The following is a 55,681-nucleotide window of genomic DNA, read 5'->3' on the forward strand; positions in this document are numbered from 1 at the left end:
ATTTCATCAAACTAATTCGGCCGATTCACGCCCATAACACCCAACCCGCACGTTTAGTTGCCCGATATCGAACTAAACACGCGGGGGGACTCGTACAAGACTAATTAGTTGCCCAGAATGACACTATTGCCCGTTAGCTACCTTTTGGAGAGGACCGCATCATGCCAAGGAGGGGATCACCGACGGGTATATTGCACATTAGTTGCAATTCATCAAACTAATTTCAGCTAACACGCGGTAACATGCTCATTAGTTGCTTTTCATCGAACTAATTCGCCGTTTCACGCCCAAAACACCAAATCTGCCCGTTTAGTTGCCCGATATCGAACTAAACACGCGGGGTTCCTCGTACAAGACTAATTAGTTACCCAGAATGACACTATTGCGCAATCCCCCAATCCCCCACTCCGTTCGTAGAGATTCGTCCTCCGCACCTAAACAAGCTCAAGCAAGCTATCTTACTTCACAATAGCAATCGCGAGGCCATCATAACCCGGTATGACGGTGCTCATGAGCCGCTCGTCGGTCGCGATGCGTTCATTAAATGAACGCACGGCGCGCACAGCCGGGCCTTGCTTCGTTTCGTCGACCGTCCGCCCGCGCAAGAAGATATTGTCGCCAACGATCAGCGCTCCTGGATTGGCCAGCTCAAGCGCATAGTCCAAGTAGATCGGATACCCTTCCTTGTCGGCATCAATGAAGAAGAAGTCGAATTTCCGCCCTTCCGACGCTAGCTGCGCCAAGCTCGCCTTCGCATCACCGACAACATACTCCACTTTATCTCCAAGTCCCGCAGCTTCCATATTCGCCTTAGCGACGTCCGCGTAGTGCTGCAGCAACTCCAGCGATACAAGCTTCCCCGCTTCCCCAATGCCCCGGGCGAGACAAATGCCGCTATAACCGCCAAGCGCTCCAATCTCCAGTACGCTGCCCGCTCCCTTCAGCCTCACAAGCATCGTCAATAGCCTTCCATACCCGTCAGCTACCGAAATATCGGGCATTCCACGCTCCGCAAGCACCGCTTTCACATGTTCAAGATCGGCATCTTTTGCATATAAATCATCCACATATTGCTCATTCAGAAACATTATTCATCTCTCTCCAATTTTACAATTTGTAAAAACAACCTAGTTTGTCCTATACTTGATTGTATGTTTTTGTTCAAATATAGGAAAGCATAAGTTTTACTTTTATCCATACGCCTATATTTCACCGCGAAACGAAAGCTTATGCTGTCAAGGACGCCGTCAGGCGCTTCTTCTAGCAGGGATACAAGCGCAGCTCCGGACATCAGTCGACAGGACTCGCAGAACTAATGAAAAGAGAGTGTTAGATGGAAAAGCTACAATTAATCGCAACCTCGCCGATGGGGCTTGAGGCGGTTGTTGCCCGAGAGCTTAAAGACCTCGGTTACACGGACTTGCAAGTCGAGAACGGCAGAGTCAACTTTACGGGCGGTCCCGCCGACATATGCCGAACGAATCTATGGCTTCGTTCCGCAGGCAGAATTTTGATCAAAATGGGAGAGTTCCGCGCGACGACGTTCGATGAGCTGTTCGAGGGTACGAAAGCGCTTGACTGGCCAACTTGGATTCCTGAGGATGGCGAATTCCCAGTTGACGGCCGCTCCCAAAAATCGCAGTTAACGAGCGTTCCTGCCTGCCAAGGCATCGTGAAAAAAGCGGTCGTCGAGAAAATGAAGGAACGTTATCACACGGAATGGTTTCCGGAGGATGGCGGACGGTACGTCATTGAGGTGACGCTGCTTAACGACAAAGCGATGCTGACGCTCGATACGACAGGCGCCGGCCTGCACAAACGCGGCTATCGCAAAGTATCTACGGAAGCACCGATTCGCGAGACGATGGCAGCAGCGCTCATCCAGCTTAGCCGCTGGCAGCCCGATCGCCCGCTCTATGACCCGTTCTGCGGTTCAGGCACTATTTTAATAGAAGCAGCGATGATCGGCTGGAATATTGCGCCAGGACTTCGCAGATCGTTCAACAGTGAGGGCTGGCCGCTACTGCCTGATGAGTTGTGGGATGCAGCCCGCGAAGAAGCTTACGATGCCGTTAAGGACGACATTCCGCTTCAGATCGCCGGCTCGGACATCGATCCGAACGCTATTGAGATTGCGGAGGCGGCCGTCAAGAAAGCCGGCTTCGGCAAAGAAATCAAGCTTAACGTCCTTCCGGTCGCTAAGGCGAAGCCTGAGGGCGATTACGGTGTAATCATTACGAACCCTCCTTACGGCGAGCGGCTTGGCGATGATCGCGAAGCCGAAATGGCATTGCGCCAATTCGGACTTACCGCGCTTCATTACCCGACATGGTCCTATTTCGCAATAAGTCCGTCAACAACGATGGAGACCTATTTCGGCCGCCCGGCAGACAAAAAACGCAAGCTGTTCAATGGCCGAATTGAATGCAACTATTATCAATTTTTCGGACCATTGCCTCCGCGCGGCGGCCGGAACTAGTGAGAAAGGAAGGACAAGCTCATTATGTATTCGAATAATTACAATATTGTACGACGATGCATGAGCAGTGTGCTCGTATGGCTGACTCGTCTCAAGACTGTAGATTTTTTACTGTTTACGGTCGTTTTGATGGCTAAGCTTTATATTTTTTCCGACGTTATCGGCATGTCCAAAATGAGAATGAACGGCGAGGATTTTTTCATTGAGTTGGGAGCGCTATTGCTTACCGTCTTTTGGACCATATGGCTGCCTCCGCGCGGCCGTATTATTGCACTCATCGTTATTAATCTCATTTTATCTTTCGTCATGTATGCTGATCTTATTTACTATCGTTATTTTCAAGACTTAATTACGGTTCCCGTGCTTATGCAGATGAACCAAGTTGATTCGCTCGGTGAAAGCATTAATACGCTTTTGTCTTGGAATGACATTGTTTTCTTCGTTGACTGGATTGTTATCGTTCCATTCCTCGTGTATGTCATTTGGAAAGGCCGCGGCGATCTTCGCAGAGCGAACGAGCAAGCCGGCATCAAGTCCGCACCGTTGTGGCGCAAAACCGTTGCCCGCATCATCATTAGCGTCGCCGTGTTCATGCTGGGTTCGAACCTCGTCTTTACGAACGTGGAAGAGGCGAAGCGGACGTGGGCACAAGGGATTTTCGTCGGGGCATGGTGGAATCTGTCCATCTACAATGTAACCGGTGAAATCGGCTTCCACGGGTTCGATATATACCGTTATGCGAAGCAGAACTGGTTCGACACATCCAACGTTTCGGCGGAGCAAGCTTCCGAATCGAAAGCTTGGATTGCCGAGCGCGGTGAAGATCGCAAGGAATTGGAAAGCGATGCGCTGTTCGGCGCCTACAAAGGCAGCAACGTGCTGATGATCCAGATGGAAGCTTTCCAAAACTTCATGATCGGCCAATCGATCGGCGGCGAGGAAATTACGCCGAATATGAACAAGCTGATTAAAGAAAGCGCCTATTTCAGCGAGTTCTATCACCAGACTGCGCAAGGCCGCACGTCTGACGCCGATTTCGCAGCGAACTGCTCGATGCAGCCTGTCGGCAACGGCTCTGTATTTATCCAATTCGCAAACCACGACTTTGAATGCATGCCTCAGACGCTGAAGCAAGAAGGCTATACAGCCAACGTCTTCCATGCCTATGAGGGCGGCTTCTGGAATCGGAATACGATGTACAACAATATGGAATACGATAAATTTTACAGCCGAAAGCATTTCACATTGGACGAAAAAGTCGGTTGGTCGCTTGGCGACAAGTCGTTCTTCCGACAATCGCTCGATGTTATATCGGATCAAAAACAACCTTTCTATTCGTTCCTGATTACATTGTCCAGCCATCATCCTTATACGTTGCAGGAAGACGTACAAACGCTGAATGTCGGAGAGCTCGACGGTACGATTATGGGCGATTATTTGCAGGCAACCCATTACGTAGATGCCGCAATCGGCGAATTGGTTGAGCGCATGAAAGCCGAAGGACTATGGGACAATACCATCCTTCTGATGTACGGTGATCACGACAACTCGATCAAGGATATGAAGCTGTTTGAAACCTTCCTTGGCAAGTCATTGTCCGAGGTCGAGCAAATGATGATAATGAAGCAGGTGCCGCTTATCGTTCATTTGCCTCGCGGCGAGCATGCCGGTGAGTATACGAACGTTGGAGGTCAGATTGACATTACGCCAACGGTCATGCACCTGCTCGGTATCTCGACGGCAGATAAATATATGATTGGCATGCCGCTCATTACCGAACAGCCGGTTGCAGGTCACAAGGTTGTTCTCCGCAACGGTTATTGGACAGACGGAAACGTCTTCTTCATGCCTTCCGCTGACGGTATCCCTGAGAACGGCAAGTGCTGGAATATAGCCGATAATGCAGTCGGCGATATCAATGGCTGTTTGTCAGGCATTGAGGAAGCGAGCACGGAGCTGGCGATGTCCGATCAAATCATCGAGAACGATCTCATCGCCGATTACAAAGAGCAAGACGCTACCGAAGCACGTGCGGGCAGCACAGATGAAGACGCCAACACCCTTGCTTCTGCAGGAACGAAATAATAACGAACAACCCGCCCTCCAGATTTAGGAAGGCGGGTTGTTTTTTTATGACATTATGAAGCTTGCCGCTTGCCATGCTCTGCTAACCAGCCGAGTACATCGTCAATCGTCTGGACAGGCACAATATTAAGCGAAGGAGCGGCCGATCTCGCAGCCTCTACGGATGCGGCTGGCACGAAGAAGACATCGGCATCGGTGCGACTTACCGCATAAGCCTTTTGAGGAATGCCTCCGACAAGTCCGACACTGCCGTCGACCTCAATGGTCCCTGTACCCGCAACCTGCAAACCCCCTGTTACACCCCCAGGTGTCAGCTGATCGATGATCGCCAGCGTCAGCATCGCTCCATGAGACGGACCGCCTATATGCGCGATATACGGTTTGTAGGCCACCGCTCGCGGAGTATCGAGCTTCGGATTCGTCCGCACAGAAATGCCGAACACGGCTCGGTTCTTATCGTCATCCGCAGCGCGTGTGAGCGCACTGATCCGCAATGACTCCTTGCCCCTGTCAATCGTTAGCGACACAGTGTCGCCTGGCTTGATCGCCTTACCCATATAGCTAGTCATATCGTCCAACGACTGTACCGTCCGATCGTTCAAGCCACGAATGATATCGCCAGCTTGAAGCTGTCCTTCTACCGGGCTTCCCGTTACGATCGCCACGACGAACACCCCATCCGCAGTGACGCCATTACCGATCCCTGCCTTCTCCATCGCAACAGCCTCAGCTACTTGATTGGCATTCGTCTTCATCATGACAACTTGGGAGTAGGACTCCGTAAGCGGAGGCTCGTCTTCAGGAATGGGGTCGAAGCGGTATTCCGGGAACAGCTTGCCGTATACCCAATCCATCGGCACAGCCGGCCGTTCGAATACGAGTACGCCGTTAATGGATCCTCCCGCCGCTCCGCTCTCCACATGTGCATAACGGTTCATATTAAGCGTCATTCCCGGATAAGTGACATTGTAGCCTGTCGGAGTAACAAGCAATGCCATTACAATCGCAATACCGATCCATAACAGCAATGTGCGTTTGGAGAAGCGCAGCTTGCCGTTCCCCGCCTCCCAACCCATCAGCTCGCTAAGCAGCATATCAATGCCTACAAGCAGTGCTGATGAGCCGATAAGCAGAAGCATCAGCATCAGCTTAGTTGGAGTGAATAGAGCAACGGCAGCAGCACATACGCTAACGACTACAACTGCCAACTTCAGTAAGTGCATCACAACATACGACAGCTTGCTGCGGCCCACTTCTATGCCAGAGCTTAGGTATACTCTACGGAGCTTAAAACTACCCTGCACCGCGCCTGCCGCCCAAAGCAGCGGAGGCAGCGCTAGCAGCATAAGCAGCCAATCGATCATCTCGATCCATTGCATGCCTCCAGCTGTCCTAAGCGGAGCAGGAAGCCATATAAGCTCGGCGAAGACCAAATAACTTAATGCAACGACAAGTCCGATAACATAAAAGTTCCGATGATTTCTATTTCTAAGCCTCGATTTTATTGTCATCCAGCAGACCTCTTCGCCGTTAGATTCCTATTTCTTTGGTTTTTATTATGTGCATGCATCCGCAACGAGCGAGAACCCAACGGAAGATTTGCCGTTGGGTCCTGATGTGTACGTATCCTATGAAGTTCAATTTCAATCGAGCGTTTGATGGCGTCATTTATTTCTTAATATATTGGCTAGCCTTCTCGATCGCATCGTCCTCGGAAGCACCCTTCACATACCGTCCATTGATGAAGACGAACGCGTACCGCGCACAAGGGCCGCAGTATGACTTGCAGCTTACTACGCCGATCTCGTCATTAGGGGCCAGCTTCTGCAACTTGGCAATGGACGTCTTCATCTTCATATGCTTGCATTTGTCGCATATGCGTATATCGTTAGCCATTCAACATCTTCCTATCTTGCTCCGGCAGCCTGCGAAGCTTAGTGGTCGCCGTGGTTGCCTTTAGTTGGATTCGTAACGGCAAAGCCTTCCTCCGGCGCGTAGAAGTAATCAATTCGAACGCCATCTAGAAACTCGTTGCCATCTTCCAAAATAACATCAATATCTTTGTCCGTCGATACAACGACGTCCTTATCGGTAGGCACATCAATCCCCATGCCGTAATGCGCGTGATCGCCGTGCGAATGTGTTACGTATACGCGAAGCTTCTTGCCTTCGTTCTCTGGCTTGTCCAGCTCTACCTTCAACATTTTAGCAGCGTTTTTGGAAATTTTGCAGTTCATCGTTATCCAGCTCCTCTTATCGTTATGCCCTTCGGCAGGTTTTACTATTTTATATTATACTTCGTCTGCATTCTGCGGGCAAACCATTCTGAAATAATCATCGTTACCGCAATATCGTCGATCGGCATCATCGGCAGCACATCGGGCAAAATCCAATATAGCAATACGGGCACGCCGAATAGCAGCTTGTCCTTTACTTCTACGTCCCGTGACTTCAGGAGCTTGAAAATAAGACCGAACGTCCCTTTCCAATGGCGAAGCGATAACAATTTACGCATAGGATGTCCCACCTTGATTGCATTTACGACTAGTATATCATAAATTACAAAGCAGACATCACCTACGAAGGACGATGTCTGCCGATTTGCAGCGCCTCCACCAATAGGGGCTGCAATTCCATATAGATGTGATCGAAATTTTGGAACGGGAGCGGATTCTCGCCGTACCCCGCCTCCACCGTGAAGCCTGGCTTGCGATAGTACTGAATGAACCAGTCCTTATACCCCGCATCGCTGCCTGACAGCTTCACCGGCTTGTAGCCGCTTGCCCCGCCAAGCCGCTTTGCAAGCATCTCAGCCTCGATAGGCTCGTAATCGCGATAATTCCAATAAATTTCCCGCCCTTGCGTATGAAGAGCAATAACCGCATCGAACCCGATGTTTTCCGTAAGGCTTGCCATTGCAAGCGCTTCGGGCTCGCTTAGCGGCTGCGGGCCGGGGTAATCGCGCGGACCTGGTCCTTCCACCCCGCGGCGCTTGCACTCCTCATCCCAATGTGCTGGGAACTGATCGTTCAGATCAACGCCTCTCGCATTCGCCTTCCAGCCGCTGAAGCTGTTCGAGCCGCCGTTCCAGGCAATCAACTGCTCGTATAAGGGATTGGACTTGCTTACCCCGCATTGGGCCAGCTCGACGCCGTCCGGATTAACCATCGGGACAGCCCACAGCGTCACCTCTCTGCAGAGCTCCGCTACCTCCTGTCCCCTTAGCGGTTCATCATTTGCGTACGAGGCGGACAAGTCGCCAACAAAACGCATTAACAATGCGGATGTAATCCATTCATTAGCATGGAATGAGGCGTTCATATGAATCTTTCTTGAACCTCGTCCGCAGCGCAGCGCGATAATCGGCCTGCCGAGAACGCTGCGCCCAATCTCATAGACGGTAACGAAGGAATAGCGGCTGGCAAGTTGTCTGCAGCCCTCCAGCATATGATGATAACGGTATGAGTCCTTCTCGTTCATCGCAATATCGCCTCCAGCGAGCGTCAGCTCTATCATTCCTACCATGACCATGCTATGCCGCTCAAGCTTGCCCTATGTTATCAAGCTCACTTACGCCTACTTACAAAGCAAAGAAGCCGACACCCGTCTGCAAGCAGACGAGCTCTTCGGCTTCTTCGTTACTACGCGCCTTCGGCAAGGTTCAAACAATATTCGGAACCTGCCAAACGACTGGCGTCAATTCAATCTGCTCGCCCAGCCATTGCTGCGCAATGGACTTGAACAGAAGCGAATCTCCGCTGCAGAAAAACTGGTGCACCGGTACGTCGTTTCTGAGCGCAAGTCTTTTTTGATCCCGCAAAATAATGCTTACCTCTCTCGCCGTCTCATCCGCCGAATTAATGAGCGCCACGCCTTGACCCATGACCTCTGCAATCGTGTCGGTCAGAAACGGATAATGCGTGCAGCCAAGAATGAGACAATCGATCGGATACATGCGCAAATGTCCGATTGACTTGCGCACAGCCTCATACGTTTCCGGCGAACGGAAATTGCCTTTCTCCACGAGCGGTACGAATAACGGGCAAGCTTCGCTTATGACCTCCACATGAGGCGAAAGTTCACGCAACGCGTTGTCGTATGCACGGCTCTTGATTGTCCCTTCCGTACCGATAACACCAATACAACCGGTTGCAGAGCGGCCGATAGCAGCTCTTGCACCGGGGTTGATCACGCCGACTACCGGCACAGCAACTCTTGCGCGAATGTCGCCAAGCGCCGCTGCCGTTGCGGTGTTGCATGCTATAACAATCATTTTGGGACTGAATTGAATTAAGTAATCCACTATTTCTCTCGTGAAGCGAATGATTTCCTCTGAGGAGCGAGGACCGTAAGGCGTCCTGGCTGTATCTCCGAAATAAACGATTTTTTCTCGCGGCAGTTGGCGCATCACTTCTTTGGCAACGGTTAGACCGCCTACGCCTGAATCAAGTATCGCAATCGGTTGCTGCACGAACACACCGCTTTCCTTGAACATGATCGTCAAATAGAATGACACAATAGCATATGAATACGGGCAAAAAAACGTACCTACATCTTATCGCAAAAGCAAACAAGCTTCAATAAATGAAAACCAATGAAAACCGGCCTTCTAACCTTATATTGACAGTAAAAATATGTATCGCTTAATATTTAATTGATTTAACTGTTCTGTCCTAACCCCGGCTAGGTTATATACATCTATAGACAGGAGTTACCTACTATGACGGAACAAACGAAATCCGCAGCGCAAGATAACGATGTTAATTCCGGCAACAAACGCGGCTTGCTTATTATCGGCTTGCTAATCGCCATGCTGTTCGCAGCGCTTGACGGCACGATCGTCGGCACGGCGATGCCGACCATCATTCTTGAGATGGGCGGCTTGGAACTGATGGCTTGGGTTACAACCGCCTATATGCTGACCTCTACAACAATCGTTCCTATCGCCGGCAAGCTTTCCGACTTATTCGGACGCAAAATCGTATATGTATCGGGTCTCCTTATTTTTATTATCGGCTCGGCGCTCTGCGGTGTTGCAGGCAATATCGAGCAGCTTATCATTTACCGTGCGATCCAAGGCCTTGGCGGCGGGATCATGATGCCGATGGCTATGATCATTGTCGGCGACCTATTCACAGGCAAGCAGCGCGCGAAGTGGCAGGGTATATTCGCCGCCGTGTTCGGCCTCTCCTCCGTCCTAGGTCCGCAAATCGGCGGCTGGATCGTCGACGCTTGGGACTGGCGCTGGGTGTTCTATATCAACTTGCCTGTCGGCGTAATAGCAACGATCTTCATCGCCCTATCCTTAAGCGGCAAGAAGTCCGAAGGCAAAGTGAAATTCGACTGGGCCGGCATCTTCACTATGGTCGTCGGCGTAGTCAGCTTGTTGCTTGCGATGTCGCTGGGCGGCAATGAATTCGAATGGCTGTCCTGGCAGATCATCGGCATGCTTGTCTTGGCCATCGCGGCCTTGACCGTATTCGTATTCGTGGAAGCTAAAGCCGAGGAGCCCGTTCTTCCCGTCAAGCTGTTCAAGGACAAAACCTTTACTTTGATTAACAGCGTAGGCTTCTTCATGAGTCTTGGCATGTTCGGTGCAACGCTGTTCGTGCCCCTCTTCATGCAATGGATCGTAGGCATCTCCGCTACGGCTTCCGGCTCGATTATGATACCGATGATGGTATCGATGATGCTGTTCAGCATCATCGGCGGACAGGTCGTATATAAGCTTGGCGTTCGGGCGCAATTAATTATCGGCATGCTCATTATTGCAGTCGCTTTCTTCCTCCTTACGCTGCTGGACGGATCTACGACAAGACTAGTAGCATCGAGCTACATGGTCGTGCTTGGAACAGGCATCGGACTCGTCATGCCGCTGCTCACGCTCGTGCTGCAGGATTCGTATCCGAAGTCGCAGCTTGGCGTCGTCACTTCGTCCAGCACATTTTTCCGTCAGATCGGAGCTACGTTTGGCATGACGCTGCTGGGAGCCGTTATGAATCTGCAAACAAGCAGCGCTCTTAATTACAAGCTGACACCTATGCTTGGGCAGCTTCCTGAGGAAGCGAAGCAACTGGCCGACCAAACGGCAAGCACGATTGAATCCAATCCGCAGGCTGTATATTCCAGCTTGCTTGATCCGTCAGTATTGTCTCAGCTGCCGAAGGAGCTTACCGACAAGCTGGTACCCGTTGTGAAGTCAACATTAATCGATTCGCTGCACGCCGTCTTTTGGGTCGGCTTGATCTTCATTGCTATTGGCACTGTGCTGGCGCTGTTCGTTCGCAACATGAAGCTCATTCAGCCTGCGAAGGAAGACAAGAAGTCAGAGTTAGCGTCAAGCGAACCGCAGATTAATCCTATGTAACCTCATACTTTCTATATTTTAACAGAAGGCGCCGGCACATGGTTCATAATCGAATCCATGGCCGGCGCCTTCTTATGCGGCATTACAGTTCTTTCGTTACTGCGGCTTCGGACTCGCCGGCTTCCACCGATTCAAGCGCGATAGCGACTTGCTGTTCGCCGCCTCCAGCATTCAGCGCAGCTGCTGCTTCGTCAGCGTCGATCAAGTTTTTGCCTTTGACCGTGCTTACGAAATTGCCAGCTGCCTGCTTCGTACGATCAGCTAGCTGCACCGCTTGATCGCCGATTTGCTTAGCAAAACGTCCTGTTGATTCGCCAACTTGACCGGCAACCTTAACCGTCGTTTGGCCAACCTTCTGAGCACCTGTCGAAATATCCTGACGAAGCTCCTTGCCGGCTTTCGGCGCCAGCAATAAAGCTGTCACAGAACCAACGACACCTCCAGCTAATGCCCCCAGCAAAAATCCTTTAGTCCCTTTACGAGTTGTCATCATGATTCGCTCCTTTCGTTCTTAGCGTGCCCTTCGTCTCTGCTTGTCGATTCGGAGAAAGCAGCGGTAACATGTGCATGATGCCCGGCTTCGTCAGCCGATGCCGACGCCGCGGCGCTGCGCTTCGATTGCCATAGCTGCCAAGCTGCAATGCCCAGCTCCGCCCATTCGAACGCTTCGCCGATCTGCCGCTTCGTCGATGCTCGCTCAGCATGCCTTGCCACCGAATCTGCAAGTACAGCCGTTACGCTCTGTACAGCCGATGTCGTATGCTTAATCGTGCCTCCGACCTCGCCAGCCGCTTCGAATAATCGATTCACGTTGGTTAGCTGCCGATTCGCGGTCCGAATCGTCTCTTCGGCCGGCGTTACTAGACCGCGCAACTCTTCCCCTAAACGAGCTACATCGCGCTGCATCGCTTCAGCAGATTGCTGTACCTGTGCAAGCCTGCCAAGCAATATTCGCATGCCGACAAGTAAGCCCGTTACCAGAATGACGAATGCGCCTGCGGCAACCGCTGCGCTCCATGTTACGATCATGCTCCGCTCTCCTCCTTACCGTGCGAATGCCATATAGACGAATGCCCACTTGCGTAATGACAGTATAAGCAGCATGGGCTTGTTTTGACACAGGCGCATGCAAAAAAGGCCGCTCCCCCGGAATCCGCGCACGATTCCAAAGAACGACCTCTTATTTCTACACTTAGCTTTAGCCGATTTTATAACTGCACTTGCCGCCGCCCTTAGCCAAACATTCCGTCCGCTCGACAGGCGCATCCAGCAGCGCTTGGAACAACGCTAGCTCGCAACTGCATGCTTGCTGATACTTTCCTGCCACCTTCGCGATCGGGCAATTATATTCATTAAGCATATACTTTCCGTTACCCTGCGGCTCCAGCTCCGCCATATACCCTCCGGCGCTTTGAATGGCCGCTAGCTCGCTAATCCGATGCTCGAGACTCTTTCCTGCCATCTTCGGCTCATACCTCTCAAGCAGCTTCTGCTTTCTGCCTTCGAACATCACATCAATGAGCCCTGCCGTATCGGGGTTATCAGCCAGCTCGTCGAGTAAATCGAGAGCGAGCAGGTGATAATTTTTCGGAAACAGCTCATCGGCTTGCCTCGTCAGTTCATAAGCGTGCAGCGGCCTGCCCATCGCTTGACGTACAGAGACAATATGAATGCTGCCTTCCGTCTCCAGTGCGTACATATGGCGGCGTATCGCCATTTCCGTCAGCCCAACCTCCTCCGAAAGCTCGCCGGCACTCATCCGTCCCTTCGTCCGAAGCAGCAGCAATAAACGCTCTCGCGTTGAAGTGTCACTGTTATTGTCTACTGTCCGTCTTGCTGCGCGATTCGTATCGTTGCGCTTCAAACCTTCACCGCCCTTGCACATCTATTAGCGTCATTGTAACGCAAATTAGCCGTTTTGCAAGTGTTAACAAATGCAAACGGCCAACAATTACACGCTATAGCTCGCGATCCAAATATTGCTCCACCGCTAACTTATATTCCGGCAGCAGCTTCGCGATGCGCTCCGACAACGGATGCAGCTCGCTGCGCGGCCATACAAAATACTCTTGGACGAGCGGCCGACGAAGCCTAACCAATTCAATTAACGTCACCAGCATGTCCGCCGGAAAAACGCCTTCCTCGCCCGTAATCTCTATAATATCCTCATAGCTGCTCGCATCGCGCATAATAAAACCGTCAATCAGATAGCTTCCAACATCCGTTACCGTCTCGATTGCCAGATGCAGCGCGCGCTCCTGCGCAAGTCCCTGCAATAATGTCGCTTGCCAGTTCGATGCAACGTCATGCAATGCCGCCGCGATTTCGGGCACTGCTTGCAGCCTGACCTCAATTTGCTCGCGATTTACATAATACAATTGTCGTCGCCTGCCTTCAGCCTTGCTTTTTTTTCTTTGCTTTCCGTTTAAGCCATGCCACCATAATAATGCTGCTCAAAATAATAACGAGCAAATAAGTCAAAATTTCATATACATCGCCCATGCTGATCTGTTCTTCCATGTTACGTACAGCCCGCCTTTCAGCTTATGAAGTCGATGCTGACGGAAGCTTCGCGCACTTGCGTCATATGCTCGATTACTTTTTTATGGACAGGATGCACTTGGTATTCGTCAAGCGCCTCCAAGGAGTCGAACTTCGTAATTAAGGCAATGTGGTACGATCTCTCCGAATGAAGCACGTCAATACCAACCTCAATCGACTTGAGCACCTCGATCTTGCCTTCCATATCTCTTAGCACCTGTGCAGTGTTTGCTACGTTCTCGGCGCTTCCGTCCTTAAGTTTGAAAAAAACGATGTGTGTAAGCATCGGCTGTTCCTCCTCTAATTGCTGCTCTGAATGGGTTCGCATTCGCATGACATCGAATCATTTGTCGCATAATAACCTAAGACACATCATACCCTATGCATCCGTATAAGGGCAATCTCTGCAACCTTACGGCGAAGGAGCTTGATACTAAAATGCGCTATCCCGTTACTTTAGCGGCAACGCTGATCGGACTTGCGATCTGCCTGTTCAATTACACGGGCTACGACCCGCATAACATGATCTTCTTTATGTTCAGCCCACCGGCATGGGTCGTCGATTTATTCGTCGATATCCACGAGGTGAGCGTCCTGCTTATGTATGCCTTGACGGTGCTGACTTGGGCTTTGCTCGGCTTTATCGCCGACAAGATCATCTTCTCGGGCCGAGAAAGCGGCCGTCGCCGCAGCGCACGCTAATAACTTTGAAAAAGGAGCCTTTCGGCTCCTTTTCCATTGTTCATTATCGCATTAGCTGCTTAAGCAGCTTCTACTACCAGCTTCGCATGCATTGTCGTATGACCTTGTCCGCAAGGGATCGAGCATTCGATCAAATATTCGCCCGGCTTATCGAACTCTAGATCTGTTTCCGGGTGGTCATTGTCAAGCTCAACTTGCAAATCTTTAATGTGAACGCCGTGAATGCCGCTCTTATTCTCAAGCTTCATCTTAACTTTGTCGCCAACCTTCACCGTGTACGTTTCTTGGTCGAACGTGAAGTCATTCGATGCCACAAGCTTCAGAAGCGATACGCCTTCTGGCAACGTGGCAGCCTCGTCAACAGGCTTAGCCGGCAAGCCGAATGTGAGCATATAAACGCCCAGCAACGACGCCGCTGTAAAAAGTACGAACATAATCCATTTGTGCATTGCTACGTGCTCCCCTTTGCGATCATAATGTCTACCTCTTATATTACATAAGATCGTCCGAAGTTCTCAACCTTAAACTGAGCAAAGAGGAAAAGTTTTTTTGTTTTTTTGACAAAACCATGAACAATTCGTGAATTAACGTGACAAATACTGCTTGAGTACCCTTTCGGACTCGGCCTTCACGAAACCCCACAGCATGAAGAAGCGGTGATGGTAGCCCCGGCACATGTAATGCGCGCTTAATCCGTCCGCCTCCTGCTTCTCTTCATATACTTTAATGCCGGTTTCGCGGAATTGCCGCCTAATGGCGGACAAATCGAGCAACACCCGATCCTGCACCCCGCGCAGCATCGACTCATAGAGCCTTGGCAGCTTGATCGAAGCCGTCCCGATCACCCGAATGTCATGATCCAGTATCCGCATGACGATGCCAAGCAGCTCATACCGCTTCACCAGCTCCAGCTCCTCGTCGGTCTGAACGGGCGGATGCGAAGCCGCCTTCGCCTCGCTGCGTCCTTCTTCCTTGCTTACGGCCATAGCTTTCCCTCCTTGCATAGCCGTATTATAAGAACATCTGTTCTCATTATATCCAATGACAGCTTGTTCATGCAATAGAGAAAAAACTTCCTGCCAATCGCAGTCTTAGCCCTATCCGCTCAGACGCTTATTTCTTACGCTTAAGCACCTCGATGAGCTCGCGCAGGCGATCAGGCATCGGCAGCCCCAATCGCCCGTAATTTTCCGTTATGGATATGAGCTCGTTCGCGATATAAAAATAGATTGCCGCCCCCATCGTCACATCATTCAAATCCAATAAAATATCGATGCGGTGCGCAAGCAAAATAACGAGCAGCATTAACCCTTTGCGTGCCAGCCCCCAAGCGCCGAATGCGCTGTTAAGCCCTCTTCCTTCCTTGATCGATGCCGTTACGCCGGTAACATAATCAACTCCCATCGCCACTACTAATAGAGTAAGGGATTCAATCCATGAGCCAAAAGCAAAGGTAACGATCGACCCTAGTATTCCGCAAATTGAGCAAAGTAAGACTAACGGCATATTTTGTCACCCCATATTCAAATAAATTTGCTATATACTATGCTCCGGGCCTCAAGGTTGTCCGTGACAAGTCTCAAATATTCCCTTACTATCTATGAAACGGGCATAACCTATTTTGCGTTAATAGAGAAGGAAATAGGAAAGAGGGGCTACGATGCAGCTCATAATGAAACTTGCCTTCAAGCTCGTGCGTTTGAACCACTATTTGATTGCCGCGCTTACGCTGGCGCTCGTCGCAATCAGCTCTGCTCTCGCCTATGTGATCGAGCCCGAGACGTTCGGGACGTGGTTTAATGCGTTATGGTGGGTAATGACGACGGTCGCGACCGTCGGCTACGGCGATTATTTTCCGAAGACGGTGCCCGGCAAAGTGCTTGCAATGTTTCTATACGTATTCGGCATCGGCCTGCTGAGCTTGTTGATCGGCAAAATCATCGACGGGGTAGCCAGTTTCCATAGGAGAAGGGAGAGCGGCACATTGAAGGTGCAGGAAAGCAATCATATTATCGTCATTAATTGGAGCAAAAAAGCGCAGCTAGCCATCGAAGAACTGCTCAGCTCCGAACCCGGCATACATATTGTCATTATCGATAACGCCGAGAAACATCCCTATGATCGGCCGAACGTGCAATTCGTCAGCGGCGATCCAACCTCGATCGAAGTGCTGGCGATGGCGAATATTCATGCGGCCCGCTCTGCTATTATTTTCGCCGATCCGCGCATCGACGACGCATCGCTGATCGACGGCAAGTCGCTCTTGATCGTCTCCAGCATCGAGCAAGCGGCGCCGGCCGTTCATACGACGGTAGAAATCGTGATTGAGAAGCATATTCTCAATTTCCGCCACGTACAAGTAAATGATTTTATTTTATCTCATGATGCCGTGTCGAGGCTCGCCGTACGTTCCGCGCTGAAGGAGGGCAGCGTCGATCTGTTCACACAGCTGCTGAGCAAGCAATATGGCGAGGACGTATTCGATATCAAGCCTGATCCTGCCTGGCAAACTTATGGCGACGGTTTCGCCGCGCTTCTTCGCCAAGGAGCGACGCTAATCGCCGACAGGACGGATATGAGCATCAACCGTAAGCTGGATACAAGAATTCCGGCAGATGCTCGCTTGTTCGTCATTTCCAACGAAGATACGATTCAGAAGATCCGATCCGAAAGGCGGTCCTAACTTATGTCCAGCCCTCTCTCTTACGTGGAGTGGTCCGAATACGAGCAGCGCGTCCTGCGCACGATTGCCGAAGCAACCGTATCGCAAGGCGAGCTATTCGTCCGCAAGCTTGTCAACGCAACCGCCGTGCGCAACGGACTGTATGAGCACACGGCTAATGAATCCGAGGACGGGCAGCAGCATCTTATTTATATGAAGCCGTACAGCGAATTCGACGATTCTATATATGGAACGGCGATACGAACCGCTCTCTACGAAAATTGCAGCGTTTCTCCTTATTTGGAAGCCGAGTTTCTACTATGGAACGGCTATCGGTTCAACCCGTGCGTGCTCGCAATGAGGCCGCCAGCCAGTCCGCTAGACTTCGCACAGCTGCTGCTCGACCATTATATTGTTTCAGAGCGGAGCACCTACGAAACGGTGTATACCATTTATGATATGGACCGCAGCAAAATCGTCGTATTTTTGAAAGGAGTCAATCTGTAAATGAAAGACGAGCACATAATGAAGATGGCCTCGCAGAGCAGCGAGCCTTCGCGTCCAGCGAAATGGCGATCGAACAGCCAGAAGGCGCTCGCCTTCGCCCTCATGCTTACCGTTCCAGTCGCCTTAAGCGGCTGCAATACCGCAAGCAGGTACGATTGCGATGATTTCAACAACAACAATTATTGCGACGATGACGGCACTACGATTATAAGCAGCGGCAAAAAAATAAAAAAATCGTCCAGCATCAAGTCCAGCACCAGCTCCTCCAAAGGGTTCGGCAGCTCCGGCTTCAGCAGCGGAGGATAACGCCATGCAGCGAGTTATCCCGCTGGGCCTCACGGCGGTAGAGCTGTTCCAAGGCGAGCTTGCAGAGCGGCTTCCTTATCACCGGATGTACGGCAAGCAATATTGCCTCCCTTCCGTAACCTTGTATGCGCGCAATGAATACGAGGAGCTTCGAAACGCTTCCGAGCTTGTGGACCGTATTTATTGGAAGGCGCTTCGGTTCGCCCAGCGCTGCCTGCCGGACCAATTTTTATCGGCGCAACTGGGCATTCACCCCTCATTGGTCGATACAGCGCGAATAGAGACGCCTGCACATGGACTCTCCAGACAAGATTGGATCCTAAGCGCTGACGGTATGAAATGTATCGAGAACAATACCGATACGCCGTCGGGCGTACCGGAAGCGGCTTATCTTGGCAACATCGTTGCCGGTCGCTATACGCCTTATCGCTCGGCCGCGACGGGAATGCGCGATTGCATGCTGGAAGCCTTCGGCGAGTTGATCCGCCATTATCGTGAAGCGGGACTTGACGGCATGATCGCCTGCAGCAGCTACGATTGGCATCTGGAGGACAAATGCAATACCGATTATGTGCTGGACGTCATCCGCGAGCTTGGCCATGATGCGGTCTATGTACCGCTCGATCAGCTTGAAATTATTCCTGGAGACGGCCTATACGCCGGCGGCAAACGTGTCGCTATTTTGTACCGGCTGTATCCGCTTGAATATTTGATCCATGATACCGACGCGGACAGCGGCTTCAAGGTCGGCGAAGCCTTGATTGAGCTTGTTGCGGAAGGAAAGCTCGGTCTAATCAATCCGCCGCAAAGCGCGATTACGCAAAGCAAAGGCTTTATGGCGCTGATCTGGGCTTTGTATGAAAGGAACGATCTGTCGAGCGACGTTCTGGGACATCCGCTGTTTGACGCTGGTGAGCTTGATGCGATTCGCGCCTACCTGCTTCCTACCTATTTTGAGAACACCGTCTTCTTGCAGGAGCATATTCCCTTCGTGGCCAAAGGCTACTGGGGGCGCGAAGGCAAAGGAACGGCGCTGTACGGCGCAGACGGCTTGATGGAACAAGATGAGTGGGGCAATCAGGAGGATGCAGAGGAAGCCGAAGAGACAAAACAATATTACAGCGGGCAGCCGAAGGTGTATCAGCAGCGGGTCCCGATGGAGAATACCACCGTACAGACAGAGACCGGATTATACGAAGGCTATCTGCTTACAGGCGCATATATCATAGGCGGACGCTTCGCGGGCCTGTTGCCGCGTATCGGCGGCGTCATAACCGGCGACATGGCTTACTTCTGCCCCGCCGTTGTGCAGCAGGACGAGTAGGTCGGTATCCGAGCGGAGTTACGATTAGAAGCAGATTTGTTTTACATATCGATTAGGAGGTTTTAACGATGAATGATTTTTTGGAAAATGCGGGTAACGTCGGTATCGGACTCGTTATTATTTTTGTTATTCTCGTCGTTGGCGCATTCGTATTCAGCAAGCTGACGCGCTACGACGATGCCAAGGAAATTGAAAAGGGCAACGAAGCGGCCGGCATGTACATGGGCAGCAAGCTGCTCGGCCTCTGTATTATCGTCGGCATGGTGTCTTTCAGCTCGGACTCCTGGGTATCGATGCTCATTTGGTCGGGTATCGGCATCGTTATCCTATGCCTCGTCTATGTCATCTTCGACTTCCTGACGCCGCGCTTCAAAGTATGCGATCAGATTGCTCAGGGCAATATGGCCGTCGCGCAGCTGCTGCGCTCGATCATCATCGGCGTATCGATCGTCATCGGCACATTCCTGATGTAACCAACTTAAAGCAGCTGGAGAATCACCCGCACACCTCTACATGCGAGAGGACCGGTGTTTTCTCCAGCTATCTCTCCCCCACACCCATCTCGTCCAATTGCAGCTTCTCCACCCGCCTGCTTCCTCCCTACCCGTTCATGACATATAGCCCGCCAAAAACAAAAGGAATCATCGCTGTGATTAGCGAGATTCCTCTTATGTTTGCTTTGCAGCTTATGCTGTTTCTCCTGTAACGTCTCGCTTCGTTTGGTCAACGGGTTAACCCCCTGCCAGCTTCCTCTTAGCAGATCAGGCGCGATGCGTCCTTGCTTAACTAGCTTCTCTCTAGCTTTCCTTGCTTTGCTTATTGCCATTGTCGTTGCCTCCCGGGCCTAAAAATACGTGCACTCTATCATTATATGCTGCCAGCGCATTTTGCGAAAGAGGCGCGAAGAGCGCGAACGATGCCGTAATGAATCGACTCCAGGATGAATACATATAGTTTCAAGCGCAAGGAGCAGCGGTCTTCCACAAGCATTCAAAAAAAAGTTTCCACTTCCATCTATTGTTTGAAACATTTTGTATCATTCCTTCGTTTTAGAGACTAATCAAGGAATTGAAGCCAATAGGTGGAAACGTACGCTGCAGCTATTTTAAAGGAGGAATGAGCTATCCGAAAATTATTGTTAGTTCTACTGTCCGCCATTTTGTTGTTTGCAGTCATGCCTGCTGCCGCTACGGCAGCCGATGATTTAAGCGCGGAAGAGAAATATCGCTTCCTGGTCAATGAAGGCATATTCACCGGCTTCGCAGACGGAAGCTCGCAGCTCTATACGACTATGACGCGCGAGCAATTCGCGGCTGTGCTGTTCAGACTGTGGGATCTGACCGAGGACTCATCCAAAGCGATTTATACCGACGTACTTAAGACAAGATGGTCTTATGGTGAAATACAAGCCGTATCCAGAGCAGGCCTTATGCAAGGCGTGGGCAAAGGAAAGTTCTCGCCAACCTCGAACGTAACCATTGAACAACTGGCAACTGTTCTCGTACGCGGCTACGGCGCATCCGGCGAAGCATCCAACACTGTATACGGCAGCGTCTCCTCATGGGCGAAACGCGATGTCGGCGTCGCGCTGAACAAAGGCTGGATCACGCCGCAATCCGACTACCGCACGAACGCGCTGCGCTCGCAGCTTGTACAGGCGGCTTACTCCGTCTATATCGATATGAATCCGGACCAAAATCCGGAGCGTGAGAAGCTCGAGGTAAACTCGGTCGTCTCCATATCGAACAACGTGCTGCTCGTCGATCTTCGCAAGTCCGTCAAGGAAATATCGCTTGACCAGTTCAAGCTGAGAGACGATTATGGCAGAGATGTCCGCATTCAGCGCGCTTCGCTAAGCGATTTCGGAACGCTCGTCACCTTGACGACCGACAAGCAAACAAGCGGCAAGACGTACCGGCTTACCGTTGATGGCGATACTTGGAGCTACAAAGTGTACGAAAGCGATCCAGAACCGCCGAGAGATACGACTAAACCGCGCATCACATCCAGCAAAATCACAAGCGAGGCGAAGATCGAGCTCGTCTTCAGCGAGCAGATTACGGAAAGCTCCGCTGAGAACTGGTCCAACTACCGTATTAACAACAATCTCGATATTACAGGCATCGACCTATCTTCAGACCGCAAGAAGGTAACGATCACGACTGAGAAGCAGGAGTCGGGAACAGTCTATACGCTGACGGTCAAAAATATTAAAGACCATGCCGGAAATACGATGGATTCCCGCAGTGATCTTTACTTCGGCGCCGTAGTCGACAGAACAGCTCCAGCCGTAACCAAGTTCACGCAGCAGGGCAATAAGATCGTTATTACGTTCAGCGAAGCGCTCGATAGCGGAACGGCGAATGACGAAGACAACTATGATATTGACGGCGGACTAGACAATCCGACGCGGGCAACATACAACGAAGATGACAAGACGGTTACGCTCACAACGACGAATCAGACGAGAGGCAAAAAATATACGCTTACGATCAATGGCGTCAAAGATAAGGCAGGCAATGCCATCGCCGCGAACACGAAGCTCGTCTTCGCTGGAGAAGGCAGCTACGAATCGCCTGCGGTCAGCCTGCAATCGATCATCGCATTGAACGAAAACACCATTGAAGTCGATTTCAACCGCTCGCTTGCCGGCATTTCGTTAAGCACTATTGACATCGACATCGTAACGGATAACGGTAATTCCGTATCGATGTCCGGCTGGCGAGTTTATACGTCGCTAAAGCCAGGTGACGACACGATCATCCGCGTCCAATTCGCAACGAGAGATAACGGCAATCCCTCCTTGTTCAAGCAAGGCCACGTCTACGTGGCGAAGGTGACTGGACTGCCGGGTCTCGAAACGGCAAACAACGCGAACAGCGCGCGCTTCGCAGGTGTCGATGAGGCTAATGGCGCGCCTTATGTGACAAGAATCGTACCGGTTAACGCAACTGCCGTTACCGTCTACTTTAGCGAGCCGGTCAAAAACGTGAGTGCCGACAGCTTCCGTCTGAAGGACGATCGTGACGATGCGGGCAGAATAAACAGCGACCAACTAAACGACAAGAACCGGATTGTTACGGAAGCAACCCTTAATTTAGGCGACAGGCTGACAAACGGCATTGTGTACCGCATGAGCTTCGTATCCGGCATAACCGATGCAGCAGGCTGGAACGGCCTCGTTACGAAGCAGGGCGACTCGCCGTATGTCGTCTCCTTCCAAGGCATCGACCAGCAGAACGGAGCGCCTACGATTCAAGGGGTTACCGTCAAGGATCGATACAATTTCGAAATTATATTCAGCGAGCCCGTTACAGGAGCGGACAACGACGTCTATTCGCTCTACAACGAATCGGATAAAACAAACGTCCGCATTACGGACGACGGTTATGCGCTCTACGAGCTGTCAGCTGACCGGCAGAAAGTGACTGTTCATCTGAATACCGAGAATGCAGGACCGCTTCGCCAAGACAGAAGCTACAAGCTGTCCTATGAGGCGGACGACGAGGATATCGCCGATCTCCAAGGCAAGCTCATCGAGCATGATGCCGCCGTTTATTTCAGCGGCTCCGATCGCGATAACGCAAGGCCGTATATTACGGCCGTCGACGGTTGGTCGACGGGATTGTATATCACGCTTAGCGAAACGGTCAAAGGCAACCCTGCCGGCGCCTTCGAGATCGTAACGGCAAGCGGCAAGAAGCTGAGCCCGAGCACGGCGACGCTGCAAGGCAATGTCGTCACGCTTAAGCTGCCGACGACCTCTGTCGGTACGGTCGTGGGCGTTAAGTTCTCCGCCCAAGGCGCAGAGTCGCTGCTTGATCTGAACGGCCAGCAGCCCGTCGTAGAGACGATCTTCTACACCGTGCGCTAGTCAAACAAATGAACAGGCAGCCCCGAAGGTCTTCACCGACCATCGGGGCTGCCTGCTATTTTCTACCGCAAATGCTTCATCGCTTCCTTCTCGCTCAGCGGCGATAAACCGGCTGTCGCAACGTAGCGGCTCACCGCTCCCGCATCCGTCTTCGCATATTCGCGGAGCGCCCAGCCGATCGCCTTGCGGATGAAGAACTCGCTCTCTCCCTTGCAGCGCTCGATATAGTCCGTCAAACGGTCGAAGTCGGTGCTATGCTTATATTTCAGCTGGTACAATATCGCCGACCGTCGCAGCCACATATTGTCGCCCGTTATCCAGCGATCGGGATAGTCCGTCACTAGCTGCGGATACGCCGACAGCTGCATGCCGATGAGATGGGACGCGATGAAATCGACCGTATCCCACCAAGAATGCTGCGTCACAAGCGTTTCCAGCACATCGATATGCCGCTCGCTTGCATGCTTCCCGAATTTCTCCAGCAGGCTCATCGCCGTATAATGAAACTCCCGCTCCGGCAAGCTCCACAGCTGAAGGGCTGTCTCGCATAGCTCGTCCCCTTTCGGCAACGGATTCGCTTTCCAGAATTCGCGTGTGAGCGCCTGCCGCTCTGGATTGCGAATGCCTAGAAACGGAAACTGATTGCGCATGTACGCTTCCATCGGCTCAGCCTGCTCCGGATCTGCATGCTCTCTCAGCCAAGCCTCAAACGCCGCGGCGCATTTGTTTACCATTCCGGCAACTCTCCCCGTCCATTATCGTTTGGTCCATATGGATCGCCGGTATCGTCATCCATTGTACCTGTCCGGTCATCGTCCATAAGCGAATAACTCTCTTCATTCGCCGCATCCTGAATTTCCTCGGAGGTTAACGTGAAATAACCGTATCCGTCAGCGTCGTGTTTCTTGAGCGCCTTCTGCTTCATATAGCGGGGACTTCCCTCGGCCGCATCATCGTCATAGACGAGCAGAATGCCGTCGGTTTTGCGGAATAACAGATCATCTCTCGCCGTCAGCTGCCATACGCCGTTATAAGGCTGATTGCTGACGGAGGAATAGTAGTCGACGCCCTTCAGCAGCTGCTGAAAGTACTCCTTCTTATCGTCCTTCCAGTTCTCCTCGGGATTGCTGTACGCTGCAATAATAGACAGCTTCAGATGCGGATACGTCTCCTTGAGCGCAATGACAGCTTCGCACGCCCATAGATCAACGCCGTATTGACCCGGCGTAATGACCCATTCCAGGCCATCCTCAATAATAGGAATAAGCTTGTTCGTCAGCGCCTTCTGAATATAACCGATCCCTTTATGCTTCTGGTTGAAAATTTGCAGCTCATGCGCCCGGTATCCCGTTACCAGCAAGTTTTTCATACATTCACGCCTTCTTCGTATGTCGCCTGTTTCTCTATTACCCTACTATATCATAATGAGGCAGAACGATGCGAAGAGGCTGTCGCAACGGTTCAACAGCACCGATATAGACAGCCTCTTCGTCTGGGCTTCATCATTTGTCCGCGCCCTTCACGCTAAGCAGCGAGCCTAGCTGCTCCAACACGTTGCCGCCGCCGGTAAGCGAGATCGTGCCGATCTTCTCGCATATTTTCTCCAGAAACTCTAGCTCCTTGAGCCGGTACAGCGTAACGTTCTCATCCATCAGCTTCGCCGTGTTCAGCAGGCTGCGAGTCGAGGCCGTTTCTTCGCGACGGGTAATGATGTTGGCTTGCGCCTTCTTCTCCGCGAGCAGCACCGTGTTAAGAATGTCCTTAATCTCGCCTGGCAGGATAATATCCTTAAGACCTGCCGATACAAATTCCACGCCATAGCTGTCGCTCTTCTCGTTCAGACGCGATAGGACGAACGCGGCAATTTCCTGCTTCATGCGCAGCAGATCGTCAAGCTTCATCGTGCCGACATACTCTCGCAATATAAGCTGGAGCAGGATATACACTTGATCCTCGAACGACTTGATCGCGAACGCCTTAAGCGGATCGACAATCTTGTATTGGCAGACGAAGTTAAGCCTAAGCGTCACCTTATCCTCGGTCATAATTTCTTGGCCCGTCATGTCAAGCTGCTGCTGACGCAGGTCGAATGTCTTCACCAGCACGGACGTTGGACTTTTCCAAAAATAATATTTGCCCGGACGGAGCTCCCGCTTAAGCACATTGTTATAGAACAGCAAGCCCGTCTCGTGGTTTGCGACCTCCGACATTTGATAATAGCCCTGTAGCTTGTTCAATGCAATCAGGCTAACATCGGAGCTTATCTCCGGATTTCGGAAATCAACGGTCACGAATGTATGCTTATGCAGGATATTCCAATATGCGTATTTGCCGGCCGTTAGCAGCGAGACGAACTTGCCGTCCCGGTAATGGAGCGCGTATTCATAGTCTTGCACGTCGATGACGGTCAGTTCCGCAAGCAGCTCCGCATCCTTCAAAAAAAGATTCAAATCTTTATTCGGCACATCGAATCGTTTCGCTGCATTCAGCACGACGATCGACTCCTCGGAAAACTTCGTATAGCGATAGACGCCTGGCTGCAAATGCCTTACGTAGCTGCCTTTCTTGAACAGCAAGCCGCGCTCGTCGTCTTTGATCGTTACTTTAGTAAACATATCAACACCTCTTTAAATGTCGTTTCGTTTCGTTTGATTCGTGACCTAGCCCAGGGCGGCAATTTTCCTGTCGATGAGACGGAACCGTGCTTTAGAAGAAGGGCGGCGCACCTCATACGCGCAGCCATCCATAAGCGGCGGCAAGCTCGCTTGCCGCTTGCACCGCGGTATGTCAGGCGTGAGCGGTGGAGCAGGCGTTCCTTAATCGGTATCCGCTCGGCTGCTTAGTCCATCTTCAGTCGGAGTCTTTGGAAGCCCTCCGTGAAAATTGCCGAGGCTGGTCGTTAATAGGTTTAGGTTCTCTCGATTAAAAGTCGAGTGCTCTACCATGAGCGTGCGTGAAAGGCACGTGGGGAATCGAACCCCTGCTTCATACTACATGTGGAAGATTAGCGAGGCGATGCGCGATACAGCATACAAGCGCATAACATGCGCAAGCACTGCGGGACTCTATGAAATCCCAGCCAAGGTATGCCACCCCTGCAGCTAACCTCATCTATTATTGATGTTATCTTTAATAGCGCATTGGTAAGCGTAAAAAAACTAGATGCCCTTAATCGCGGCCATCGGCTTGCATTTGGCGACGACGCCGGCTAACGACGCGCCGACAACGCTGTCGATAATTTGATCGACGTCCTTGTAGGCTTGCGGACATTCATCGAGAATGCTCTGAAGCGAGCGGTGATTCACGAGCACCTCATCGTCTGTGCCGACCTTCATGGATTGCTCGAATTGGTCGACCGTGACGAGCAGCTTCGTCGCTTTGCGCGATCTTGCCCGCCCCGCTCCATGGCAGATGGAATAAAAGTTTTTCATTCCTTCCTCGCGGCCAACCATAATGTACGAGGACGTTCCCATCGAGCCGGGAATCAATGCCGGATGACCCGTCTCCTTGTATGCTGCCGTGTTCAAGAAATGGCCTGGCGGCAACGCGCGCGTCGCGCCTTTGCGATGAACGAGCATCGGCTGATTGCGGTGGAATTCCTTGAGCGCGTAATTATGCATCAAATCATACAGCACCGGCAGCTCCATCCCCTCGCCGAACACTTCCTTGAACGCTTCGCGTACGCCGTAAGCGATCATATGGCGGTTGCTTACCGCAAAGTTAAGCGCGGAGTACATAAGATTCAGGTACGTCTGCCCTTCGCGGCTCGCGATTGGCGCGTAGATCAGCTGCGGGTCGGGATTGCTGACGCCCCATTGACTCATCGCTTCCTTAATGACGTTGTTATGCTCGCGTCCTACCATTGCTCCCCAAGAACGGGAACCGGAGTGGATCATGACGACGACTTGCCCGTCGAATAAGCCCCATTTTGCCGCTACCGCCTCGTACTCCTCGTTAATTTCCAAGTACTGAATCTCAATAAAATGGTTGCCGCTGCCCAGCGACCCTAATTGTCCATGCGCATGCTTGCGAATCTTGGGAGGCAGCTGGTCGAGATAAGAATGATCATATTGGAACGTAGATTGCTCCACGTGCGTCAGCCATTGCTCATTCGGAATATATTTGTCCGGCAAGCCCTTGAGGCCGTTTCTTACGACGCTCATAATATCGATGTCATTATAATTCGTATTCGTACGCTCATTCGTCGGGACGTATTTCTCGATTGCCGCTATGAGGCTTCTGCGAATCTCTTTATTTTGTATATCGCGTTTATGAAGCGGCGTTGTATGAACGCGCATGCCGCAGCCGATATCCGAGCCTACGATCGATGGCGATACGCAGCCGTCCTTCATGCTCCATACCGCCGTCGTGCCAATGCATGTTCCTACTCCGACATGCGCGTCTGGCGTATAGCTCATATAGACGTTGCGCGGAATTTGCAAATTGTTGTTCGCCATCTCGAACACCTTCGGTTCGAAAGAAGCGAGCACTTCCTCGTTGGCGAACAGATGAAGCTTGCCGCTCGCAAGCTCTAGCTCGTAGTGATTGCCGCCGTGATTTTTGTAAGGATGGTTCAATTGAAGCTCCATTGTCATTCCTCCTGACTCTATGTCCGTGTATCGTTAATGTCTGATTCGAATGTTGTAGGTTAAGGCGTCTTACGAGTTCTATCATGACTCATTTCGTTAGCTGCGAACATGGCGAAAGTATTACAAAGCATAATCAAATCAGAAATTCGATGATACAATGGAGGAATGAGGACGCCCCTGGAGAGGAGCAAAACGAACATGGCAAGAGAAAGCTTCGATAAGGAAATTCAATTTTTGCGGATGCTGGCGCTAACGAGCGGCGCTTACAGCCGTCAGCAGTTCGCCGACAGGCTCGGCATTTCGGTACATACCTTCGATAAAACGCTAAAGCGGCTTAAAGAAATCGTAAGCTCGGTTCACCAGCAGCTTCCCGCGGAGCAGAGCAAGGAGCTGGCGGAGACGATCCGGTTCAATTACTTCGACTCCACCGATCCGATGCTGCTCTTCCTATTCCGCGCCAAGTCGCTCAAGGAGTCGGAGAGCGAACGCATATCTCTGCTGCTCGCGGCGATGAGCGACCAAGCGCGGACGGCGATGGAGCTGCTCGATATTTGTTACGCAAGCCTACCGGAGGAGCAGGCTCTGCCCGATGAGAAGACGATTCGCTCCGACCTGAAGTACTTGGAGCAGGTCGGCGTCATTCGCAAAGCTCCCGGACCGCGCCCATCCCGCTACCGCCTTCATAACGATTGGCTGACGGAGCTGACAGAGGATGAGTGGCTGGATCTGTATGATTTCGTAGACGTTATGGCCAATACGCAGGTTCCATCGCTCCAAGGCTATTTGTTGCGCGACAGCCTGAAGAAGCAGCTGCTGCGCAGCAACGTGGAGCAAGAGGCGCTAGGCGCTTTTCTATATAAATATCATTATTACTCCCGCCTGCTGGATGAGGCTCATCTGTTCAGCCTGCTGGCCGCCATTGAGCAGCGCAAATACGTTACGTTTCTCTACTTCTCGCCGAAAAAAAAGAAGAGCTACGCTTCGCAGAACACGAACCCGTTGTTCGAGCGCGATTCCGAGGGCGTATTGGAGAGGGCTCTGCCGCTGAAGGTCGTATACGATCATCAATACGGCCGTTGGTACTTGCTCGCCTACCATGCACGGCATAATATTCGCAAATACCGGTTGGAAGGCGTCACCCAAATTGCGGATGACGGGGTATCTGCTCCTGCCGAGCTGTTCGAGCAGAAGCTTGCCGAGCTGGAGGAGAAGATCGCTTATTCCTGGCTCATCGATACGGGAAGGCGCGTTACGGTTCGGCTGCGGTTCTTCAATCCTGGCGACGGCTCGCGTAATTTCGTGAAGGAGCGCGTGCTTCATCAAGGGCAATGGGGAGGCATTGTTCAGGAGGATGAAACCTCCTTTCTATACGAGATTGAAGTGAACGGCACGTTGGAGATAAAGCCTTGGATTCGAAGCTTCGGTTCAAGCTGCGAGGTGCTGGAGCCCGCTCAGCTGCGGCGGGAAATGATCGAGGAGTGGAAGGAGCTGAAGACGTATTATGAATCCGTTTGAGAAAATTTTCAATTATCAAGTCATCTCGAAGCTGGACGACTCCGGCACGTTCCTCGCCACCGCTCACGAGAGGAGCTGGCTGAAGACGATGCTGTCCGAAGCTGCCTCGCAGCACGCATTCACTCCGGAGACGCTGAACAAGCTGCTGACAATGCTGGAGGCTGATCCCGTGCTGCGAACGGACGACCGACTCAGCGAGAAGGCACGCAGTAAAGTCGTCCATGTGTACCATCCGCTGCTGCGTCAGCTGCGGCGAGCCATTATGAATCGCAGCGGGATCTCGCTCAGCTTTCTGACGAAGGACGGCAGCCTTAACGCTCGCCAGAGCGCTGTTCCCTATAAGCTCGAATATTCGATGGTGAAGCGGGAATGGTACCTGCTATGGTTTCACCCTAGCCGCCGCAAGCTGCTTACGACAAGGCTGAACAAAATCGTCGATGTGCAGGAAACGGAGCTGCCGCCTTCGCAGTATGAGCAGCTTCAAACGACTATTCGCCGGTTGATTGACAGACGCAATATGACCGTGGCGATCGAGGTCGTACAGCAATACAACGAAGAGCTGTCGCGTATCCTTTACGCTTTCTCCTGCTTCGATAAGAAAGTCGAATACGATTCCGTTGCCCATGTCTACACGATTAAGCTGACCTTCCCTGGCGAAGAGCAGGAATATGTGCTCTCCAAGCTTCGCTTTCTAGGCAAGCGGGTTAAACTCGTAGACGGCGATTACTTGAAGAGCCGGATGCTGAACACAGCCAATATGGCGCTTGAACGATACGGAGAGTTGGATTAAAAAACACCCCTTCTTAGAGGCGGCTTATCGCAGCCCTCGGTTGAAGGGGTGTTCGTTTGTTTTAAATGATTATTTTTTGTTTTCTTCCGTTCTTTCCAGCAATAGGTTTACGAACAAGTCGATTTGGCCTTTGATTGCAATCGGATCGTAACGGTAGAAAGTATCGAAGTCGTTGAAGAATATATTGTTTTTCTTATACGTATCTAGGCTTTTCCAGATCGCAGAATCTTTCAGCTTCTTGCTTTCCTCGCCTTTTTTATCTGGATCGTAAGTCGTCAGGAACATATAATCGGCCGCATACTCAGGCAGTACTTCAAGCGAGATTTGTGTAATTTCGTTTTTGAAATCCTTCGCTGGCATTTTCAGCTTCAACGCATTATAGACCGCTTGACCTCCGCGACCGCCGTTGTCGCCGAAGATCCACAGCTCGCCTTTGTCTGTCAACTCATACAAGCCGACTGTCGCATTTTCATCGATAACGCCTTTCAGCTTCTCGCGTCCCGCTGCCGCTTTTTCCTCGTAATCCGAGATAAATGCTTCCGCTTTATCAGGAGCACCAACGATATCGCCAAACAGCTTAACCGTTTCGTAGATGTTCGTAGCCGTTCCGTATGGAATGTGGATTGTAGGAGCAATTTTGGACAATTCCTCATAGTTTTTGTCATACATGACAACAATCAGATCGGGAGCAAGCGATAGTGTCTTCTCAAGATTCACTTCCGCGCCAACATCTTCTGTATTCGTGAGCAAATCTTTCAAGAACGGATTATCGAAAGTCGTCGTCTCGACGCCAACGACGTTAGCGCCAACGGACAGCAACTCGCCGCCGTAATAGTCTGTTACAATACGTTGCGGTTTCGCAGGAATTTTTACAATGCCTTTGGCTGTTTCGAAATCGCGCAGCTCAGATTCTACTGGCGCGTCCGTCGGAGCTGCCGTTTCTTGCGCTGGAGGCGTCGTTTCCGTCGTTCCACCGTTATTTGCACGGTTTGTGTTGTTTTTGTTGCCGCCGCAAGCCGATAAAATGACGGTCAATGCCATCATCATGACTATTGCAACGATAAAGGATTTGCTCTTAAACATGAATATGCCTCCTGAATTATGGTGTTCTCCCGTGATTCACTCGTTCCATATGTAAATTTCATAGCGCGAATGCGAATCATTATCAATTACTTGATAAACTTTATCAAATATCGATGTGACCGTCAATGCTTATTTTCATTCTTATTATCAACAATGATTTGCGCCTAAGACACAACAAAAGAAGCTGCCCCATGGTCGCATGGACCCGCAAGGATAGCTCTTGTTATGATTCAATATCAACTCATATATTTAGAAATAAAATCGTGAACTTTGCGTTCATAGACAGCCTTGTTCGTGCTATAGGCGAGTCCGTGTCCTGCCCCCTCCGCGACGTACAGCTCCTTCTCCGTATGGCAAGCGTCATACAACCGGTAAACCATTTCCGTCGGCACGAACGTATCGTCGCTGCCGTGAATGAACAGCATCGGCAGCTTGTTCCGCGCCAATTGGCGCAGCGCCGACGCTTCCGCGAAGCTGTAACCGGCCTTTAGCTTCGTCAATAAGCTGGTAGCCTGAAGGATAGGGAATGCAGGCAGCTTGTACAGCCGCTTAAGCTGGTACGCCAATTGGTCGCGCACCGACGTATAGCCGCAATCCTCGATAATGGCTTTGACTTGCTTCGGAAGCGGTTCTCCGCTAACCATCATGACGGTCGCTCCGCCCATGGAAATGCCGTGCAGGACGATCCGGGCTTCTTCCCCGACGGTATCCACCGCCTTCCGAATCCACTGCAAATAATCATTCCGATCAACCCATCCGAAGCCGATGTAGTTCCCTTCGCTTTCTCCATGCCCCCGGTCATCCGGCATCAGCACGTTATATCCGAACTGCTCGTAATAGAAACGAGCGATAAGCCCCAGATCCTTGCCTTTCGACGAATAGCCGTGCGCCAAAATAACGGTATTCGCGGTAGGCGATTTGGTTGGCAGATAATAGCCCTGAAGCTTAAGACCATCCCTCGTCGTAATATGCCAAATCTGAGGATTCCGGCTGTCTACCCACTGTACGCCGTCCAGCTCGAGCGCGGCGGGCACATCCTCCTCCTGCAACCCTAGATCGATCGCCGATTCTGCCTCGCCGCCCCCGTCGTTCTGAACCAGATCCCCGCTGCTGCTAAGAAAATCTTTGGACCCGCGCTTGATTGCGAGGTTATAGAAGTAAACGCTAATGACAGCCAGCACGGCTATCACGATAAGCACTAATAAGATGATCCCGATTACGACCACGATTCCGTTCATATGCGTCCGCTCATTTCACCTTGGATTGCCAGCTAACCAGCCACCCATCCCGCGCCTTCTCACATGGCTCGCCGCTCGCTCTTATTTGATCCTTTAGCTTTGCAATTGAATACCATAGTACCATTATTAACCTTTAGTTTGCCATCGATCCGGCATTCCATGCACGACAGGCTGAAGCGCGGCTCAGCCAATTATTTGCGTTTTGTGACCTTATCCCAAATAAGATCGCCGTTAACCGCATCGATATAACGCAAAGTTCTGCTGTGACTGCCCTCGAAGGGCAGCTCGTCCTCGGAGGCTATAGATTCATAAATAAGCCGATAGGCGGACGGCGGCTTATCTTGATCCTGACTTTGATCTAAGTGCCATCTTAATCGCAGCCGATTGTAAGCCAAATATGATTTCGACGCATCTTCAGCTGTAAGTGACGGCTCAAACTTATGTTGCTCCAGCTTATGGAGCAGATGCGCGGATACTCCGCTATAGAGCAGCACCTCTCCGGTTGCTGTGCTGACGCTGATCGTGACGCGCTCCAGATGAAGAGGCACGTCACTGATATAAACGGGCAAATAAAAGAACTCCCGCTCTACGGCTTCTCCATCCTCAGAACCGTTCGCTTCTTGCAACTGGAGGTAGCGATCGTACTCGGGAAACACAAGCTCCATAAATTGCTTTGCACGGCGCCAGCATTCAGGGCGGCTTAGCGGCGTCTTCGAACCCTCCGTAAGTTCAGCACTTACTCGGCGGCTATAACAGCTGTACTCGATAAGACGTCCAGTCGACTTCTCGAACCGAAGTCGGTGCGATGCACTCATGTTGCGAAACTGCTCGCCCCATCTCCGCTCCATATAACCGTCAACCGATAGAGCTTCCGAATCTTTGCTTGGTCGATTCTCATCCTTGTACCTATAAATCAGTGTAATAACTTCGCCATCGTCATGGCTGCGATCAAGCCTATACGCCGCGCTATCCACGCCAAGCTTCGTTTCGATCTTGGCTCGGTCAGCTGCCGCATACTGAAGAGGAGCCTGCATGACTCCTTCTCTTCTCAAGATAGGGAAGCTAGGCGGCATACGGTAGTGATCGGGTTCGTAGAGATCAAGGCCGGTCGCCGCATCAAGCATACGCCGCGCTTCCGTAGGAACATAGACGAGCCTGTATGCGTCATCATCATCATTTGTATCGGCATCGAGGGCATAACCCTCATGGACACCAGGGTGCATGGGGACTATCGCAAGCTCCATACGAAGCTCCCGCTGGAGCCGTGATTTTATTGAATCGGCAGTCGCTATTTCCTTCGGCCATTCCGACCTTGCAGGCACGTCGGCGCCATAGCAATTCCGATATCCGATTACGTTCAGCTCGGCGTCAAGCGTCAGCTCGCAGCCGGTATCCGGCAGCGCAACACCGCCGACTTCTTCCCTGAACGTCATATACGTGCAGCTTTGTCCTTCTTCTACGTGCACCCATGTTAGTCGAGAAGGATCAACTGCATGTTTCGTTAGAAAAGCATCCGTAACCGCCTTTACATCCTCCAGAGGACAGTTGCGCGGCCCGGCCGGCTGACTGGCAGATTCAATTCGCAATTCGAGCAGCGCAGCAGTGTCCAGATCAAGCGCGATCTCAATGCGCTCTTCAGAACGCTCTGGATGCTCCCAAATATAGCCGCGTTCCCGCGCATCATACTTAGGGATGCTGTCCTCCATCACTAGGAGGTAGCCGCGCGGAATTACCGTAACCGCCATCGCTGCCTCGCGCAGCTTGTTGTGATCCATAGACAACTTCTTAATCTCCTATTCGGTTTTGTCTCCCCGGTTACGTCTATCGTTAGCGATTGTCTACTTTCTCCGGATAGAGATCATGATTCATAAGGCGGAAATCTGCCATTTGCTCGTATTTGGTGCCTGGCTGGCCCCAATTGCAATACGGATCGATAGAAATGCCGCCTCTTGGCGTAAATTTACCCCATACTTCAATGTAACGCGGATTCATGAGCGCAATCAAGTCGTTCATAATGATGTTCATACAATCCTCGTGGAAATCGCCATGATTGCGGAAGCTGAACAGATACAGCTTCAGCGACTTGCTCTCTACCATTTTCACATCGGGAATATAAGAAATATAGATCGTCGCAAAATCCGGCTGTCCCGTCATCGGGCACAGGCTCGTGAATTCAGGACAGTTGAACTTGACGAAGTAGTCTCTATTCGGGTGCTTATTGTCAAACGTCTCTAGGATTTGTGGCGCATATTCAAAAATATAGTTCGTTCCTTGATTGCCAAGCAGCGTCACGCCGTTCAACTCTTCTTTGCTTCTTCCTTCCATAACCGATACCCTCCAGCTTTGTTCTAAAATCGTTCATGCTCTAGACGCCTTTCTTATTGCCCCAAACCCATGTATGCAATTGCGGCAGCACATGTACGCTGCGCAGCTCCGTATTGTTCATCACTTGCCGGATGAGCCATTCATAGCGTTCTACCAAGTAAGGCAGCATTCGCGCAGGCTCTGTCTCTCGCAGGTTCGCATTGCCCGCCTGTACATAGAACGGTACGCCTGGATAACGGAGATGGACGAAGGTCGCATATTCCAAATCCAGCTCATCGAAAACGACCGTTTTCAAGCAGAAGCTGCGCGACTTGCTTTGCAGTTTGCCCACAATATCGTCAAGCACGGCCCAGTCCGTCGTCATGCCGGAGCTCGGCGGCTTCGGCGACAGCGTCAGGTCGTCAATATCCAAGAACCAGTCCTGCCATCGGCTTCCTTGCGTCTCAAGCGCAGAACGAATCCCGCTCTCGCGCAGCCCATCAATTAACTCGCCGAGGGCGGGCAGCAGAGCAGGATTGCCGCCTGAGATCGTCACATGATCAAAGCAGTCTCCGCCCAGCGCCCGCAGCTTCTCTATAATTTCATCCGCTGTAAGCATCCGGATATCGTCCTTGCCGGTGCCGTCCCAAGTGAAGGCGGAATCGCACCAGCTGCACCGATAGTCGCAGCCGGCCGTGCGGACGAACATCGTTTTGCGTCCGATGACCATTCCCTCGCCCTGAACGGTCGGGCCGAACAGCTCCAGTACCGGAATACGCTTCGAATTAGCGCTCATCGACTGCCGCCGCCTTTCGCTTCGGCCGATATACGCAGTAGCTTGTCGGCGTTTCGCGAAGAAACACCTGCAAGACGCGCGGCTGATTGGCAGTAACGTCCAGATAATTCTGCACGAGCTCAGCGATTGTGCGCGCCACGACCTCCGTCGTCGGATATCGCTCCGGCAGCTCGTCGCTGAAGCTCTCCGTATCGTCATTCAGCAGCGTATGATCGAACCGATCATGGATCAGCCGCTTAATAATCGCGAAGTTCACGAGAAAGCCGCACTCGTCGAGCTCGTCGCCCGCTACCGTGACGTTCGCATAATACGTATGTCCGTGCGTTTGACGGCACTTGCCTGCCGCTTCCGAAGGGACAAAGTGCGCTGCGGCGAAATGAAAGTCTTTGTTCAGCTCATAACTATAATCATGCGCGACGGAAGGATAAATTTGTTGAAGCATTAGCTTCTCTCCTCCTTATCGCGCTTTGCAGACAAGTAATCATCAAGCCCTTTCTGACGAAGCAGACAGGCCGGACAATGTCCGCAGCCGCCCGATGGAATGCCGTTATAACAGGTCAACGTCCGCTCCCGGACGAATTCAAAAGCGCCAAGCTCGTCGGCGAGCGCCCACGTCTCCGCTTTGTTCAGCCACATAAGCGGCGTATCGATAACGAAAGGATAATCCATCGATAAATTAAGCGTTACGTTAAGCGACTTCACGAATACATCCCTGCAATCGGGATATCCGCTGAAGTCCGTCTCGCATACGCCGGTAACAATATGCGCAGCGCCAATCTGCTTCGCTAACACAGCCGCGAACGTTAGAAACAACATGTTGCGGCCGTCAACGAATGTCGTAGGCAGCTCGCCTTCTTTATGTTCAATCTCGATATCGTCGCGAGTCAGCGCGTTAGGCGCTAATTGATTCAGGAGCGACATATCCAAAATATGATGCTTCACGTTTAAGTCCTTCGCAATCTGAGAGGCAACCTCAAGCTCCAGTTTATGGCGCTGTCCGTAATCAAACGTAATCGCCTCTACTTCATTGAACCGCTCCATTGCCCAGAATAGGCATGTCGTGCTGTCTTGACCGCCGCTGAATACAACGACTGCTTTACCTTGCTTCATGCTCCATCTTCCTCTCGCTTTATAGATCATTGATCGGAGAAGAAAGAGATCGCCCCAGTTCCATCCTTATGCTGCTTGCGTTCCGATTCCAAAGAAACGGCGCGAAGCGGGTACTGCCGCTTCGCGCCGAACGCAAAAAGACGAGGCTCTCGTGAGAAGCCTTCGTTTTGCATAGTTTTTTATAGAGGGAGTTCGCGAACCTCTCCCGGCCGCCAGCGGCGCCGGAATTTCTTCTTCAGTTGTATAGGAGTACTATATCACAGCTGTTCCCGATTGAATACTGCCAGATCGAGCTATATAGCTGCGGCTTTCAGTTCTCTTAATGTCTGCAGCATATGTTCTGCCAGCTCTGGAATATCCTCCATTTGCTCCTCGCCGATCGTGCGATTGAATTTCAGTTCAATTTTGTTCGTATAAAAAACGGCCTCTGGCGGAGAATCCTGCCCATGCACATAGCTGATCGTCTGAGTAAAGGGCATATCATCGCCCCATATCGTTCTCATAATACCTTCAATCTTACGGCACTGGTCGGCCGGTTCGCTTATTACGACTCGGAAACGCAACGATAACGAGCAGCCGGCTCCAGTCGCCGCCGCATCGCCGTCTTGGTTCAACAGCTCGGCTGCAAGCTGCCGGAGCGAGGAAGCCAGCCTAACCTCAGCCGACATCCCGGACTGCCCCGCAAGCGTAAATCGCAATCCGAACTCGCGCGCCATAACCGCCATTTCCATCCGGTCATTCCGTCCCACAATATCGATCAGCCGATCCAAATTGTCTAAATCGTAAAAATGATTTTCCAGCGCGACTTTTACATTTTCGAACACCGTTGGATCAAACACCCGCATACCTCGCGATCTATAACGTTGATCCATCTATTCTAGTTCAATTAGCTGAAATAATCGACAGCCTTTATCGCAAATACAAGTTCAGTGGCGCAAGCCCAAGCTCGCGTACTCCTTCGACTACCAATCCGGCAACACGGATCGCGCCAAGCTCCTGGAAATGCGTATCGTCCTGCGCCCCATCCGGAAAATGTATGAATTCGCCCGGGTACGCCCACATGAACAGCGCTTTGGAAGGCTCATCTCCAAGCCCTTCGTACAGCGTCTTGCTCTTCGCTGCCAAATCGATAAGCGGCACGTCGAGTTCGCTCGCAAGCTCCTTCATGCCAAGCAAGTAGTCGCCATGCGTATCGATAATGCAGCCTTGCGAATCGAACTTGCGGCGATGCATCGGCGTTATGAGGACAGGAATCGCTCCTCTTGCCCTTGCTTCCTCCACATAAATCGCCAACTTCTCCTTGTAGGAGCCAAAAGGCTCGGTTGTCCGCTCCTCATCCTGCTTCTCGTCGTTATGGCCGAACTGAATCCATAAATAATCGCCGGACTTGATTTCGTCCAGGATCGGCTTCAAGCGCCCTTCAGAAATGAAGCTCTTCGAGCTGCGTCCCGACTTCGCATGATTGTCGATCGCGACATCGGTCTTGAAGTACAGCGGCAGCATCTGTCCCCAACCCGCATAAGGGAAGACGTCCTGATCGGTCACTGTGGAATCGCCGGCAAGGAAGATCGTCGTCGCTTGCTTCGCTTCCACAACATCAAGCGAATTAATACGCGGCGCTACGCCGGAGAAGGCTAGGCGCAGCTTGCCGTCCGTCACCTTCACTGTGAAGCTGTGCACCGCGTATTGCCCCGCCGACGTCATGATCTTGTTCAGCACCATTCGGCCAACCCCGTATTTCAAGCTAGTTACGGTAGGCGCAATTGCGTCGCCCATCGTTACTGTAATTGTATACAAACCATTAGGAAGCTTCACGATGAACGCCGAATCTAGAGGAATGCAGAAGGCGCTGCGCAGCCGGTCGCCTTCGCCGCGATCGCGCGAGCTCACACGCTCGCAGGATTCAAAGCCGTAACCCCGTTCTTCGTTATACGCCGTATCCGGCAGAATTTGAATATATTCTGTACCTGGCTGCGGCGAATCGCCAATGCCGAAATCGAATCGATAAGTTGTAGCCACTTCGCACCATCCTATCATCAAGTCTCATTAATGATAGAATAGCAGAATGGCTGCCTATAAGGGTAGGCAAATAACGGATCATTTTGTTCAAAATTCCGTTCTGATGTTATGCCGCTATAGCGCAACATGCTTCACTTTCATCAGCTCGCCAACCTTAGCGAACAACGAGGCATTATGACCGATGGATAATGCGCAATGATGCGTCGGCGCTTCAGCGAACCAGCTCGTCATATAATCATCCGGCGCAAGGCGGAATTTGATAGGCGTCTGCGTATTGCCGATGCGCATAATCGGACCGTTCGTCGACTCTCCTTCGCTTGCGATCAGCTTCAGCTTCCCGTCTCCGGTCTGCGTGACGTTCAGCGTCGTTACGGCCCCCGTGCGAACCTTCGCCTCGACGGAAACGCCAGTGCCCTGCTTGCCGTGATACAGCCCCATCCCCCTCAGCACAGGTTTTCCTTCCGAGATCGCAATATGGAACGGCCCGTCATGTCCGAGCAGTATCGTATCGTCTACATAATCAACAACAACGATTTCTGAGAAGCTGCCACCCGTTCCAAGCAGATCGCATATTTTCATCGCAACAGCCGTCTTGAGATCGCCTTCGCCCGAGCATGGAATGCCGCGAGCCGTCAGCAAGGAATGACCGACAATGAAGCCCGACTGCAGCTTCTCATATTCACCGCCCGGAGCGCCGTGATAGTAGTAAGTTAGCGCATCCAAATCATACTCGCGAACGAGGCGCTCCTGCGCCGCCGCCACCTTGCACGACCATTCAAGCTGCTCCTCTGTCGGCTTCCTTGCAATCGGATCGGACGGCGAATCGCCGCTGATCTGGAACATCTCATGCACCTCATCAAGCTTCGCCTTCACTTCCTGTGGCGTAACTTGCCGCAAATGCCGATCGAGATCGCACATCTCGAGCACTTCAACATGAAGTCCAGTCTGCGCCGCAATCATTGTGAAGTCGCTGTACATATCCAGCATGCCGCTGTATGTATTTCCTAAGAAGCCGAAGCGGCTATGCTGCAGGTTGCGCGGTACGGCGGCCGCGCGCACCCATTCCTCAATCTCGCGCCAAGCGCGCAACGCTTCCTTTCGCTCGGCTGTAATTTCGTTCGTTAGTGAAATAGCAGGCGTATAGTCCAAGCCGAGCAGCCCGTTAACGACGCGGAAAGGGATAGCTGCGCGATTGAACGCATTGGCGAATTCGGGTACCGGACACGCTCCGCAATGCGCCAGCCATTCGCCGGTTGTCGTACGGTCGTAGCTAATGCGCTCCGTCGGCTGCAAATTAAGAAACACGACCGGCGCTTTATTAATCTGATGAACGGGCAGCACGGTTGAGCTCGTCGAATACGTAGCAGCATGGCAGAACACCAAGTCCACATGCTGCTCGTTCAGCCACTCTCCTGCCTTGCGTCCTTCCCCTTCCGTATCAACAAGTCCGTAGTTGTATACGTCCCCCCAAGCGGACATCCGCTTCTCGATGAATTGCCCGTATTCAATCAACCGCTCCCGCAGACCGGGAAATTGCTCCCAATACGCTTTTAAGCCAACAGAATAAAGACCGATCCGTGCTCTCTTGCTTGGTTTAATAGCAGATAGTAACGTCATCTTTACCACCTCGTCATTTTATGAAATAATAGCTTTATATCTACATTGTAACGGCTTTCAATGCCAATAACATCAGATCATCTTGGTCAAAAATAACACAATCTTGCGAGGTGAACTCCTATCATGTGCGCTTATAGCGAAAGAAGTTATCCCGCCTGGTCGGATAACTCCGTCCGGCTGTTCGCTACACCGTCGGCCTTCGCCAAGGAATCGTTGTTCTACGTACAGGAGATTGGGTATTTCGAGACGCTCGAACGTTATTTTACAGAAAGGGAACAGCTTGAATCGTATCTCATTGTATATACCTTAGCCGGAAGCGGGCGATTGACCTACCGGGGCACGACATATCCGTTAATGGCCAAGCAGCTCTTCTTCATCGATTGTATGGATTATCAGCACTATGCAACCGAGCAAGGCCAGTCCTGGGACATGTTATGGGTGCACTTCAATGGCAGCGCAGTCCGTGCCTACTACGAGCAATTCGCATTAAGCTCAGAGCCAGTACTGAAGCTCCAGCCTGACACACCGGTGCCTGCGCTGCTTCGTCAATTGATAGAGCTGCACGCTCGCAAAAGCTTCCGAACCGAACTGGTCGGCTCGCAGCTGATTACGGAGCTATTGACGGAGCTGGTCTTGACCGCTCAACAGCTTGAGCTTCCTTATGCGGATATTCCAAGCTACATCGGTGAAATCACGCAGTGGATGGATGAGCATTTCGCGGAAAGGATGTCGCTAACCGAGCTGGCAGCAGAGCATGCGGTCAGCAAATACTATCTGGCCAAACAATTCAAGCGTTATACCGGCTTCTCGCCGAATGAGTACCTCATTAATACTCGGATTACGAGAGCGAAGGAGCTGCTCAAATATTCCGATATGCCGATCGCCGAGATCGCCGTGCAGATTGGCATCGACAATGTCAGCCATTTTATATCCCTGTTCAAGGACCGTGTGGAGCAGACGCCGCTCGTCTACCGCAAGAAGTGGCGGCAAGCGTAAACGGCTGAAACTACGCGCGAACCGTTAGCTGCGTCTTTGCGCAGCTCGGTTCTGTGCCGTCCTTTGGCGGCAATTGGCCGCGATAATCGACATGACTCTCGTTCTTCTCCCAAAGTTTGCGTTGGGCGCGGAATTCCGTATACTTATAGATAGGATGCATACAAGAGCTATTTTACTAATTGGGGTGACGAAGTGGACGATTTGAAGCAAGCATATGAACGCTTGGGGTTGCCTGAATTAGCTCCGAGAGAAGAAGTAGAGAAACGCTACACGACTTTGATGCGCAGAGAACGCTCGCGAGCGCAGCAGCAGGATAACGGTACGGGAAGCAGCGGCAATGATGAGTTTTCGCTTATCACTGGGGCGTATCGATTCATCCTCGAATATGAGGACCGCAAGACGACCGATGCGTTCAATGAACAGGAATACGGCAAGTACAAGGGCATGGCCGACAAAGCCCAGAAGATGGACCATTTTTGGCGGTATTATAAGTTCCATACGCTCGGCGCCGTCTTAGCCGTCGCACTCATTATTTATGGTGTTATCAGCTTTGTTAACTATCGCGAAGAGAAAGCCTACTTGGCGAGTCTGCCCCCTGTCGATCTTGAAGTATCGTTCATGGGCAACTACTATTTGAATGATACCGCGGAGAAAGAAGAGCCTCTTGAGAAAGCGCTGCTGGCTGCTTTTCCGGAATGGAAGCGTTTCAAGACGATGCTGACGCCGGTACCAGCAGACGAAGCGAACCAATATGCGTATATGCAGAAGGCTGTTCTTATGCTGGCGACTGAAAATCCGGACGTGTACGTGATGGACAAAAATATTTTCCAGTGGGTCGGCGTTCAAGGGGTGTTGCTGCCGCTTGATGATGCAGCTGAAGGGGAGCTGAAGCCGTTACTCAAGGACGGTTTGGCTCTCAAGTTGAAGACAGAGGAAGATACGAGCGAGCGAGTATACGGCATCGATCTAAGTACGAGCGAACTCGTTACCGACTTGCCGATTTATAAGCAGGATATGATTGTCGGCATTCGGACCAATGCGAAGAACCCGGACAAGGCGCTGCAATTTATTAAGAAGTACTTGGAGACGGTTAAGTAACGGTATGACCATCCATGAGAAAGAGGCTGTACCCGCATCATGACGATGCAGGTGCAGCCTCTTCTCTTCGTCTATCCTTCTATGAAAATGTAAGTTGTTAACCTCCGATATGCTTCAGCACGATAGACTCAATATGCTGCAGATGGCGCTCCATCCGTTCGGCGGCAAGTTCGGCTTGCTGCTCCTTGACGGCTTCATAGATAGCGGAATGCTCCTCGTACAGCCTTCCGGCGACTTGCTCGTTCGCATACAGCTCGACGCGGCGAATATCGTGGATCGCGGTCTCGACCTTGCCCATGATCGATTCGAACAGCCGTACCATAATCGAATTATGCGTGGCTTTCGCAAGCGTCAGATGGAAGAGCAGATCAAGCCGCTCACCCTCTGAGTCATTGCCCACCGTCGTCTCCATCTGATGAATGATGCCGGCTAACGCCTCAAGATCGTCATTTGTGCGTTTCTTAGCGGCAATGGCTGCATTCGACACTTCAAGCGACTCACGCGCTTCAAGCAGCTCGAGGACCGTCTCGCGGTTCATCCGCAGCGACTGGAGCTCAGGGAGCTCTACCTCCGCAGGCGCGCTGCGAATGACGCGGCAGCCGCCGCCTTGCCGAATCTCGATCATGCCCATCGCTTTAAGCGCGCTAAGCGCTTCGCGCGTTGTCGAGCGTCCGACGCCGAATTGCTCCGACATCGTTTTCGTTGAAGGCAGCTTGTCGCCAACCTTCAGCTTTCCGTCCATAATGAGCCCCTTGATTTGCTCCGTTATTTCCTCGTAATGATTGCGTTTGGACAACTTCACGACTTCCAGCGACGACATGCCCCCACCTCCTGTTTCTTATCCGACTAACAGCGCGTAGACGATTCCCGGACCATGGACACCGATCGTCAGATCATTCTCGATATCCGACGAACGGCTAGGACCGGTTATGAAGTGAATGCCGGCAGGAAGCTTCTCGCGCCCTGCCTCATCGAAGGTCTTCAGCACCTCGCCCAGCTTCGTCTTCAAGCGCTCTACCGGAATAATAATGATAAGCACGGTCGGCAGCAGGCTGACGGAACGTCCTTTGTTCGGCGCAGACAATACGGTTACGGACCCGGTATACGCGACAGCATGGTCGGCGATGACAACGCCGAAGTCGGCTTCTGCCGCTCGTGCCCGCCAATATTGCTCAGGATCGGAATTCCATACCGATACCTTCGCATCCGCAAGCGCGCCTTCGAGATCCAGCGCATCCAGCTCCGGCTGGTTCTGGCGAATGACGTACTTCGCGCTCATCTCCCGCGCCTTGTCCGCGATGAACTGTTTCGCATCATTCATACTCTCTAATCGCGCTACATGTCCGCCAACCGAAACGAAGTTATCCGTGAACGCCTTAATACGCTCTTCTTCGTTCCACTCGAACGCCTTCCAGAAGTCCGGCGCGCCGCGGAACGGATGCTGAGGCTTCTCGGTCATGCGAGGATGTCCGAGCCGCTGCGAAATACCGTTCATGAACTGCTCCTGCTTCGTCTTCGATTGCTCTTCCAGCTTGGCGAGCCATTCCTTATGCGCCGATGTATCCGTATTAGCCATGACCATGTCCTCCTCCGCCGTTCTTCTCGTTGTCCTTGCGCTGCTGTACCAGTTGCTCCATACGGCTCTGCATCGCTGGATCCATCGTCTTCAAACCTTGCTTCAATTCCTGATCAAGCGTATCGAAGCGGTCGCGGAACGACTCCTTCGGCAAACTCGGCGTCACACGATAGGTGTTCCAGCCCTTGAGCGGACCTAGCTTCGTCTTGATGACGCCGCTGCGAACGACAAGCTTCTGCCCCAGCTTTCCTAGGCGCAATACGCCGCCAAGGCGAGATGAATTGCCCATTACGGTTGCAAAACCTTGCATGCCGATCGACTCCAGCTTGCTGCCGTTGCCGCTCTCGACCTTGCGGCGCCGCAGATAGACGAGCATATCATGCAGCGGAATCTTCACCGGGCAGGCTTCATAGCAAGCGCCGCATAAGCTGGATGCATTCGCGATGTCGTCCCATTCCGCGATATTTTTGTTGAGCGACGGGGTAAGGACCGCACCGATAGGACCGCTGTACGTGCTTCCGTATGCGTGTCCGCCGATATGGCGATATACGGGACAAGCGTTCAAGCAAGCGCCGCAGCGGATGCAGTTCAGCAGCTCTTGGAACTCAGGGTCGCCGAGCTGCAGCGATCGTCCGTTGTCGACGATAATAATGTGCATTTCATCCGGACCGTCGGCGTCTTCCTCGCGGCGCGGGCCCGTAATGCCGGACATGTACATCGTCAGCTTCTGTCCCGTGGCTGAGCGAGGAAGCAGCGTCGCCATCACTTCAAGGTCTTCCCAGGATGGAATAATACGCTCCATGCCCATTAGCGTTATCTGTGTCTTCGGAACCGTACTTACCATACGGGCATTTCCTTCGTTCTCGAACAGAACCATCGATCCCGTCTCGGCAATGGCGAAGTTGCAGCCGGTCATGCCGATGTCTGCTTCGAGAAACTTCTCGCGCAGCTTCTTCCGCACGAAGCCTGCCAGCGCCGTTGTATCCGGCGGCAGCGTGTAGCCCGCCTCCTTGGAGAGCAGATCGGCAATTTGGTATCTATTCTTATGAATCGCCGGAATAACGATATGCGACGGCATCTCGCCCGCCAATTGGATGATATATTCGCCAAGGTCGGTCTCAATCGCTTCGACGCCGATCGATTCCAGCGCATGGTTCAGATGCAGCTCCTCGGTAACCATCGACTTGGACTTCACGACCGACTTTGCGTTCGCATGCTCGGCGATGTCCAGTGTCAGCTTGACCGCTTCCTCCGTCGTATTCGCAAAGTGCACATGAACGCCGTTCGCGCGGGCGTTGTCGACGAACAGGTTCAAATAATAGTCGAGATGCGCAATCGTATGCAGACGAATTTGCTTGCCGCGCTCCCGCCACTCTTCCCAGTTGCCATGCTCTTCCGACGCTTTTTTCTTCCCGTTGCGCAGTCGTTCGGTCGTAAACTTCACCGCTTTGCGCAGAAACTCGTCATTCAGCGCCAGCTCCGCTCTTGCCTTAACCGTTGCTCCCGCTTGATGTGCTCCGCTCATGGCTACTTCACTCCTTCATACAGCAGCTCGGCGAGATGCATGACCCGCACCGGCTCGTTCCGATATCTCAAGTTGCCAGCAATATTCATAAGGCATGCCATGTCGAGGCCGACAAGCACCTCGGCTTCCGTCTCGAGTACGTGATCAGCCTTCTCCGTAACCATCGCACCGGAAATGTCCGCCATCTTAACCGCGAACGTTCCGCCGAATCCGCAGCAATCTTCGGCGAATGGAAGCGGAACAAGCTCAAGTCCCTTCACTTGTTTCATAAGCGCCATCGGCTCATCCTTCACGCCGAGTATCCGGCTGCCGTGACACGAAGGATGATACGTAACTTTATGCGGGAAAGCGGCACCCACGTCCGTAACCCCAAGCACCTGCACGAGAAACTGCGTGAATTCATAGGACTTGCTCTCCAAGGACTTCGCGCGCTTCAGCATCACAGGATCATTCTCGAACAGCTTCGGATAATGATGAATCATGCCTGTGCACGAGCCTGATGGCGAAATAACGAAGTCGCTGTCCTCAAAAGCATCCAAAATCGTCTTCGCTGATTCTCTCGCTTCCTTCCAATAGCCGCTGTTGAAAGCCGGCTGCCCGCAACAGGTCTGTACGGTCGGAAACTGCAGCGATACGCCGTACTTCGCCAGCAAACGCACCATCGCTTCCCCTACGCGCGGATAAATCGCATCGCTCAAGCAAGTAATAAACAAGGAAACCTTCATTCCGGCACCCCCCTCTTCACATCTAATAATGTCATTATATCAGGTTGTCAGACAAGTTGAATATAAAAATGAGCCGTCCGCAGACGGCAAATGGAATAGTTGCGGCGTGACTTCACGCTCTACACAATCGTCACAGCGATCTGCCGATCTTCGAGCTGACTTAGCAGCTCGCCTGACAAACGCTTATCGGTAACGATGGTGTCAATATCGCCGAGCTCGGCGACGTTCGTGAAGGCGATGACGCCGAACTTGCTCGAGTCGGCGAGCAAAATAACCTGATCGGCCATGCCGACCATCTTCTGCTTGATCCGAGCCTGCAGCTCGTTCGATTCGCTGACGCCGCGCTCTAGATGAACGCCCTTGCACGAAATAAAGGCCTTATCCACATGGTATGCATCAAGCGAGCGCTCGGCTAGCGGTCCAACATAAGAGAGCGAGCGGGAGGCAAGAATGCCGCCTGTCGAAATGACCTCGATCTTCTCCTTGCCGCTCAGCTCCATCGCTACCTTGATCGAATTCGTCAATACCGTGAGCGGAATATCCGGCATGCTGGCCGCCATGTACCAAGCCGTCGAGCTCGCATCAAGCAATATGCGATCCTTCGGCTGGATAAGCTTCACCGCTGCCTCGGCAATAAGCCGCTTCTCATCGGCATGCGTAATCTCTCGTTCAAAAAAAGGTATCTCCGGCTGCTGATCCTTCACGCTTACCGCACCGCCATGCGAACGGCGGAGTCTGCCGGCTTGCTCCAAACGATCAAGGTCGCGGCGGATCGTTTCTTCCGTCACCTGACAGAGCTCGCTTAGCTCCGTCACTCGAATGCTGCCTCTTTCATTCACTAGCTGTACAATTTTATCGTAGCGTTCCGCGACCAGCATACCGTACCTCTTTCTAACCTATATTTGATGGCAGCCCAAACGGTTGTTTAAGCGACCCCTGTCTTCACAACAAAAGCTTCATACGCCTGTTCCCAAGCTTCCGCCTGCTCCGGTTCGTATTCGTCCACAGGGAACGAATCGCGAATCGCCTTGCGCGCTTCCCAAATATCGGTCAGCTTGCCGCCGGCGATCCACTGAACAATCATATTGCCGATGGCGCTGCCTTCGACCGGACCGGCCCATACCGGCTTGCCGATCGCGTTAGCGGTCCATTGACAAAGCAATTGATTCTGAATGCCGCCGCCGACCATATGCAAACCGCCGAATCGGTTGCCCGACAGCTTCTCCGTCAGCTCCAGTACAAAACGGTATTTCAGCGCTAAGCTCTCCAGAACGCAGCGCGTAATCGCACCAACACTCTCAGGCGCTTGCTGCCCAGTACGTTTGCAGTATTCGACGACGCGTGCCGGCATATCGCCAGGAGGCATAAATACTGGATCGTCAGGGTCAACGAAAGCCGCGAACGGCTCTGCTTCACCGGCCAACTTAACTAATTCGGGGAAGGAGAACGATTTTCCTGCACGTTCCCACGCCCTTCTGCATTCCTGTAAAATCCATAGGCCCATAATGTTCTTCAACAAACGATACGTGCCATACGCACCGCCTTCGTTCGTGAAGTTCAGTTGCTCCGACAGCTCGTTAATGACCGGCTCTCCCACTTCAGTACCCATAAGCGACCAAGTGCCACAGCTAAGGTACGCAAATGAGCGATCGAGCGCCGGAACGGCAGCAACGGCTGAACCCGTGTCATGCTCAGCTACCGCAATAACTGGCACCGGTTCAATGCCGAGCTCCTCGCACAAGGAAGGGCGAAGCATTCCGACGCCAGTTCCAGGCTGTACAACCTCGCCAAACAGATCCGGCGACAATCCAATTGCACGAATAAGCGTCTCATCCCAGCTTCCAGTTAACGGGTTGAACAATTGCGTCGTTGTCGCATTGGAAAACTCATTGTACATTTCGCCGGTCAGGAAATAACGGAGCAGATCCGGGATCATCAAGAAATGTTTCGCTTCCCGCAATAACGGCGAATGAGCTTGCTTAAGCGCGGCAAGCTGATAAATCGTATTAAAAGGCAGGAACTGAATGCCTGTACGTCCGAAAATCACCGAATCGCTTAACTCCTCACGAAGCTTCTCCATCACGCCGTTCGTATGCGAATCGCGATAGTGATACGGATTTCCAAGCAGCTCGCCGTTCTCGCCGATTAATCCAAAGTCGACCGCCCATGAATCGATCGCAATGCTGTCCAGCTTAATGCCGCGATGCTTCACAAGCAGCAAGCTTTGTTTCAACTCATGCAGCAGGCGCAAAATATCCCACTGCAGCCGGTCGCCTACCTGCACCGGATCATTACTGAACCGGTGCAGCTCGGAGACCTCGATCTTGCCATCCTGCAAGCGGCCGAGCAGCGCTCTGCCGCTGCTCGCGCCAAGATCGAATGCGAGTATGGTCACCAGCTCGCACCGCCCTTGCCTCTAGCAAGAATGTCTTTGCCGTAGCTGCTGGCGAGATAAGCTTTCATTGGATCAAGCGGCAAGCCTTGCTCTTCGCGAATCGCGTGAAGCAGCGGCGTAACGTCGAATTCGAATGCTTTGCGAACGGCATCTTCCGCGCCGAGCACATCGTTGCTGTTAGCAGCTGCAGCTACTTCCTCATGGTTAATGAGCAGCGCTTTGGCGAAGTTCGTCTGTACATTGAGCACGGAACGCAGCATAGCCGGGATCTTCTGCTCGATGTTATGCGATTGGTCTATCATGTACGCGATGTTCTCTACGTTGCTGCGAATAGCCGCATCATCGTCGCCGGCTGCATTCAAGATTTGATAGAAGATCAAGAACAGCTCATATGGATTAACCGAGCCGACGATCAGATCATCGTCCGCGTATTTGCGGCTGTTGAAGTGGAAACCGCCAAGGCGTTTCTCGTCCAGCAAGTAAGCAACGATATGTTCAATGTTCGCGCCCGGCAGATGGTGGCCCGTATCCACGAGCACTTCCGCTTGAGGTCCAAGCTTAAGCGCCATGTTGTACGCCATGCCCCAATCCGCAAGATCGGTATGGTAGAATGCAGGCTCGAAACATTTGTATTCGATCAGCATGCGCATCTCTGGCGTCATTGCGCCGTACATTTCGGCAAGCGCTTCGTACATCCAGCCTTTGCGCTTACGAATGTCGCCTTGACCTGGGTAGTTCGTACCGTCCGCGAACCATAGGCTGATATCGCGCGAGCCCGTTTCTTTCGCAATATCAACGCACTCGAGCAAGTGGTTCGTTGCTTTGCGACGGATAGCAGGGTCGGCATTCGTTACGCTGCCTAGCATGTATTCGTCTTCTTGGAACAAGTTCGGATTAACCGCGCCAATCTTAAGACCGAGGCTCTCCGCATGGCTTCTCAGCTTGCTGTAGTCGTCAACCTTATCCCAAGGAATATGGATTGCAACCGATGGAGCAAGACCTGTCAGCTTATGAACCTGTGCAGCGTCGTCGAACTTCTCGAATGGATTGCGGGGAACGCCGACTTTTTGGAAGTTTTTGAACCGTGTGCCCGAATCTCCGTAACCCCAAGATGGCGTCTCGATTTTGAGCGCTTTCAATTTGGACTTTACATCCTCCAGATTAATTCCTCTAGCTTGCTGTTGCTCTTCGAATAATACATAAGCACGATCCGACATAGTGAACACCCTTTCAATATGAAATGAAGTGATTTAAGATTTCAAAGGATAAGCAATCGTCGACATAAGCGTGTTCTCCGCTTGCGTCGAATCGAGTCTGCTGTATTGGACAATGATTGGAATATCGCTTAGAACCTCGATCGCGTATGGCACGCCAATCGGGATAACCTGATCGTTTTTCGCTAGCGAGCTCGTACGAATATGCTTCGTGCGTCTGCCCGGCACGACGACTAATATGTCTTCAATAGGATCACGATCTTCGAAAAATATCGTAAACCGGATAAGCGCCTCCTCCGAGGAGCAGTTCAGGACGCACACCGATTCGTGGCTCGTAAGCGCACCTGTGCTGTCTTGCGGTATGAATCCGTCAGGTATGAACCAATGCTTCTCTCCACGCGCTTGATACATGGTTAAAGTACCCTCCTTGAAGCAGCAAACAGCAAGAGCGCCGCCGCCGAAGGCGACGCTCTTCTCTTCTGCCCTGTTTATGCTTTCCCTATTTCAATTAACGCGTGAACGCTGCCGGTACGCCGCCGTCGATTGTCAGCATGCAGCCCGTCGTTTTGTCCGCTTTGGAAGAAGCGAAGAACGCGATGCCTTCCGCAATATCACGCGGATAGATATTCACAAGCAGTGTTGTGCGCTTGCGGTAGTACTCTTCCAACTGATCAGGCTCGATGCCATAAGCGGCAGCCCGCTCATTGCGCCAGCTTCCGTTCCAGATCGCCGAACCTTGCAAGATCGCATCCGGAAGAATCGTGTTGACACGAATGCCGAACTCGCCGCCTTCCGCTGCGATGCAGCGTGCAAGATGCGCTTCAAGTGCTTTGGCCGCGCTGTAAGCAGAAGCGTTTTTGCCTGCATAAACCGAGTTTTTCGAACCAATGAATACCATGTTGCCGCCGATTGCCTGCTGTTTCATTAGCTTGAACGCTTCGCGGGCAACAAGGAAGTAGCCCGTGCCAAGCACGTTCATATTCAAATTCCATTCCTTAAGCGATGTTTCGTCGAATGGGCTGGAAGTTGCAAGACCTGCATTGTTGACGATAATGTCAACACCCCCGTAAGCAATCGCCGTCTCCGCGTAAGCCGCAGTAACTTGCTCCTCGCTCGTTACATCCATTTTAACCGCAATCGCACGGTTCTCACCATACTTGGCATTAATCTCGTCAGCAACCTTCTGAGCGCCTTCGAGGTTAAGGTCGGCAAGCACCACATGCGCGCCTTCAGATACAAGACGGCGAGCCGTCTCGCTGCCGATACCGCCAGCACCGCCAGTAATGAAAGCAACCTTGCGGGAGAATTCAGCTTCTGCCGGAGCAAGCGACAGCTTATAAAGCTCAAGCGGCCAGTACTCCACGTTGTACGATTCGTTCTCGCTAAGCGATACGAAGTCGCCAAGCGCGGTTGCTCCGCGCATAACCGCAATCGCGCGGTGGTAAAGAGCACCGCTGACTTTGGACATCGCCCAGCTCTTGCCTGTATTGATCATGCCGATACCTGGAATGAGAATAACGCGCGGCGCTGCTTCAAACATAACGTCGCCTTCGTTTTTGTTCCGTTCGAAGTAAGCTTGGTATTGCTCTTTATAGGAAGCGATGCCGATGGTCAGCTTCGCTTTCAGTCCTTCAATATCGTCCGCGTTAGGCGTCCAGTCAATGAAGAGCGGAACAACCTTCGTATGAACCAGGTGATCCGGGCATGCTGCGCCCACTTGGGACAGCTTCGGCGAAGCCTCGCCGCTTACGAATGCAAGCACGTCCGCTTCGTCGTCGTACGACAGGATCATTTTCTTAGCGTCGCTTACCGCACCGCGAATCGTTGGCATAACACTTGCTGCGACGCTGCGGCGAACTTCGGTTGCAAGCACTTCATGCTTCGCGCCGCCGAACAGCTTCGCTTCATCTACGCGTGCTTCGATGAATGCTTCCGCCTCGGAGACAATCTTGATCGTTTGTGCGTAACACTCTTCGGACGTTTCGCCCCAAGTAACAAGACCATGCTTCTCCATAAGCACGAGCTCGGCGTTCGGATTGGCAAGGACGCCTTCCGCGATCATTTTTGACAAGTTGAAGCCTGGACGCACATAAGGAACCCACACGAAACGGTCGCCGAAAATTTCCTTAGCCAGCTCCTTGCCGTTATCCGCGCAACATAGGCTGATAATCGAATCCGGATGCGTATGATCGACATGTTTGAAAGGCAGGAATGCGTGCAGTAAAGTCTCGATCGAAGCGCGTGGATGTTTGGAATCGATCATGCAATTAACCAGATAAGCGACCATTTCCTCATCCGGCATTTCGGAGCGCTCGAACAATGGACGGATATCGTCCATGCGTAGACCTGTGAAATTGCCCGCTTTCATCGTTGCAAGGTCAGAGCCGCTGCCTTTCACGTACATTACTTCTACATCGCGTCCGCGGAAGTCCTTAACGATTGTTTTCGTCGACGTATTGCCGCCGCCATAATTGCATACGCGGCGATCCGCGCCGATAATGTTGGAGCGATAAACGAGTTGATCAAGTCCGCTTTCAAACTTCGAAGCTTCTGCTGATTCCCATAAACTTTGTACCATGGATATACCTCCGAATGATGTTTTGTTTTTGTTTGTTTTGATAATAACATATTTGTTTGTTTTTGAATACACCTATTTCAAACAAAAACAGAAACCTCTTTTTCTTCGTTTCCATCGTCCCCCACTGGATCCGACAGCCTATTACCAAAGCTACTTCTTACTTACAATCTCAACCTGCTGCACCCTGGTCCCTTCCAAAGTAAGAGGCTATGTTGGATTTCTGCAGTAACTTTGGGCTGAATTGGCGCTCACTTGGAGCTATGTTGGATTTCTGCAGTAACTTGGAGCGTTTTACTGCCTATTTGACACAAAAAAGGAGTCTATATTGCGAATATCCAACATAGCCCCCACCAGTACCCAAAACCAACTATAGTTGCTGCAATTATCCAACATGGCTGAGTTTAGGCATGTTTCTCGAACCGCGCCAACGTATGATGCTATGTTCAATAGCGAGAGACAAGATATACCTGTATAAAGAAAAAAACAATAAAAAGCCCTCGTCTAAGACGAGGGCCCCAAGCACAAATTATTATTGTTGATCAGTTTCCAACACTCTTACTTGAATTGGAGGCAGGTTTCGCTCGATAAGCTCGCGGTGCTCTTCGAACCATTCGGGAAGCATAATTTTCTCGCCCAATGCATCTGGAGCTTCGTCACGAGCGAAGCCTGGAGGATCCGTTGCAATCTCGAACAGGATGCCGCCCTCTTCGCGGAAGTAGATCGCATTGAAGTATTGACGGTCGACGATAGGCGTTGGACGGTAACCGCTTGCTTCAACGTGACTTCTCCAAGCCGCATGCTCGGCGTCGTCTTTCGCGCGCCATGCGATATGGTGGACCGTGCCTGCGCCGCCGGCGCCGTAATCCATCGGAGTCACATTCACATCAATAATGTTTCCGATGTCCCCATATGATTTGAACCGTGCATATGCTCCTTCTTGCCCGATTTTCTCAAGCCCCATCACTTGCTCGAGCAGTTGTGCGGTTTTGTCTGGAGCCGTACTGAAGAGGACGGCACCGCCGAAACCTTTGATCGCGTTATCCACGGATACACCGCCGAAAGCCCAAGTGCTTTTCGCGCCTTCCGCGCGCTCTACGATTTCGATTTTCAGACCGTCGCGGTCTTCGAATCTAAGGTACGTTTCACCGAAACGCTGCGTTGTCTCGAACGGTACGCTGAATTGCGATAGACGGTCCGACCAAAAGGATAAGCTGCCCACGGGCACCGCATAAGTTGTGAACCCGACTTGGCCGCCTCCGACACGTCCTTTGCGCGAGTTCTCGGACGGGAAGAACGTAATTATCGTGCCAGGTCCGCCTGATTCATTGCCGAAGTACAGATGGTACACTTCCGGCGCATCGAAGTTGATCGTTTTTTTGACCAGACGAAGCCCGAGAATACCTGCATAAAAATCTACCGTTTCTTGCGCGCTGCGTACGAAAGCTGTTACATGGTGAATACCTGCTGTTTGTTGGTTTGTCATTGTCATCCATCTCCTTGGTTTATATAAAATTATAATTAACTTGTTCATGCCTTTATTTGCAAAGTCTTAAAATTAAGATATTACTTTGAAAGAAAAGCAGCCATCGTTTTCGCTTACGAACAACGACTACTTGAAGCCATCCTGCGCGTACTTCCCTAGCTTCTTCAATAATTGACCCGCAGCTTTTTTCTCTTCCTCCGTCAAACCGGCTACCGCTTGCTCGATCACCTTCGTATGCTGAGGAAAAACCTCTTCCATGAACGTCCTTCCCGCATCCGTTATTTCTGCAAGAATGAGCCGGCGATCCCTCGGCGAAGGGTTGCGCTTCACGAAATGCTTCTTCTCGAGCTTATCAACCACATAAGTAATGTTGCCGCTGCTCATTAATACTTTGGTGCCGATCTGCTGAATGGGCTGAGCGCCTTTATGATACAGCAGCTCCAGAACGCCGAACTCCGTCCGGTTCAATCCTTGGCTTCGAATATCACGATCGGCATGTGCGTTCACCCACTCGCTCGCTCTTGAAAGCGCAATGTAGAGGTCCAGAGATTCGTTTTTCGTTGTGCTCATCTTACTCACCTCATTCATTCGATGTCTCAATTTCGTTTATCTTGATTTAAAGATACTTTAATTTAATGCATTTGTCAACAGTCTTAATCCATATATTTTTCCAAACTATTTATAAATAAAAAAAAACGCCCCATTAGCAGCGGAGCGTAACTTCAATGTCTTGATTGTAATTGCCGAAGCCTTTGCCGAACAGCGTAACGCCGCCACAGTTTTTGGCCGTTTCGCTGCAGGAGATGCGGAATAGTATTTCCTTATCATAAGCAAGCGCAAACTGATCGATCGTTACGTTGGAAACCTGAATCCCGTCGATGAACGACCCTTGCTTATTAATACGAATGGTTTTCATAAGGCCATGCTGAATGTTCTTATGCCACCATTCCGGTGTGTACAGCCCTCTCGAATTGCCGAAGTCGCCCGGATACGTCCACGTTCCAATTCCAATTCCGTTAATTGTGAAATAAATATCCGACGGCAGATGGTTGACCGTGCACGGAGTCTCCGAGCAAATTTCCATCGCGATCTCCAGCGATTCGGGCGTTTCAGTATTGACCATATAATTAGGTATACGATATTCAACAAACCCCGAGCCGAACCAGATCACTTTCGCCTGCACATGCTCCGGATCTGCAAAATAACGCGGGTCGTCGCACATTCCAATCATAGACGTATCGGAGGCAAGTCCGCAGGTTGGCTTAATCTGATAAGAAGAGTAATGGCCAACCGGCAGCGATACAAAATAACGGTTGCTCTGAACCGGCTGAAGCTGGGCTGGCGCTCCCGGGAAAAGCAGCATGGCATGCGAAAGCTGCAAATAACAAATCTTTTGCATCCCCCGCTTGCCCGCCGCCGTCTCGCAGCGAACGATCCCTGCTTCCTCCAGCATATGAATATGTCTCGTTACGATAGGAGACTTTATGTCTAGCGCCTCCGACAAGCTCTTAATATTCATGGGCTGCACGCCAAGCAGCTCGATCATTTTTACTCGCGTATGCGACGAGAAACATTCAAGAAACTTCATATTCCGGCTGCTTACTTCGATTTCCATAGCCGCTGATCCCCTTTTTACATTAAGCTGCTCGAGCAGTATTCGGCTCTCATTATATAACTTTAAAGTTAACGTATCAATAGCTTCTTTCGGCTCACTTGACATTGTTTCACGCGCTATACTAAAATAAACGGCGTAAACATAACTTTCACGATAATTAGTTACTTTTAAAGTTATCTATTAGACTACTGGAGGTAAACCATGAACGCATTCCACTTTTATAATCCGACGCACATCGTTTTCGGTGAAGGCACGGCGGACCGTGTAGGCGAACTTACGGCTCGCAACGGCAAGACGGTACTGCTTGTGTATGGATCTGGCAGCATTAAGAAGACAGGTTTGCTTGACCGTACGTTAGGGAGCTTGGCCGAAGCAGGCATTACAGTACATGAACTGCCGAATATCGAGCCGAACCCGCGACTCACAACGGTGAACAAAGGTATTGCCCTATGCCGTGAGCACGGCGTTGATTTCATTCTTGCCGTTGGCGGCGGCAGCGTCATTGACGCAGCTAAAGCAATTGCAGCAGGTACGCTTTACGAAGGCGACGTTTGGGACTTCTATACGC

Annotated in this window: 61 protein-coding genes and 1 riboswitch (1 of these 62 cut by a window edge); of the genes, 16 read left to right on the top strand and 45 right to left on the bottom strand. The window is 51.7% G+C overall.

Features of this window, described 5'->3' with window-relative positions:
- Positions 1-458: 458 nt before the first annotated feature.
- On the bottom strand, positions 459-1,088 hold the full coding sequence (locus tag V8F51_RS27535) for an O-methyltransferase (protein WP_337103711.1): 630 nt from the start codon (positions 1,086-1,088) through the stop codon (positions 459-461).
- Positions 1,089-1,333: 245 nt separating this feature from the next.
- On the opposite strand from V8F51_RS27535, the gene V8F51_RS27540 reads away from it, so the two are divergent.
- Together V8F51_RS27540 and V8F51_RS27545 are read left to right on the top strand one after the other, a co-directional pair.
- Positions 1,334-2,479 carry a THUMP domain-containing class I SAM-dependent RNA methyltransferase gene (locus V8F51_RS27540; protein ID WP_337103712.1) on the top strand — a complete coding sequence of 382 codons (1,146 nt, stop codon included), beginning with the start codon at positions 1,334-1,336 and terminating at the stop codon, positions 2,477-2,479.
- Between the two features lie 165 nt (positions 2,480-2,644).
- On the top strand, positions 2,645-4,564 hold the full coding sequence (locus V8F51_RS27545; RefSeq protein ID WP_337103713.1) for an LTA synthase family protein: 1,920 nt from the start codon (positions 2,645-2,647) through the stop codon (positions 4,562-4,564).
- 53 nt (positions 4,565-4,617) lie between these two features.
- Here the strand turns inward: V8F51_RS27545 and V8F51_RS27550 are convergent, their stop codons facing one another.
- From V8F51_RS27550 to racE, 6 genes are all read right to left on the bottom strand, one after another.
- Positions 4,618-6,075 carry a PDZ domain-containing protein gene (locus tag V8F51_RS27550; protein WP_337103714.1) on the bottom strand — a complete coding sequence of 486 codons (1,458 nt, stop codon included), beginning with the start codon at positions 6,073-6,075 and terminating at the stop codon, positions 4,618-4,620.
- A 157-nt stretch (positions 6,076-6,232) separates the two neighbouring features.
- A complete protein-coding gene (locus tag V8F51_RS27555; protein ID WP_337103715.1) occupies positions 6,233-6,460 on the bottom strand; it encodes a DUF1450 domain-containing protein in 228 nt (75 codons plus the stop codon).
- A 38-nt stretch (positions 6,461-6,498) separates the two neighbouring features.
- Positions 6,499-6,801, bottom strand: a complete 303-nt coding sequence (locus V8F51_RS27560) for an iron-sulfur cluster assembly accessory protein (RefSeq protein ID WP_337103716.1) — start codon at positions 6,799-6,801, stop codon at positions 6,499-6,501.
- A gap of 44 nt (positions 6,802-6,845) precedes the next feature.
- Positions 6,846-7,079, bottom strand: a complete 234-nt coding sequence (locus tag V8F51_RS27565; protein ID WP_337103717.1) for a hypothetical protein — start codon at positions 7,077-7,079, stop codon at positions 6,846-6,848.
- Between the two features lie 62 nt (positions 7,080-7,141).
- Positions 7,142-8,095, bottom strand: a complete 954-nt coding sequence (locus tag V8F51_RS27570; RefSeq protein ID WP_337103718.1) for a M14 family metallopeptidase — start codon at positions 8,093-8,095, stop codon at positions 7,142-7,144.
- 130 nt (positions 8,096-8,225) lie between these two features.
- A complete protein-coding gene (gene racE / locus V8F51_RS27575) occupies positions 8,226-9,059 on the bottom strand; it encodes a glutamate racemase (RefSeq protein ID WP_442956500.1) in 834 nt (277 codons plus the stop codon).
- 225 nt (positions 9,060-9,284) lie between these two features.
- Here racE and V8F51_RS27580 point away from each other — a divergent pair, with 225 nt between their 5' ends.
- Positions 9,285-10,931, top strand: coding sequence for an MDR family MFS transporter (locus V8F51_RS27580; protein ID WP_337103719.1), 1,647 nt, complete (start codon positions 9,285-9,287; stop codon positions 10,929-10,931).
- 82 nt (positions 10,932-11,013) lie between these two features.
- Here the strand turns inward: V8F51_RS27580 and V8F51_RS27585 are convergent, their stop codons facing one another.
- The 6 genes from V8F51_RS27585 to V8F51_RS27610 form a co-directional block, all read right to left on the bottom strand.
- Positions 11,014-11,421, bottom strand: coding sequence for a YtxH domain-containing protein (locus V8F51_RS27585; protein ID WP_337103720.1), 408 nt, complete (start codon positions 11,419-11,421; stop codon positions 11,014-11,016).
- A complete protein-coding gene (locus V8F51_RS27590) occupies positions 11,421-11,960 on the bottom strand; it encodes a DUF948 domain-containing protein (protein ID WP_337103721.1) in 540 nt (179 codons plus the stop codon). The genes V8F51_RS27585 and V8F51_RS27590 overlap by 1 nt, the downstream gene beginning before the upstream one ends.
- Positions 11,961-12,129: 169 nt before the next feature.
- Entirely contained in the window at positions 12,130-12,816 is a 687-nt protein-coding gene (locus tag V8F51_RS27595; protein ID WP_337103722.1) for a helix-turn-helix transcriptional regulator, read from the bottom strand.
- A gap of 73 nt (positions 12,817-12,889) precedes the next feature.
- Positions 12,890-13,309 carry a DUF86 domain-containing protein gene (locus V8F51_RS27600; RefSeq protein WP_337103723.1) on the bottom strand — a complete coding sequence of 140 codons (420 nt, stop codon included), beginning with the start codon at positions 13,307-13,309 and terminating at the stop codon, positions 12,890-12,892.
- A 16-nt stretch (positions 13,310-13,325) separates the two neighbouring features.
- Positions 13,326-13,451 carry a hypothetical protein gene (locus tag V8F51_RS27605; protein ID WP_337103724.1) on the bottom strand — a complete coding sequence of 42 codons (126 nt, stop codon included), beginning with the start codon at positions 13,449-13,451 and terminating at the stop codon, positions 13,326-13,328.
- A gap of 19 nt (positions 13,452-13,470) precedes the next feature.
- On the bottom strand, positions 13,471-13,758 hold the full coding sequence (locus tag V8F51_RS27610; protein WP_337103725.1) for a Dabb family protein: 288 nt from the start codon (positions 13,756-13,758) through the stop codon (positions 13,471-13,473).
- 152 nt (positions 13,759-13,910) lie between these two features.
- Here V8F51_RS27610 and V8F51_RS27615 point away from each other — a divergent pair, with 152 nt between their 5' ends.
- Positions 13,911-14,174, top strand: a complete 264-nt coding sequence (locus V8F51_RS27615; protein ID WP_337103726.1) for a hypothetical protein — start codon at positions 13,911-13,913, stop codon at positions 14,172-14,174.
- Between the two features lie 59 nt (positions 14,175-14,233).
- Here V8F51_RS27615 and V8F51_RS27620 read toward each other — a convergent pair whose 3' ends face one another.
- The 3 genes from V8F51_RS27620 to V8F51_RS27630 form a co-directional block, all read right to left on the bottom strand.
- Positions 14,234-14,623, bottom strand: coding sequence for a cytochrome C oxidase subunit II (locus V8F51_RS27620; RefSeq protein WP_337103727.1), 390 nt, complete (start codon positions 14,621-14,623; stop codon positions 14,234-14,236).
- Positions 14,624-14,758: 135 nt separating this feature from the next.
- Positions 14,759-15,160 carry a hypothetical protein gene (locus V8F51_RS27625; RefSeq protein ID WP_337103728.1) on the bottom strand — a complete coding sequence of 134 codons (402 nt, stop codon included), beginning with the start codon at positions 15,158-15,160 and terminating at the stop codon, positions 14,759-14,761.
- Positions 15,161-15,287: 127 nt separating this feature from the next.
- On the bottom strand, positions 15,288-15,680 hold the full coding sequence (locus V8F51_RS27630; protein ID WP_337103729.1) for a phage holin family protein: 393 nt from the start codon (positions 15,678-15,680) through the stop codon (positions 15,288-15,290).
- Positions 15,681-15,834: 154 nt separating this feature from the next.
- On the opposite strand from V8F51_RS27630, the gene V8F51_RS27635 reads away from it, so the two are divergent.
- From V8F51_RS27635 to V8F51_RS27655, 5 genes are all read left to right on the top strand, one after another.
- Positions 15,835-16,857, top strand: coding sequence for an ion channel (locus V8F51_RS27635; protein WP_337103730.1), 1,023 nt, complete (start codon positions 15,835-15,837; stop codon positions 16,855-16,857).
- Positions 16,858-16,860: 3 nt separating this feature from the next.
- Entirely contained in the window at positions 16,861-17,343 is a 483-nt protein-coding gene (locus V8F51_RS27640; protein WP_337103731.1) for a hypothetical protein, read from the top strand.
- On the top strand, positions 17,344-17,649 hold the full coding sequence (locus tag V8F51_RS27645; RefSeq protein ID WP_337103732.1) for a hypothetical protein: 306 nt from the start codon (positions 17,344-17,346) through the stop codon (positions 17,647-17,649).
- A gap of 4 nt (positions 17,650-17,653) precedes the next feature.
- The gene (locus tag V8F51_RS27650; RefSeq protein WP_337103733.1) at positions 17,654-18,973 is read left to right on the top strand and encodes a glutathionylspermidine synthase family protein; all 1,320 of its coding nucleotides are present in this window, start codon (positions 17,654-17,656) and stop codon (positions 18,971-18,973) included.
- 68 nt (positions 18,974-19,041) lie between these two features.
- Positions 19,042-19,446: a DUF350 domain-containing protein gene (locus V8F51_RS27655; RefSeq protein WP_337103734.1), complete on the top strand. Its 405-nt coding sequence runs from the start codon at positions 19,042-19,044 to the stop codon at positions 19,444-19,446.
- A 5-nt stretch (positions 19,447-19,451) separates the two neighbouring features.
- Here V8F51_RS27655 and V8F51_RS27660 read toward each other — a convergent pair whose 3' ends face one another.
- Together V8F51_RS27660 and V8F51_RS27665 are read right to left on the bottom strand one after the other, a co-directional pair.
- Complete coding sequence (locus V8F51_RS27660) at positions 19,452-19,799, bottom strand: hypothetical protein (protein ID WP_337103735.1); 348 nt, start codon at positions 19,797-19,799, stop codon at positions 19,452-19,454.
- A 41-nt stretch (positions 19,800-19,840) separates the two neighbouring features.
- Positions 19,841-19,963, bottom strand: coding sequence for a hypothetical protein (locus V8F51_RS27665; protein WP_337103736.1), 123 nt, complete (start codon positions 19,961-19,963; stop codon positions 19,841-19,843).
- 145 nt (positions 19,964-20,108) lie between these two features.
- On the opposite strand from V8F51_RS27665, the gene V8F51_RS27670 reads away from it, so the two are divergent.
- On the top strand, positions 20,109-22,847 hold the full coding sequence (locus V8F51_RS27670; protein ID WP_337103737.1) for an Ig-like domain-containing protein: 2,739 nt from the start codon (positions 20,109-20,111) through the stop codon (positions 22,845-22,847).
- 62 nt (positions 22,848-22,909) lie between these two features.
- Here the strand turns inward: V8F51_RS27670 and V8F51_RS27675 are convergent, their stop codons facing one another.
- The 3 genes from V8F51_RS27675 to V8F51_RS27685 all read right to left on the bottom strand — a co-directional run bounded on the left by V8F51_RS27675 (position 22,910) and on the right by V8F51_RS27685 (position 25,462).
- Positions 22,910-23,581 carry a DNA alkylation repair protein gene (locus V8F51_RS27675; RefSeq protein ID WP_337103738.1) on the bottom strand — a complete coding sequence of 224 codons (672 nt, stop codon included), beginning with the start codon at positions 23,579-23,581 and terminating at the stop codon, positions 22,910-22,912.
- Entirely contained in the window at positions 23,575-24,216 is a 642-nt protein-coding gene (locus V8F51_RS27680; RefSeq protein WP_337103739.1) for a DUF1273 domain-containing protein, read from the bottom strand. Before V8F51_RS27680 ends, V8F51_RS27675 begins: the two co-directional genes overlap by 7 nt.
- Positions 24,217-24,349: 133 nt before the next feature.
- Complete coding sequence (locus V8F51_RS27685) at positions 24,350-25,462, bottom strand: slipin family protein (protein ID WP_337103740.1); 1,113 nt, start codon at positions 25,460-25,462, stop codon at positions 24,350-24,352.
- Positions 25,463-25,535: 73 nt separating this feature from the next.
- Here V8F51_RS27685 and V8F51_RS27690 point away from each other — a divergent pair, with 73 nt between their 5' ends.
- Positions 25,536-25,667 carry a hypothetical protein gene (locus tag V8F51_RS27690; RefSeq protein ID WP_337103741.1) on the top strand — a complete coding sequence of 44 codons (132 nt, stop codon included), beginning with the start codon at positions 25,536-25,538 and terminating at the stop codon, positions 25,665-25,667.
- A 338-nt stretch (positions 25,668-26,005) separates the two neighbouring features.
- Here V8F51_RS27690 and V8F51_RS27695 read toward each other — a convergent pair whose 3' ends face one another.
- A complete protein-coding gene (locus tag V8F51_RS27695) occupies positions 26,006-27,436 on the bottom strand; it encodes an RtcB family protein (RefSeq protein ID WP_337103742.1) in 1,431 nt (476 codons plus the stop codon).
- A 198-nt stretch (positions 27,437-27,634) separates the two neighbouring features.
- Here V8F51_RS27695 and V8F51_RS27700 point away from each other — a divergent pair, with 198 nt between their 5' ends.
- Positions 27,635-28,951 (top strand): helix-turn-helix transcriptional regulator, encoded by a 1,317-nt coding sequence (locus V8F51_RS27700; protein WP_337103743.1) that lies wholly within the window; start codon positions 27,635-27,637, stop codon positions 28,949-28,951.
- The gene (locus tag V8F51_RS27705) at positions 28,938-29,741 is read left to right on the top strand and encodes a WYL domain-containing protein (protein WP_337103744.1); all 804 of its coding nucleotides are present in this window, start codon (positions 28,938-28,940) and stop codon (positions 29,739-29,741) included. Before V8F51_RS27700 ends, V8F51_RS27705 begins: the two co-directional genes overlap by 14 nt.
- A 69-nt stretch (positions 29,742-29,810) precedes the next feature.
- Here the strand turns inward: V8F51_RS27705 and V8F51_RS27710 are convergent, their stop codons facing one another.
- The 11 genes from V8F51_RS27710 to V8F51_RS27760 form a co-directional block, all read right to left on the bottom strand.
- The gene (locus V8F51_RS27710; protein WP_337103745.1) at positions 29,811-30,824 is read right to left on the bottom strand and encodes an iron-hydroxamate ABC transporter substrate-binding protein; all 1,014 of its coding nucleotides are present in this window, start codon (positions 30,822-30,824) and stop codon (positions 29,811-29,813) included.
- A 236-nt stretch (positions 30,825-31,060) separates the two neighbouring features.
- Positions 31,061-32,062, bottom strand: a complete 1,002-nt coding sequence (locus tag V8F51_RS27715) for an alpha/beta hydrolase (RefSeq protein ID WP_337103746.1) — start codon at positions 32,060-32,062, stop codon at positions 31,061-31,063.
- Between the two features lie 191 nt (positions 32,063-32,253).
- Positions 32,254-33,837, bottom strand: coding sequence for a YcdB/YcdC domain-containing protein (locus tag V8F51_RS27720; protein ID WP_337103778.1), 1,584 nt, complete (start codon positions 33,835-33,837; stop codon positions 32,254-32,256).
- A gap of 52 nt (positions 33,838-33,889) precedes the next feature.
- Positions 33,890-34,387: a preQ(1) synthase gene (gene queF / locus V8F51_RS27725; RefSeq protein WP_337103747.1), complete on the bottom strand. Its 498-nt coding sequence runs from the start codon at positions 34,385-34,387 to the stop codon at positions 33,890-33,892.
- A gap of 40 nt (positions 34,388-34,427) precedes the next feature.
- Positions 34,428-35,162, bottom strand: a complete 735-nt coding sequence (gene queE / locus V8F51_RS27730) for a 7-carboxy-7-deazaguanine synthase QueE (protein WP_337103748.1) — start codon at positions 35,160-35,162, stop codon at positions 34,428-34,430.
- Complete coding sequence (locus tag V8F51_RS27735; protein WP_337103749.1) at positions 35,152-35,604, bottom strand: 6-pyruvoyl trahydropterin synthase family protein; 453 nt, start codon at positions 35,602-35,604, stop codon at positions 35,152-35,154. Before V8F51_RS27735 ends, queE begins: the two co-directional genes overlap by 11 nt.
- Positions 35,604-36,302 (bottom strand): 7-cyano-7-deazaguanine synthase QueC, encoded by a 699-nt coding sequence (queC, locus tag V8F51_RS27740; protein WP_337103750.1) that lies wholly within the window; start codon positions 36,300-36,302, stop codon positions 35,604-35,606. Before queC ends, V8F51_RS27735 begins: the two co-directional genes overlap by 1 nt.
- On the bottom strand, positions 36,299-36,445 hold the full coding sequence (locus V8F51_RS27745; RefSeq protein WP_337103751.1) for a hypothetical protein: 147 nt from the start codon (positions 36,443-36,445) through the stop codon (positions 36,299-36,301). The genes queC and V8F51_RS27745 overlap by 4 nt, the downstream gene beginning before the upstream one ends.
- Positions 36,438-36,481: riboswitch (PreQ1 riboswitch) on the bottom strand. (Overlaps the previous gene by 8 nt.)
- An 84-nt stretch (positions 36,482-36,565) precedes the next feature.
- Positions 36,566-37,144: a hypothetical protein gene (locus tag V8F51_RS27750; RefSeq protein WP_442956498.1), complete on the bottom strand. Its 579-nt coding sequence runs from the start codon at positions 37,142-37,144 to the stop codon at positions 36,566-36,568.
- 37 nt (positions 37,145-37,181) lie between these two features.
- On the bottom strand, positions 37,182-38,291 hold the full coding sequence (locus V8F51_RS27755; RefSeq protein WP_337103752.1) for a rhamnogalacturonan acetylesterase: 1,110 nt from the start codon (positions 38,289-38,291) through the stop codon (positions 37,182-37,184).
- 114 nt (positions 38,292-38,405) lie between these two features.
- Positions 38,406-39,908, bottom strand: coding sequence for an L-fucose/L-arabinose isomerase family protein (locus V8F51_RS27760; RefSeq protein ID WP_337103753.1), 1,503 nt, complete (start codon positions 39,906-39,908; stop codon positions 38,406-38,408).
- 123 nt (positions 39,909-40,031) lie between these two features.
- Here V8F51_RS27760 and V8F51_RS27765 point away from each other — a divergent pair, with 123 nt between their 5' ends.
- Together V8F51_RS27765 and V8F51_RS27770 are read left to right on the top strand one after the other, a co-directional pair.
- Entirely contained in the window at positions 40,032-40,904 is an 873-nt protein-coding gene (locus V8F51_RS27765; protein ID WP_337103754.1) for an AraC family transcriptional regulator, read from the top strand.
- Between the two features lie 228 nt (positions 40,905-41,132).
- Positions 41,133-42,002 (top strand): J domain-containing protein, encoded by an 870-nt coding sequence (locus tag V8F51_RS27770; protein ID WP_337103755.1) that lies wholly within the window; start codon positions 41,133-41,135, stop codon positions 42,000-42,002.
- Positions 42,003-42,099: 97 nt separating this feature from the next.
- Here the strand turns inward: V8F51_RS27770 and V8F51_RS27775 are convergent, their stop codons facing one another.
- The 12 genes from V8F51_RS27775 to V8F51_RS27830 all read right to left on the bottom strand — a co-directional run bounded on the left by V8F51_RS27775 (position 42,100) and on the right by V8F51_RS27830 (position 55,113).
- Positions 42,100-42,822 (bottom strand): FadR/GntR family transcriptional regulator, encoded by a 723-nt coding sequence (locus tag V8F51_RS27775; protein WP_337103756.1) that lies wholly within the window; start codon positions 42,820-42,822, stop codon positions 42,100-42,102.
- 18 nt (positions 42,823-42,840) lie between these two features.
- Positions 42,841-43,578, bottom strand: coding sequence for a LutC/YkgG family protein (locus tag V8F51_RS27780; protein WP_337103757.1), 738 nt, complete (start codon positions 43,576-43,578; stop codon positions 42,841-42,843).
- Positions 43,571-45,103: a LutB/LldF family L-lactate oxidation iron-sulfur protein gene (locus tag V8F51_RS27785; protein WP_337103758.1), complete on the bottom strand. Its 1,533-nt coding sequence runs from the start codon at positions 45,101-45,103 to the stop codon at positions 43,571-43,573. The genes V8F51_RS27780 and V8F51_RS27785 overlap by 8 nt, the downstream gene beginning before the upstream one ends.
- A gap of 2 nt (positions 45,104-45,105) precedes the next feature.
- The gene (locus V8F51_RS27790; RefSeq protein WP_337103759.1) at positions 45,106-45,828 is read right to left on the bottom strand and encodes a (Fe-S)-binding protein; all 723 of its coding nucleotides are present in this window, start codon (positions 45,826-45,828) and stop codon (positions 45,106-45,108) included.
- Positions 45,829-45,947: 119 nt separating this feature from the next.
- Positions 45,948-46,706 (bottom strand): DeoR/GlpR family DNA-binding transcription regulator, encoded by a 759-nt coding sequence (locus V8F51_RS27795; RefSeq protein WP_337103760.1) that lies wholly within the window; start codon positions 46,704-46,706, stop codon positions 45,948-45,950.
- A 47-nt stretch (positions 46,707-46,753) separates the two neighbouring features.
- Entirely contained in the window at positions 46,754-48,223 is a 1,470-nt protein-coding gene (locus V8F51_RS27800; RefSeq protein WP_337103761.1) for a rhamnulokinase, read from the bottom strand.
- A complete protein-coding gene (rhaI, locus tag V8F51_RS27805; protein ID WP_337103762.1) occupies positions 48,220-49,440 on the bottom strand; it encodes an L-rhamnose isomerase in 1,221 nt (406 codons plus the stop codon). The genes V8F51_RS27800 and rhaI overlap by 4 nt, the downstream gene beginning before the upstream one ends.
- A gap of 33 nt (positions 49,441-49,473) precedes the next feature.
- Positions 49,474-49,848 carry a sensory rhodopsin transducer gene (locus V8F51_RS27810; RefSeq protein ID WP_337103763.1) on the bottom strand — a complete coding sequence of 125 codons (375 nt, stop codon included), beginning with the start codon at positions 49,846-49,848 and terminating at the stop codon, positions 49,474-49,476.
- A gap of 97 nt (positions 49,849-49,945) precedes the next feature.
- On the bottom strand, positions 49,946-52,015 hold the full coding sequence (locus V8F51_RS27815) for a bifunctional aldolase/short-chain dehydrogenase (protein WP_337103764.1): 2,070 nt from the start codon (positions 52,013-52,015) through the stop codon (positions 49,946-49,948).
- Between the two features lie 529 nt (positions 52,016-52,544).
- Positions 52,545-53,498, bottom strand: a complete 954-nt coding sequence (locus V8F51_RS27820; RefSeq protein ID WP_442956499.1) for a ring-cleaving dioxygenase — start codon at positions 53,496-53,498, stop codon at positions 52,545-52,547.
- A 126-nt stretch (positions 53,499-53,624) separates the two neighbouring features.
- Positions 53,625-54,068 carry a MarR family winged helix-turn-helix transcriptional regulator gene (locus V8F51_RS27825; RefSeq protein WP_337103766.1) on the bottom strand — a complete coding sequence of 148 codons (444 nt, stop codon included), beginning with the start codon at positions 54,066-54,068 and terminating at the stop codon, positions 53,625-53,627.
- Between the two features lie 133 nt (positions 54,069-54,201).
- The gene (locus V8F51_RS27830; RefSeq protein ID WP_337103767.1) at positions 54,202-55,113 is read right to left on the bottom strand and encodes an ArsR/SmtB family transcription factor; all 912 of its coding nucleotides are present in this window, start codon (positions 55,111-55,113) and stop codon (positions 54,202-54,204) included.
- 201 nt (positions 55,114-55,314) lie between these two features.
- Between V8F51_RS27830 and V8F51_RS27835 the strand changes: the two genes are divergently transcribed.
- Positions 55,315-55,681, top strand: partial view of an iron-containing alcohol dehydrogenase gene (locus V8F51_RS27835; protein ID WP_337103768.1) — the beginning only. The gene runs 800 nt beyond the window's last position; the window shows 367 of its 1,167 coding nt (coding positions 1-367); it begins with the start codon at positions 55,315-55,317; the stop codon falls past the right edge of the window.

The organism is Paenibacillus sp. YIM B09110 (assembly GCF_037167145.1).
Taxonomy (GTDB): domain Bacteria; phylum Bacillota; class Bacilli; order Paenibacillales; family Paenibacillaceae; genus Pristimantibacillus.

What these genes read in the sequence shown, in the direction of transcription:
- V8F51_RS27535 (WP_337103711.1), bottom strand. Translation starts at nt 1,088, where the DNA reads ATGTTTCTGAATGAGCAATATGTGGATGATTTATATGCAAAAGATGCC.
- V8F51_RS27540 (WP_337103712.1), top strand. Translation starts at nt 1,334, where the DNA reads ATGGAAAAGCTACAATTAATCGCAACCTCGCCGATGGGGCTTGAGGCG.
- V8F51_RS27545 (WP_337103713.1), top strand. Translation starts at nt 2,645, where the DNA reads ATGTCCAAAATGAGAATGAACGGCGAGGATTTTTTCATTGAGTTGGGA.
- V8F51_RS27550 (WP_337103714.1), bottom strand. Translation starts at nt 6,075, where the DNA reads ATGACAATAAAATCGAGGCTTAGAAATAGAAATCATCGGAACTTTTAT.
- V8F51_RS27555 (WP_337103715.1), bottom strand. Translation starts at nt 6,460, where the DNA reads ATGGCTAACGATATACGCATATGCGACAAATGCAAGCATATGAAGATG.
- V8F51_RS27560 (WP_337103716.1), bottom strand. Translation starts at nt 6,801, where the DNA reads ATGAACTGCAAAATTTCCAAAAACGCTGCTAAAATGTTGAAGGTAGAG.
- V8F51_RS27565 (WP_337103717.1), bottom strand. Translation starts at nt 7,079, where the DNA reads ATGCGTAAATTGTTATCGCTTCGCCATTGGAAAGGGACGTTCGGTCTT.
- V8F51_RS27570 (WP_337103718.1), bottom strand. Translation starts at nt 8,095, where the DNA reads ATGGTCATGGTAGGAATGATAGAGCTGACGCTCGCTGGAGGCGATATT.
- racE (WP_442956500.1), bottom strand. Translation starts at nt 9,059, where the DNA reads ATGTTCAAGGAAAGCGGTGTGTTCGTGCAGCAACCGATTGCGATACTT.
- V8F51_RS27580 (WP_337103719.1), top strand. Translation starts at nt 9,285, where the DNA reads ATGACGGAACAAACGAAATCCGCAGCGCAAGATAACGATGTTAATTCC.
- V8F51_RS27585 (WP_337103720.1), bottom strand. Translation starts at nt 11,421, where the DNA reads ATGACAACTCGTAAAGGGACTAAAGGATTTTTGCTGGGGGCATTAGCT.
- V8F51_RS27590 (WP_337103721.1), bottom strand. Translation starts at nt 11,960, where the DNA reads ATGATCGTAACATGGAGCGCAGCGGTTGCCGCAGGCGCATTCGTCATT.
- V8F51_RS27595 (WP_337103722.1), bottom strand. Translation starts at nt 12,816, where the DNA reads ATGTGCAAGGGCGGTGAAGGTTTGAAGCGCAACGATACGAATCGCGCA.
- V8F51_RS27605 (WP_337103724.1), bottom strand. Translation starts at nt 13,451, where the DNA reads ATGGAAGAACAGATCAGCATGGGCGATGTATATGAAATTTTGACTTAT.
- V8F51_RS27610 (WP_337103725.1), bottom strand. Translation starts at nt 13,758, where the DNA reads ATGCTTACACACATCGTTTTTTTCAAACTTAAGGACGGAAGCGCCGAG.
- V8F51_RS27615 (WP_337103726.1), top strand. Translation starts at nt 13,911, where the DNA reads ATGCGCTATCCCGTTACTTTAGCGGCAACGCTGATCGGACTTGCGATC.
- V8F51_RS27620 (WP_337103727.1), bottom strand. Translation starts at nt 14,623, where the DNA reads ATGCACAAATGGATTATGTTCGTACTTTTTACAGCGGCGTCGTTGCTG.
- V8F51_RS27625 (WP_337103728.1), bottom strand. Translation starts at nt 15,160, where the DNA reads ATGGCCGTAAGCAAGGAAGAAGGACGCAGCGAGGCGAAGGCGGCTTCG.
- V8F51_RS27630 (WP_337103729.1), bottom strand. Translation starts at nt 15,680, where the DNA reads ATGCCGTTAGTCTTACTTTGCTCAATTTGCGGAATACTAGGGTCGATC.
- V8F51_RS27635 (WP_337103730.1), top strand. Translation starts at nt 15,835, where the DNA reads ATGCAGCTCATAATGAAACTTGCCTTCAAGCTCGTGCGTTTGAACCAC.
- V8F51_RS27640 (WP_337103731.1), top strand. Translation starts at nt 16,861, where the DNA reads ATGTCCAGCCCTCTCTCTTACGTGGAGTGGTCCGAATACGAGCAGCGC.
- V8F51_RS27645 (WP_337103732.1), top strand. Translation starts at nt 17,344, where the DNA reads ATGAAAGACGAGCACATAATGAAGATGGCCTCGCAGAGCAGCGAGCCT.
- V8F51_RS27650 (WP_337103733.1), top strand. Translation starts at nt 17,654, where the DNA reads ATGCAGCGAGTTATCCCGCTGGGCCTCACGGCGGTAGAGCTGTTCCAA.
- V8F51_RS27655 (WP_337103734.1), top strand. Translation starts at nt 19,042, where the DNA reads ATGAATGATTTTTTGGAAAATGCGGGTAACGTCGGTATCGGACTCGTT.
- V8F51_RS27660 (WP_337103735.1), bottom strand. Translation starts at nt 19,799, where the DNA reads ATGGCAATAAGCAAAGCAAGGAAAGCTAGAGAGAAGCTAGTTAAGCAA.
- V8F51_RS27665 (WP_337103736.1), bottom strand. Translation starts at nt 19,963, where the DNA reads ATGCTTGTGGAAGACCGCTGCTCCTTGCGCTTGAAACTATATGTATTC.
- V8F51_RS27675 (WP_337103738.1), bottom strand. Translation starts at nt 23,581, where the DNA reads ATGGTAAACAAATGCGCCGCGGCGTTTGAGGCTTGGCTGAGAGAGCAT.
- V8F51_RS27680 (WP_337103739.1), bottom strand. Translation starts at nt 24,216, where the DNA reads ATGAAAAACTTGCTGGTAACGGGATACCGGGCGCATGAGCTGCAAATT.
- V8F51_RS27685 (WP_337103740.1), bottom strand. Translation starts at nt 25,462, where the DNA reads ATGTTTACTAAAGTAACGATCAAAGACGACGAGCGCGGCTTGCTGTTC.
- V8F51_RS27690 (WP_337103741.1), top strand. Translation starts at nt 25,536, where the DNA reads ATGAGACGGAACCGTGCTTTAGAAGAAGGGCGGCGCACCTCATACGCG.
- V8F51_RS27695 (WP_337103742.1), bottom strand. Translation starts at nt 27,436, where the DNA reads ATGGAGCTTCAATTGAACCATCCTTACAAAAATCACGGCGGCAATCAC.
- V8F51_RS27700 (WP_337103743.1), top strand. Translation starts at nt 27,635, where the DNA reads ATGGCAAGAGAAAGCTTCGATAAGGAAATTCAATTTTTGCGGATGCTG.
- V8F51_RS27705 (WP_337103744.1), top strand. Translation starts at nt 28,938, where the DNA reads ATGAATCCGTTTGAGAAAATTTTCAATTATCAAGTCATCTCGAAGCTG.
- V8F51_RS27710 (WP_337103745.1), bottom strand. Translation starts at nt 30,824, where the DNA reads ATGTTTAAGAGCAAATCCTTTATCGTTGCAATAGTCATGATGATGGCA.
- V8F51_RS27715 (WP_337103746.1), bottom strand. Translation starts at nt 32,062, where the DNA reads ATGAACGGAATCGTGGTCGTAATCGGGATCATCTTATTAGTGCTTATC.
- V8F51_RS27720 (WP_337103778.1), bottom strand. Translation starts at nt 33,837, where the DNA reads ATGGATCACAACAAGCTGCGCGAGGCAGCGATGGCGGTTACGGTAATT.
- queF (WP_337103747.1), bottom strand. Translation starts at nt 34,387, where the DNA reads ATGGAAGGAAGAAGCAAAGAAGAGTTGAACGGCGTGACGCTGCTTGGC.
- queE (WP_337103748.1), bottom strand. Translation starts at nt 35,162, where the DNA reads ATGAGCGCTAATTCGAAGCGTATTCCGGTACTGGAGCTGTTCGGCCCG.
- V8F51_RS27735 (WP_337103749.1), bottom strand. Translation starts at nt 35,604, where the DNA reads ATGCTTCAACAAATTTATCCTTCCGTCGCGCATGATTATAGTTATGAG.
- queC (WP_337103750.1), bottom strand. Translation starts at nt 36,302, where the DNA reads ATGATCTATAAAGCGAGAGGAAGATGGAGCATGAAGCAAGGTAAAGCA.
- V8F51_RS27745 (WP_337103751.1), bottom strand. Translation starts at nt 36,445, where the DNA reads ATGCAAAACGAAGGCTTCTCACGAGAGCCTCGTCTTTTTGCGTTCGGC.
- V8F51_RS27750 (WP_442956498.1), bottom strand. Translation starts at nt 37,144, where the DNA reads ATGGATCAACGTTATAGATCGCGAGGTATGCGGGTGTTTGATCCAACG.
- V8F51_RS27760 (WP_337103753.1), bottom strand. Translation starts at nt 39,908, where the DNA reads ATGACGTTACTATCTGCTATTAAACCAAGCAAGAGAGCACGGATCGGT.
- V8F51_RS27765 (WP_337103754.1), top strand. Translation starts at nt 40,032, where the DNA reads ATGTGCGCTTATAGCGAAAGAAGTTATCCCGCCTGGTCGGATAACTCC.
- V8F51_RS27775 (WP_337103756.1), bottom strand. Translation starts at nt 42,822, where the DNA reads ATGTCGTCGCTGGAAGTCGTGAAGTTGTCCAAACGCAATCATTACGAG.
- V8F51_RS27780 (WP_337103757.1), bottom strand. Translation starts at nt 43,578, where the DNA reads ATGGCTAATACGGATACATCGGCGCATAAGGAATGGCTCGCCAAGCTG.
- V8F51_RS27785 (WP_337103758.1), bottom strand. Translation starts at nt 45,103, where the DNA reads ATGAGCGGAGCACATCAAGCGGGAGCAACGGTTAAGGCAAGAGCGGAG.
- V8F51_RS27790 (WP_337103759.1), bottom strand. Translation starts at nt 45,828, where the DNA reads ATGAAGGTTTCCTTGTTTATTACTTGCTTGAGCGATGCGATTTATCCG.
- V8F51_RS27795 (WP_337103760.1), bottom strand. Translation starts at nt 46,706, where the DNA reads ATGCTGGTCGCGGAACGCTACGATAAAATTGTACAGCTAGTGAATGAA.
- rhaI (WP_337103762.1), bottom strand. Translation starts at nt 49,440, where the DNA reads ATGTCGGATCGTGCTTATGTATTATTCGAAGAGCAACAGCAAGCTAGA.
- V8F51_RS27810 (WP_337103763.1), bottom strand. Translation starts at nt 49,848, where the DNA reads ATGTATCAAGCGCGTGGAGAGAAGCATTGGTTCATACCTGACGGATTC.
- V8F51_RS27815 (WP_337103764.1), bottom strand. Translation starts at nt 52,015, where the DNA reads ATGGTACAAAGTTTATGGGAATCAGCAGAAGCTTCGAAGTTTGAAAGC.
- V8F51_RS27820 (WP_442956499.1), bottom strand. Translation starts at nt 53,498, where the DNA reads ATGACAAACCAACAAACAGCAGGTATTCACCATGTAACAGCTTTCGTA.
- V8F51_RS27825 (WP_337103766.1), bottom strand. Translation starts at nt 54,068, where the DNA reads ATGAGCACAACGAAAAACGAATCTCTGGACCTCTACATTGCGCTTTCA.
- V8F51_RS27830 (WP_337103767.1), bottom strand. Translation starts at nt 55,113, where the DNA reads ATGGAAATCGAAGTAAGCAGCCGGAATATGAAGTTTCTTGAATGTTTC.